Here is a 57,671-nt window from a genome sequence, read left to right on the forward strand (position 1 = left end):
AGCGAGGGCGAGGTCGTCGCGTTCTCGAACTCCTGCACGCATCAGGGCTGCGCGGTGGCCGTGGGCAAGCGTGAGGGCCAGACGACGTTCGCCTGCCCGTGCCACGGCTCCCACTTCGACGTGGAGACCGGCAAGCCCTACGGCGGCCCGGCCCGCAAGCCGTTGATGGACTTCGAGGCCTCCGTCGACGGTGAGGACATCGTCGTCAAACTCTGAGCCGGCGCACACCGCCGGCCGAGCTCAGGACGGCGCACACCGCGTTCAGGGGTCGAAACGACGCCGGGGCGCCAGCCGCGGCGTGCGGGGCGGCGGCAGCGCGCCCTGCTCGCGGGCGTTCGGGTCCCATCCGGGCTGCTCAGCCCGCCGCGCCGGATAGTACCGGTGTCGCCACCAGAACCAGACGCACGCCCCCAGCACCGGCAAGCCGATCATCGCCAGCGCCCACGGCAGGCGACGGTTCACGTCGAGCGGGCCGCGGGCCAGGCTGACGAAGCCGGCGACCCACACCGCCACGACGATCAGCGCCACGGTCCAGCCCACGGCCTGCATTCCGGCCGGCAACCCCGCACCGGCGGCCAGAACGCCCGCCGTGTTGGCTCCTGCACACATCAGAACGGCGCGATCTTCTCGGGCGCCGGGAACAGAGCGTCCAGCGCAGCCAGGTCCGCGTCGGTGGGCTGCCAGTCTGCGGCCTGGACGTTCTGGGCGATCTGTTCGGGGCGCGTCGCCCCGGCGATGACCGACGACACGGGCTGCTGCGCGGCCAGCCAGCCGAGCGCAACCTGCACCTCGGTCAGCCCCCGGTCGGCGGCGAAGCGCCCGTAGGCGGCCAGCTGCTCGAGGTCGGCGTCCTCGACGAGATGCTGGCGCACCCGCGTCAGCCGAGACCCCTGTGGAGCCGTGCCGTCGGAGTACTTGCCGGTGAGCATGCCGTTGGCCAGGGGGAAATAGGGGAACACGCCGAGTCCGAACGCGCGGGCGGCGGGCAGCACCTCCAGTTCGGCTCGGCGGTCGAGCAGGTTGTACTGGTTCTGCGCCGAGACGAACCGTTCGACGCCGAGCTCTCGGGCCACGAACTCGGCCTCGGCAATCTGCCAGCCGGCCCGGTTCGAATGTCCGACGTAACGCACCTTGCCGGCGCTGACTAGGTCGTCCAGCGCCGCGAGGGTCTCCTCGATGGGCGTCGCGGCGTCGGGGGTGTGGAACTGGTACAGGTCGATCCAGTCGGTTCCCAGCCGCCGCAGCGACGCCTCCACGGCACGCACGATGTAGGAGCGGGATCCACGCGCCCCGAAGTCCGGCCCGTTGGCGCCGGCGGCATCCATGCCGAACTTCGTGCCGATCACGACATGCTCGCGTTCTGCGCCCAGGGCACGCCCGAGCCGCTCCTCGGACAGACCGGCGCGGGAGCCATAGATGTCCGCCACGTCGAAGAACGTGACACCGTGCTCGAGCGCCGCACGCACGACCGCGTCGGCACCGGCCTGGTCCTGCGTGGCCGTGCCGGGCCGGCCCAGGTTGTTACAGCCCAGGCCGATCACGGAGACCGAGAGGCCGGACGCGCCCACGCGGCGCTGGGGCAGACTCACGAGGCGTCCTGTCCGGGGCGCACGATCCGCGCCTTGTTCGGCTGCACGCCCTGCGCACCCTTGGCGGCCGCGGGGATCTGTGCGCTCGCCTTGGCCGCGTGCGGGGTCTCGACGGTCAGCACCGCCTGGCCGTTGCGGATGGTCATGTCCACGACCTCGCCGAGCCCGCGCCAGGCCAGTCGGTGGGTGATCTGACGGCGCAGGTGCTCGAGGGTGGTCTGCTCGGCCGGGCTCGGCGCGGACGCTCGCAGCGGATACTCGACGAGGACGTGGGCAAGGCGTTCCTCAGTGAGCGGGGTGAATTCATCCTCATCGCACTGGGCCGCGAACGCCTCGAGCAGAGTCGCCGCCTCCGCGTCATCGACGACGTCCTGGTCGGCCACGGTGCCCGGCTGGCCCACGCGACCGTGGTGCACGGTCAGCTGGCCCGAACCCGGCGCCGACCAGGCCTCCCGATACTCGAACAGACGCGAGCCGTCGTCGGCGGTCGTGTCCCGATAGCGGCGGATGATCGTCATCGTCTCTCCTGTGAGATGCGGTCGGCGTGGTCGCCGAGTCGAAGGGCGTGCCCGGCCTCGGCGGCGGAGGGTCGGGCATAGGGAACCTTGGCCCCGACCACCTGAGCCACGGTGTCCTGGGTGATCTGCTGGGCGGTGAGCCCGACCCGCGAGAGCACCTCGTCGCGGCTGCCCTGGGCGAGGAACTCAACGGGCAGGCCGACCTCGTTCAGCGCGGTGTCCACGCCCTGAGCGCGCATGTGCTGGCGGATCCTCGAGCCGACGCCGCCGGCCCGAACGCCGTCCTCCAGGCAGACCACGATCCGATGGTCGGCGGCCAACTGCACGATCGAGTCGGCGACCGGCAGCACCCACCTGGGGTCCACGACGGTGGCCGAAATGCCCTGGGCGCTCAGGCGGCGGGCCACGTCCAGGCCCAGCTCGGCGAACACGCCCACCGCGATGACCAACACGTCCCGCCGGGCACCGGGCTCCTCGGTCGGTTCACCCAGCCGGGCCAGCACGTCCGTGCCGTCGGCGGTGCGCTCGAGCGCGGGGATCGGTTCGCCCACGGTGCCCTTCGCGAAGCGCACGACGGTCGGGGCGTCGTTCACGGCCACCGCCTCACGCAGCTGCTCACGCAGCTGCTCGGCGTCGCGGGGCGCCGCGATCGCCAGGTTCGGCACGGACTGCAGCAGGGCCAGGTCCCACATACCGTGGTGGCTCGGTCCGTCCGGGCCGGTCACCCCGGCCCGGTCGAGCACGAAGGTCACCCCGGCCCGGTGCAGGCCCACGTCCATGAGCACCTGGTCGTACGCCCGGTTCAGGAACGTCGCGTAGACGGCCACGACGGGGTGCAGCCCGCCGTAGGCCATACCGGCTGCCGACGTGACAGCATGCTGTTCGGCGATGCCGACGTCGAACACCCGGTCCGGGTGCTTCTGCGCCATCGGCCCCAGCCCGACGGGGTTCTGCATCGCGGCGGTGATCGCCACCAGGTCCTCCCGTTCGTCCGCGAGCTCGAGGATCGTCTCCCCGAACACCGACGTCCAGGACCGTCCGGTCGAGGCCGAGACGGGTTCGCCGGTGATCGGGTCGATCACGCCCACGGCGTGGAACTGGTCGTCAATGTGGGCCACCGCGGGAGCGAACCCGTGGCCCTTCTCCGTCATGGCGTGCACGATCACGGGGCCGCCGTAGGCCTGGGCGTCCTCGAGGGCCTCCTGCATGGCCGCCACATCGTGCCCGTCGACCGGGCCGATGTACTTCATGCCCAGGTCCTCGAAGAGACCCTGCGGACTCCACAGGTCCTTCAGTCCCTTCTTCGCCGCATGCAGGCCGCGGTACATGACCTCACCCGTCGCGCCGGAGCGCTGCAGTCGCATCTTCACCGCGTCGAGGGTCTGCTCATAGCGGTGGTGGGTGCGGACCTTGTCCAGAACGGTGCGCCGCAGACCGGAGAGATGCTCGGCGACGCCGCCGACGGTCGGCGCATACGAACGCCCGTTGTCGTTGACCACGATCACCACACGACGGTTCTTGTCCGCGGCGATGTTGTTCACGGCCTCCCAGGCCATGCCGCCGGTCAGAGCGCCGTCGCCGATCACCGCCACGACCGTGCGCTCCTCCTGACCCGTCAGGGACCAGGCCCGGGAGATGCCGTCCGCCCAGGACAACGACGAGGAGGCGTGGGAGGACTCGACGACGTCATGCTCAGACTCGGCGCGATCCCCGTATCCGGACAGGCCGCCCTGCTGGCGCAGCGTCGCGAAGTCCTGTCGACCGGTCAGCAGCTTGTGCACGTACGACTGATGGCCGGTGTCGAACACGATGGCATCGCGCGGGGACTCGAACACCCGGTGGATCGCCATGGTCAGCTCCACGACACCCAGGTTCGGGCCGAGGTGTCCGCCGGTGCGGGAGACGTTCGCCACCAGGAACTCGCGGATCTGTTGCGCCAGAGTCTCGAGCTGCTCGACGTCGAGATCGGCCAGGTCACGCGGGTCCGTGATGGAGGTGAGCAACCCGTCCTCAGGCCGCTGCATTCGAGGTTCAGACATAGTCCGTTCAGGGTACTCGGGTCGTTTCGATTCGGTCAGCAGGCACTCTGGTCACGCTCCGCACGACGCGGACGCCCGCCCTCCCGCATACGGGAGGACGGGCGTCCGCGGTGGCCGGTCCCGGCGGAGGATCCGACGGGACCGGGTCGGATCACTTCGCGGCGATCTGACGCAGCACGTACTGCAGAATGCCGCCGTTGCGGTAGTAGTCGGCCTCGCCGGGGGTGTCGATGCGCACGACCGCATCGAACTCGGTGGTCGTGCCGTCCTCGGCGGTGGCGGTGACCGCGACCGTCTTCGGCGTCGTGCCCTCGTTCATGGCCGTGATGCCGGCGATCGAGAACGTCTCCGTGCCGTCCAGGCCCAGCGAGTCGGCGTTCTCACCCTCGGGGAACTGCAGCGGCAGCACGCCCATGCCGATGAGGTTCGAGCGGTGGATGCGCTCGAAGGACTCGGTGATCACGGCGCGCACGCCCAGCAGCGCGGTGCCCTTGGCCGCCCAGTCACGGGAGGAGCCGGAGCCGTACTCCTTGCCACCGAGCACGACCAGCGGGGTGCCCTGCGCGGCGTAGTTCTGCGCGGCGTCGTACACGTAGGCCTGCGGGCCGCCGTCCTGGGTGAAGTCACGGGTGAAGCCGCCCTCGACGCCGTCGAGCAGCTGGTTCTTGATGCGGATGTTCGCGAACGTGCCGCGGATCATCACCTCGTGGTTGCCGCGACGCGAGCCGTAGGAGTTGAAGTCCTTGCGCTCGACGCCGTTCTCCAGCAGGTAGCGGCCGGCCGGCGTGTCCGACTTGAACGAGCCGGCGGGCGAAATATGGTCCGTGGTGACCGAGTCGCCGAGCTTCAGCAGCACGCGGGCGCCCTCGATGTCGGTCACCGGCTCCGGCTGCGCGCCCATGCCCTCGAAGTACGGGGGCTTGCGCACGTAGGTGGACTTCGGGTCCCAGTCGAAGGTGTTGCCCGACGGGGTCTCGAGGGCCTGCCAGCGCTCGTCGCCGTCGAAGATCGTGCCGTACTCCTTGGTGAACATCTCGGTGTCGATCGACGCGTCGATGATCTGCTGGACCTCGGCCGGGTCCGGCCAGATGTCCTTCAGGTAGACGTCGTTGCCGTCCTTGTCCTGGCCCAACGGCTGGGCCTCGAAGTCGAAGTCCATGGTCCCGGCCAGGGCGTAGGCGACGACCAGCGGCGGAGACGCGAGGTAGTTCATCTTCACGTCCGGGTTGATGCGTCCCTCGAAGTTGCGGTTGCCGGAGAGCACCGCGGTGACGGCGAGGTCGTTGTCCTGAACGGCCTGCGACACCTCGGACTCGAGCGGACCCGAGTTGCCGATGCAGGTGGTGCAGCCGTAGCCGACGACGTTGAAGCCGAGTTCGTTGAGCGAGTCGCGCAGGCCGGACTTCTCGTAGTAGTCGGTGACGACCTTCGAGCCCGGAGCGACCGAGGTCTTCACCCACGGCTTGGACTGAAGTCCCTTGGCGACGGCGTTGCGGGCGAGCACGCCGGCGGCCATCATCACCGACGGGTTGGAGGTGTTGGTGCACGAGGTGATCGACGCGATCGACACGGCGCCGTGGTCCAGCTCGAAGGAGCGGCCGTCCTGCATGGACACCTGCACCGACTTCGACGGACGGCCGGCGGCCTGCTCGTCGCCGGAGGCGTAGTTGTGCACGTCCTTGCGGAACTGCTCCTTGGCCGAGGACAGCTCGATGCGGTCCTGCGGGCGCTTCGGACCGGAGATCGACGGCACGACGGTGGACAGGTCCAGCTCGAGGTACTCGGAGTACTCGACTTCGGCCGACGGGTCATGCCACATGCCCTGTTCCTTGGTGTAGGCCTCGACGAGCGCGACCTGCTCTTCGGAGCGGCCGGTCAGGCGCAGGTACTCGAGGGTCACCTCGTCGATCGGGAACATGGCGGCGGTCGAGCCGAACTCCGGGGACATGTTGCCGATGGTCGCGCGGTTGGCCAGCGGCACCGAGCCGACACCCTCGCCGTAGAACTCGACGAACTTGCCGACCACGCCGTGCTGGCGCAGCATCTCGGTGATGGTCAGCACGACGTCGGTGGCGGTTGCCCCGGCCGGGATCTCACCGGTGAGCTTGAAGCCCACCACGCGCGGGATCAGCATCGACACGGGCTGGCCCAGCATCGCGGCCTCGGCCTCGATGCCGCCGACGCCCCAGCCGAGCACGCCCAGGCCGTTGACCATGGTGGTGTGGGAGTCGGTGCCGACGCAGGAGTCGGGGTAGGCACGGCGCACGCCATCCACCTCGCGCGTCATGACGGTGCGGGCCAGGTGCTCGATGTTGACCTGGTGGACGATGCCCATGCCCGGAGGCACGACCTTGAAATCGTCGAACGCGGTCTGGCCCCAGCGGAGGAACTTGTACCGCTCGCCGTTGCGCTCGTACTCGATCTCCATGTTGCGCTCGATCGCCTGCTCGTTGCCGAAGTGGTCGATCTGCACCGAGTGGTCGATCACGAGCTCGGCCGGGGACAGCGGATTCACGCGGGTCGGATCGCCGCCGAGATCGGCGATAGCCTCACGCATGGTCGCCAGGTCGACGACGCAGGGCACGCCGGTGAAGTCCTGCATGATCACGCGGGCAGGAGTGAACTGGATCTCCGTGTCCGGCTGGGCCGAGGGATCCCACGAGGCGAGGGCCTTGATCTGCTCAGCGGTGACATTGGCACCGTCCTCGGTGCGCAGCAGGTTCTCGAGGAGGACCTTGAGGGAATAGGGCAGCTTCTTCGCGCCCTCAACCTCATTCAAACGGAAGATCTCGTACTCGGCGCCGTTGACGTCGAGGACGCCCTTCGCACCGAAGCTGTCGACAGTGGTCACGAGAGGACTCCTTTTCCCGCTCGGATCTCCGAGCGCTCGTCCGATGTGGGGTCTCACGCGGCGGCCTCAGGTGCCGTCGGCGCTTTCTAGTGTGTCCCTAGTGTGCTCCGGCGCACATCCCTCAGGCGTGCCGCACTCGATATTCACCCTACCGCGTGGCGAGCGGCGTCACGGTCAGCCGCGACGCAGCACCGTCACAGACTCGAGGTGGTGAGTGTCCGGGTACAGGTCGATCACGCGCGCGCGGTCCAGCCGATAGCCGCCGGCCGTCAGCCAGGCTAGATCCCGCGCGAACGAGGCGGGATCGCATGAGACGTACACGATCGTCTCCGGCGCCAAAGCGAGGATCCGCTCGACCGCCTTCCGACCGGCGCCGGCGCGCGGCGGATCGAGCACGACGGTGTCGAGGCTCGCCCCGGCCACACCGCCGTCGGCGATCGGCGTCTCCGGCGTGGCCAGCCACGAGCCGAGCACCTTGTCCGTCGGTCCGTTGAGCACGTGCGCCTGCGGCATCTCATGCAGGTTGCGCAGCGCGTCACGCGAGGCCTGGGGCGAGGCCTCCACGGACAGCACCGTGCCGTCCCGGCCCACCGCGTCGGCCAGATAAGCCGTGAACAGGCCCGCGCCGGCATACAGGTCCGCGACCACCTGGCCCGGCTCAGCGGCTGCGTCCTCGAGCACGGCGTCCACGAGGGTGGCCGCCGCCTCCCGGTGCACCTGCCAGAAGCCGTCCCCGGTGACGCGGAACCGACGCTCACCGCCGCGCTGGGAGGCGACCACCTCCTCGACCCAGGTGCGCCCCGTGATGCGCTCGTACGTGACGGGAGAGGTCGGTTTCTTGCCCGGGAAGACGAAGGCCGTCGAGAGCTCCGTCTGCGCCGTCCGCGCCGCCTGCCGCACCCGCGTGCGCAGCCGGCTCAGGCGCGACGTGTCCGTCCGGGTCTGCGGTGTCGGTGTGACGAGCACGAGCGGCTGGCCACCGTGACCGGGCGTCGCCACATCCACCCGCTCCACCCCGGTGAAGTCCCAGTCCCACAGCGCCAGAGCGTCGAGCTCCGGCACGCCGAGGGGCATGTTGCGTACGGGCACGAGCGTCGAGGACCGATGGGCGTGCATCGCGATGTGCCCTGACGGGGTGACGGCGAAGGCGTTGCGGGTGCGCCAGCGCTGGCCCGTCGGCTCGTCGTCACCGGCGGTCTCGACCTCCGGCTCCACGGTCAGCCCGGCGATGCGGGCGACCGTGTCGCGGTACACCTGGGCCTTGAGGCGGCGCTGATGCGGCACCACGATATGGCCGAACTCGGCACCGCCGACCGGCATCCGACCCGAGTTGTGCGCGCGCTGCACGTCGGCCAGCTTCCACTGGTGGATGCGCCGGAACTCAGAGGGGCGGATGATTTCGACGGCGTCGCCGCGCCAGAAGCGCGCGCCCTCCTCAGCCTCCGTGAGGGCCACCTTGACCCGCTCGCCGGGGATCGCGTGGCGCACGAACACCACCCGGCCCTCATGTCGGCAGACGCAGTGCCCGCCGTGGGCAACCGGGCCGACGTCGAGCTCGATCCGACGCTCGAGCTCGATGGACTCGGACTGGGTCTGGGCGACCGTCATGAGGCACTCCTTCCGACACCGCGCCCGCACACGTTCTTCTGCGGGCGCGTGAATACCTCCCCTATCTTTGCATGTCCAGGCCGGAACGTCGGCCAGAAAATCCACGCTCGGCGCGTTCATCGCCCCAGGTCACACGGCAGTCACCCACCGGACACCCAACCGTCACCCCGAGGTGCGCTGCCGCTGCCCGTCCCGGATCTGCCACGGCACCTGGGCCACCATGACATCCGGTTCACGCTGCAGACGGGTGCTCAGCCGCGCCGCGGTGCGGTTGTGCAGCAGACTGCGCCACCCGGCGCGGACCACGAACTCGGGAAGGTAGACCATCGTCAACCCGGCCTCCTGACGCTGCTGACGTCGGCGCAGATGACGCACCAGCGGCGTGACGGCGTCCCGGTACGGCGACCCCACGATCGTCAGCGGCACCGGAATCCGCGCCTGCTCCCACGCGTGCAGGAGCGACTCCGTGTTCTCGCGCTCGACGTCGACGACGACGGCTTCGAGCGTGGCCGGCCGGCTCGCGCGCGCATAGGCCAGGGCCCGCAGCGCCGGGCGGTTCAGGCTCGAGAGCACCACGACACCGTGCACCCGTGCCGGCAGGGCTCGCGCATCGTCGTCGGGCTCCGGCCGCAGCTCCTTAGCGACGGCAGCATAATGCGCGTGGACCCGACCCATGACGAACGCGCCGGCGAAGATCGCCAGCAGCGCCACCCACGCCCCCTGAGCGAAGCGGGTCGCCAGGACGACGACGCCGGCGACCGCCGTCAACGCCAGGGCCAGTGCGGTCAGGGCGAGCCGCCACCGCACCGCGGATCGACCCGAGGAGTCCGGGGTGTGGGCCAGGCGTCGGCGCCAGAGTCGCAGCATCCCGGCCAAGGCCAGGGTGAACGCCAGGAACACGCCGATCACGTAGAGCTGCACCAGGTAGGCGGTGCGCGCCTGGAACAGGCACAACAGGATCGCCGCAGCGGCACCCAGGGCGAGGATCGCCCACGAGTGCACGAGCCGGTCGCCGCGGGCCTTGAGCTGACGCGGGACGTATCCGCCCTCGGCCAGGCGGGCCGACAGCGCGGGAAACGAGCTGAAGGCGGCGTGGGCCGTCACGAGCAGGAGCGCGGCCACGGCTCCGACGAGCACGACGGCCGCCGGCGAGCCGTCGCCGAAGACGACCTCTGCCAGCTGCGCGACGACCGGGGCGGGCGCGTGCGCCTCCGGCACGGGTCGGCCCTGGTGGTCACGCAACGCTCCGACGTCGAGCACGACGACGACGCCCGTGCGTGCCGCCAGGTGCGCGACGCCGAGGATCAGGATCGCACCCGTGAGGGCCATGACGGTCAGAATCCAGCGCACCGCGGGCACGGCGGGACGACGGACGCGATGCGTCGAGGCCACGGGCACTTCCAGCCCCGTCAGCAGCGCGGAGCCGGAACTGAAGGCGCGCAGCACCAGGAAGGCCAGGGCGATCCCCTCGACCGGACCGGGGCCCGCACCCTGCACGGTGTACTCGGCCGTCGGCGCAGCGCTCAGACTGCCCTCGGCGTCCTGCACGAAGCCCAGCACGAGCATCACCAGCATGAGCACCACAAAGACGTGCACGCACACCGCCGTCAGCCGCCCGCGGAAACCGGCTCCGCGCAGCGCGGCCAGAACGAGCAACGCCAGGGCGCCCAGCGCCAGCCACAGCTGTGAGCCCCGCAGCGCGGGTGCGAGAACGCCGCGAGCGACACCGCGACCATGAACACCAGATCCAGCAGCAGCGCCGCCGAGGCGACCACGCCTGAGCGGGGGCCGAGGTTGGTGCGGGCCATCTCGTAGATGCCGCCGCGCGGCACGGCCACCAGAGCGGCACGGAACGATGCGACGATCACGAGCATGATCACCACGACGGACCAGCCGATCGCGGGCCCCAGCACCAGGGCGGCGCTCGACGTCGCCACGAGCGTGAGAATGATCTCGTCGGGCGCATAGGCCAGCGACGAGAACGCGTTGGAGGAGAACACCGGCAGCGCCCGCATGCGGCTGACCCGCGATGCCGGGGCTCCGGAGAAGGCCACGGGACGGCCGAGCAACAGCCGGCGCGCGGTCGAGACGATCGTGCTCACCGGGCCACAGTACTTCCCACGAGGGCCTGCACGGGTTCCCGTCGGCCACGCGATCCCGGCACGCCGGGCCCCGCCAGTGGCATGATGGCCCGTGCCCGTCCCGTTCGCGGCACGCCTCGACCCGGCCGCCGCGACGTCCGTCCCCGGCAGAAGGGACCACTGCCAGTGGCACACTTCGTGATCCTCGGCTGCGGCCGCGTCGGCGTCGAGCTGATCCGCATGCTCGAGTCCTTCGGACACAGCGTCGCCGTCGTGGACCGCGACCCGCACGCCTTCACCGCCCTGCCCGCGACCTTCGACGGCCGCTGTGTGCAGGGCGTCGGCTTCGATCGGGACACCCTGGTGCGCGCCGGTATAGAGAAGGCCGTCGGCCTGGCCGCCGTGTCCTCCGACGACGGCACCAACGTGATCGCCGCGCGCGTGGCGCGCGAACACTTCGGCACACGGCACGTCGTCGCTCGTATCCACGACCCCGAACGCGCCCGCGTGTACCAGCGGCTGGGCGTGTCCACGGTCGCGGCGGTCCGCTGGACCAGCGAGCAGGTGTTCACCAAGCTGCTGCCGGCAGGCACCGCCCAGTCCGGGCGCCGCGATGCCACCGGATCTCTGGTGATGACGGAGATCGAGCCGGACCCGCAGTGGTGGGGCCGCTCCGTGGGCGAGATCGAGGACGCGGCCACGGTGCGCGTGGGATACCTGACCCGTTTCGAAGCGGGCCTGCTGCCCACGCAGGCCACGCTGCTGCAGGAAGGGGACGTGCTGCACATCGTCGTCGAGGTCAGCCGCCAGGACGATGCGGAGGCGATCATCATGAGCGCCCCGGAGAGGCAGGAGAACGCATGAAGGTCCTCATCATCGGCGCCGGCGCTGTGGGCTCCTCGATCGCGCGGGAGCTGGCGGCGCACGACCACGAGGTCATCGTGGTGGAACGTCGGCACGACACCGCTGCCCGGCTCTCGTCCCGGACGGGCCACTGCGAAGTGGGCGACGCCTCCGAGCCCGCTGTGCTGCGCCGGGCCGGAGCACAGGGCGCCGATGTGCTCGTCGCGGCCACCGGCGACGACCGGGTCAATCTCGTCGTGTCGCTGCTGGGTCGCAGCGAGTTCGGCGTCGGCCGGACGGTCGCCCGCGTCAACAATCCGCTGAACCGCTGGCTGTTCGACGAGTCCTGGGGCGTCGACGTCGCCGTGTCGACCCCGGACATCATGACCGCGCTCGTCGAGGAGGCGGTCGAGACCGGCGACCTGGTTCGGTTGATGGGCATCGGCTCGGGGGCCGCGGCCCTGACCGCGTTCACGGTGCCCCGCGACCACTGGAGCCTCGGACGTCGCATCGGCTCCATCTCGTGGCCGGACGAGTCGCCTCTCGTGGCCATCCTGCGCGACGGTCGGCCACGCACCGCCGACGCCGACGAGGTGCTCGCCGCGGGCGACGAGGTGTTTTTCCTGGCCGCCGACGAGGCGGCGGTTCAGCTGCGCGCGCTGCTGGTGCCGGGCTCGCGCGAGGCCGAGGCGTCCCGCGGCGCCGAGACCGACCAGGCGAGCCAGAGCCCGAGCGCGTAAAGAGGCAGTCCCATCACGAGCCGCGCCGCGCCCAGGGCCGTGGCCGCCTCCGCGAGGTAGAGCGGCACCTGCACCGCCAGACGCAGCAGCATGACGGCGACAATCACCCAGGTCGCGAGCGCATAGGCCCGCCGACGGACCTCGTTCCGGCGCCAGGCGGTGCCCTCGCCGCGCACGAGGCCGAAGAGCACGCCCATCAGGGGCCAGCGCGCCACGATCGAGGCAATGAAGGCGGCCGAATACCCGGCGTTCGTCACGAAGCCCCACACGTAGAAGTCCCGGGCCTGCCCCGTGCGCAACGCCATGAACACGCACAGCACGACCACTGCCAGCCCGGCCACGGCCTGGGCCGGGGACTGACGTTGGATCACGCGCACCAGGCCCATCACCACAGCGACCGCGACCGCCGCGACACCGGAGGCGAACACCTGCGAGGTGACCAGGAACCAGACCATGAACACGAACGTCGGCAGAGACGCCTCGACGATGCCGCGCACGCCGCCGACGGTGGCGAGGGCGTCGATCCGGCCGTGCTCGTCGACACGCGTGGCCGCGGCCAGACCGCCGAACGCACCCGCTGCGGAGTCCGGGCGCGAGGGCCCCTCGGGCTCGCGCGAGCAGGCCGCGCGGGCCTCGGGACGGGGCCGCGGGTCGGGGTCGTTCTCGGTCGGCATCGTCGCTCCTTGATCGGCGGGTGGTCGATGGTCGGACGCTCAGCGTGACGACGGCGCCTCGATGAGCTCATAGGCCGGGTTGAAGATCGTGGGCACTCCCTCGCTCACCGTGACGGCGCCGGTCACCGTCAGCCACTGGCCGGGCATGATCCGCGGCACCCGCCGGCGTCCGTGCCACAACAGGCGAATCGTCTTCTCGGGGCGCCGCTGGTCCGGCCGGGGTGGGCCCGGGGCAAGCTCGGCGGTGAAGACCACGGGCGCGTCGGCGCCCGGCACGGTCACCTCCGTGACCACGCCGCGGTGCACGCTTTCTGCCGAGACGGTCGGGCTCATGCCGCGCGACTCACCTGATCTCGGTGATCTCAGGGCCCCGCTCGGGCAGCTCAGGAGCCGGCCGCGCGGTCTGCTCGGGCGCGCCCTCTCTCCGATTCGAGGCCGACTGCCCGGGTGCCTGCGCCGCGTCGCCGGAGGCCGCCTCTCGGCCGGGGCGGCGTCGGCGCACCGGCTTCACGTTCTTCGGCGGATGCAGCGGGAGCAGGTCGCGCGGCGCCATCGGCGCGTCACCGCGCACGATGACCAGATCGGCAAAGACCTGCTCGAGGGACTCCGAGTCCTCCGGGCTGCGGGCGGCCTCGCCACGGATCAGCCCGCGCACGAACCACCGAGGACCGTCCACACCGAGGAACCGCAGCGTCGTCCATCCCGGCGAGCCGTCGGGCATCTGCGCGGGCATGCGCCCGAGCACTTCCGTGCCGAACCGTCCCTCGCGCTCGACCACTGTGGCCCCGGGGGTCTTCCCGAGGGTCGTACTCAGGTCCTCACGCAGCTCGTCCCAGACGCCCGTACGCCGAGGCGCCGCGAACGCCTGCACCTGCAGCGAGGACGAGCCGAGCTTGACCGTGACAGCGACGACCTCCTTGGTCTTGTCCTCCAGGTCGAGCCGCAGCTCCATGCTCTTGATCGCGCGCACGCGGACCGCGCCGAGGTCGATGTACCCCTCGGTCGTGTCGCGGTCCTTCACGTCGTAGGGGCCATCGGTCGACTCGCCGCTGGCCACGAGCCCCGCGGCAATCTTGTCCCGCTCATCCATCAGCTCCTCCGGGAGCGTGATCTGTTCATGGCGTACGTTCCGGTTGCGTCCGAAGATCACTGCGCGTCACTCTCCTGCACGGTCTGGGGCATGTCGGTCCCCCGCCCCGACTCGAAGCCGCCCGTCGAGCCGAAGCCCGCCGCGCCGCGGTCCGACTCCTCGAGGGCCTCGACCTCGACGAACTCCGCGTGAGCCACCTGCTGGATCACCAGCTGCGCGATGCGGTCGCCGCGGCGCAGCTCGATCGGGGCGCTCGGGTCAAGGTTGATCAGCGGGACCTTGATCTCTCCGCGATAGCCGGCATCGATGGTGCCGGGCGCGTTCACGACACTGAGCCCATGACGCACGGCCAGGCCCGACCGGGGATGGATGAAGCCGGCGTGTCCGGCCGGCAGCGCCACGGCGACGCCGGTGGGCACGAGCGCCCGCTCGCCCGGAGCGAGACTGACGTCGACGGTGGTCCGCAGATCCGCGCCGGCGTCCTGAGCCAGCGCGTAGGCGGGCGGCTCGACTCCCGGGTCGAGGCGCTTCAAGGGCACGGTCAGGCGCGGGGACTCAGTCACAGCCGGTCACTCTACCCGAGCGTGGCGTGCCGTTCCGGCCCCCCTCGGAGACCGGTTCGACGCGTCCGTGCCCCGCGACGGGGCGGGAGCCTGCGGTGGCGTGTGGGAAGCTGGACGACATGCACGAACACCGCTCCGACCGCGCCCGCGACGGCGCCGACACCGCCACCGCGGCAGGCCTCAACTCCCCCGGATCCCCAGCACACGACACCGCCCACGACGACGTTCCGCAGAGGACCGGGCAGGACGGCACCGGCCGCACAGGAACGCTGTACCGAGAGGCGCTGTCGCCCTCACTCGGGGTGTGGCTCGTCTCGGCACTGCTGGCGGCCCTGTGCATCTTGGTCTTCGCCCCGGTGAACATCGGCACCGGCATCGCGGCCGCCGTCCTGTTCCTCGGCATCGAGATCGTCCTGCTGCAGGCGACGACCCCCCGGATTGTCGTCACCGACGCCGAGGTGCGTCTGGGGCGAGCACGGATCGAACGCGAGCACATCGGGGAGGTCACCGGCTACCGCGGCGAGCACGCCCGGGAGCAGCAGCGCGCACGGCTGCACGGACGCGCATACGTGTGCATGCGCGGCTGGATCGGCCCGGTCGTGCGTCTGCAGATCACGGATCCGCGGGACAAGACTCCGTACTGGCTGACCAGCACCCGCCACCCCGAGCGGCTCGTGGAGGCACTCGGCGGATCGATGCACGCCGGGTCCTGTTCCGCGCAGTCCTCCCCTGCGCAGCCGCGGCGAACCGACTGACCGGCCTGTCCCGCACTGGCCGCCCCTCCGGACACACGAAGGCCGCCCTCTCACCGGTCGAGCCGGTGATGGGCGGCCTGGGTGTCGTCGTCACCCGGCCCCGCCGGGTGTGCGGACGAGCTCAGCCCTCACAGTCGGTGCAGAACACCATGCCGTTCTTCTCCTTGGCCGCCTGCGACCGGTGACGCACCAGGAAGCAGGAGGCACACGTGAACTCATCCGACTGGGCGGGCAGCACCCGCACCATCAGCTCTTCGCCAGAGAGGTCAGCGCCGGGAAGCTCGAACCCCTCGGCGGCCTCCGTCTCGTCCTCATCGACGACGGCCGACTGCGTGTCGGTGCGACGCGACTTCAGCTCCTCGATGGAGTCCTCGCTGACCTCGTCGTCGTTCTTCCGGGGGGCGTCGTAATCGGTGGCCATGATCGGGTCTCACAATCCGCGTCGTGTGGGGTGTCGCTTCCAGGACTGGAAGCGGCGGCATCTGCTCACGTGGCCGACCCTGCCGCTCGACCGTGCCGTTCCCGCCGGGCTGCGCCCAGGGGCGTCCGAAGCCGGACGCACGGGCCGGTCGATGTGCACGGGCCGCCGTTGGGCGTAGATTGTGCACGAACATCGCCCGCACTCCAAATGAGGTTGACCTGCCCGGGCGGGCACAGACACTAGGATGCGGACCAACGCGCGACACCGCCGTCAAAACAGCCGCGGCGGGCCGCAGGAATACGCGCGACCAAGGCACGAGACGAACACGATTGCGAGGCACCGCGCCATGGCTCAGCTCCGAGCGGCATCCCTGGTGCAGGACGGCACCGTCCTGCGTCTGCTCGATTCCGAGGACACCGAGCACACGCTGCCGATCACCGAGGAGCTACTCGCTGAGCTCGAAGACGCCCGTCCCGCCGAAGCCGGGAGTGCGGAGGAGCAGAAGCGCGCCGACGGCCCGTCCGCGCCCGTCGAGGGCGTCGCGCAGCCGGCGACGGCGCCGGGCCCGTCGACCACCGCAGATGACCGCGCCCGACGCGAGGACGGCGAGCAGCGCGCTGCGGGCGCGGCGCCCGAGTCGGCATCCGCCGGCGCCCGCACCGAGTCGGCCTCCCCCGCCCCTGCCGAACCCGCCACGCCGCTCTCGCCTCGGCAGATCCAGGCCCGCATCCGAGCCGGTCACTCCGCGCAGCGCGTGGCCGAGGAGACGGGTACGTCGTTGGAGCGGGTGAAGACCTTCGAATACCCGGTCCTGGCCGAGCGCGGCTGGATCGCCCAACAGGCCCGCGAGACGCAGATCTGGGTCGGCGGCCCGGACCTGTACTCGGACATCGTCGAGGACGGCGGTCCCAGCACCCTGGGCGAGCTCGTCGAACATCGCCTCACAGAACTGGGCCTGGCCCCGGGACTGGCACAGTGGGACGCCTGGCGCGAGCCGCATGGCGCGTGGACCGTCGCCGCGCGGTTCCCCGTGCCCCCCTCCGAGGCCCTGCCCACCGACCAGGAGCCGCCGGCGACATGGACCTACCGGGCTGCGACCCGGTCGGTGGACCCGGCCGACGACTGGGCCCGTTTCCTCTCGGCGGCCCATGCATGGGACCTGACGACGCAGGAGGAGTCCGACGACCAACAGGCCGCGCAGGCCCTCTCTCCGGAGCCCCGGCAGGACGCCGACACGGCGGACCGCGACGGCGAGGTGCCGCCGACCCGGCAGGACTCCGGAACGCGCGACGGTGAGCTGCTCGACGTGCTGCGGGCCCGCCGCGGACAGCGGGCCGACTCGGCGCGCACGGGCGATGAGGCCCTGGCACGGTTGATCTCGCACCGCTCCGCCGATCCGGCTGCCGCAGCCGAGGCCGAGGAGGATCATCCCGCACGCAAGGCCGACCGCTCGGCACTGTCCGCCGTGCCCGACCTCGAGCACGAGGCGTCCTCCGACGAGGCCGAACAGGACGAGGCCGCGCACCAGCAGCCCGAACGCTCAGCGGGCCCGTCGCGCCGCGCCCGCCCGGCCATGCCCGCTGCCGCGCCTGCCCGTGCCGAGCGTCCGCGCTCAGGTTCCAAGCGCCCGTCCGTGCCGAGCTGGGACGAGATCGTCTTCGGCCGACGCGGCGACTGAGCGGCGTCCGCGCGCGGCCACGGTGTCGGCCCCTCAGGCACCCAGCAGCAGGAAGGGCACCTCGCGCTCGGCGCGAGTCGGGGCGCCGTGGTGCCCGACCATGTCGAAGGCGTGGGCGCCGACGCGACGCCCGTCGTAGAGGGCAAGGTCGCCGTGGGCGGCGATCAGCAGGTCTCCGATGCGCGGCCTCACCCGTTCCGTGACCCGAGCCCCGAACCAGCCGGCCTGGATCGCCTCGTCACGAGTGAGGACCCACGCGTGCGCGCCCCACGTCTCCTGCCAGGCCGCGCACAACGCCTCCCGGCGCTGGGCCGAGGCCTGCGCCTCGACGTGCAGCTGCACCAGACGCGGCTCCCCCGCCGTGTGCGCCACGCCGTCGAGCAGCTCCGGCCGTTCGAGGTCGCCGTCGGCCGTCAGCGCGGCATAGTCGATCCGACGGGTGGCCGGCACGTCGACCATGCCGTGGTCCCCGGTGATCCCCAGGGTCGTGTTGGCCGGCAGCCGCGAGTGCAGACGCCGCAGCACGGCGTCGATCTCCTCGAGCGCGTAGAGCCAGTCCGGTGAGCCGACACCGGTGCGGTGACCGGCCTTGTCCAGCTCGTTGAAGTACAGGTACACGAACGCCCGGTCGCGGTTGCGTCCCACCGTCTGCAGGGCCCGCTGGCCCCGGGCTGCCATGGTCGTGGCGCCGAGGAACTCGCCACCGCGCAGGGAGGCCCGGGTCAGCGCCGAGTCGGCGAAGGCCGGCAGCGACACCGTGACCGTCTCGACCCCGTCGGCCTGGCACCGCTGCAGCACCGTGGGCAGCGGCTGCCACGCGGCCGGATCGGTCCGCTCGTCCCAGCCGCCCAGCTGATTGACGACGACGCCGCGGTCGGGGTCGAGCACGTCGTAGCCGACCACACCGTGCTCGCCAGGATCGACACCGGTGCCCAGACTCGTCAGCGAGGCCGCCGTGGTCGTGGGCACGGCCACCTGCAGCACTCGGCCGTGTTCGGCCATCGCCTGCTTGAGGAACGGAGCATGACCGCCGAAGCGGCGCAGCACGGCCCGGCCCAGACCGTCCACGAGCACCACGATCGCCCGGCGCGTCGCCGGCCAGTCCAGCGCGTTCTCGTACTCGGGCACACCGAGCGCGGCGGCCGCCGACGGCATGACCGAGCGCAGAGACGACTCGGCGGGGACGACTCCGGACGGGAACTCAGGCGAGCTCATGCCGGCCTCACGCGATCGCGGCCAGGTGCGCACGGCGCAGCGTGCGAGCGAAGTCCAGGGCCTCGTCGACGGCCTGCTGCCCATCGGCATCAGCGGCGACGCGGATGACCAGGTCCTCCCGAGTGCTCGTGCCGGTGTAGCCGTGGTCCGCTTCGCACTGCGGATCGGCGCAGCCGGCCGGCTGCAGGTCCAGGCGCTGGCCGCCGGCCCACTGGAGGGCCACCGTCATCTCCGCCACCGGGTCGCTCGGACGGAATCGTTCGGGGTGGGCGTGGCCGGTCGTGATGACCACGGAGCGGATCGCGTGCAGCGGCACCAGCTCCGTCGAGACCTGCGCGAGCACCTGCCGCCCGTCGGCGTCGAGGGGCTGGTCGTCCAGATGAGCGGCCACCACGACGTCCTCGCAGACACCGAGCACGGTGCTGTGGCGGTGAATCTCGTCATAGTCGAAGTGCGTGTCCACGTGCACCAGGTGCGAGAGGATCCGTCGCCCGTCCAGCTCCTGGTCCAGCGCATGCGACACGAGCTCGGGGTAGAAGCCCGCCTTGAGCAGCGCGGCCTCCAGCGAGGACGGACAGGGGGACTCGCTCCGGAAGGGCTTGATCATGGCTGCCATGCTATCGCCGAGCTGCGCACCGGCGCCGGGCGGGGCCGCCCGGTGGGGACAGCCCCGCTCAGTCGCCGCGCATCGCCCGACGCGCGGAGTCGGTGCGCTGCCCCGCATCAGCGACGTCGACCTCGGCGTGCAGCACGGTCGCCTCAGTCGGACCGGCGAGCACGGGCGCGAAACGCAGCCGCGCCACGTGCGACAGGTCGTCCTTGAGCGCGGCCACACGGGCGAGCAGATCCTCGAGCGCGGCCATGTCCGCCCCGGGCACGCTCCCCTGCGCCCGCAGCTTGGCCGCCGCCCGCGGTGCGCGGACCATGCGCGCGACGTCCTGATCGGTCAGCGGCGGCACCCGGTGGACCCAGTCCTCGAGCAGGTCGGTCGCGTCACCGGCCATGCCGAAGGAGACGACGGGGCCGATCAGCGGGTCTTCCAGCGCCTGCACGATGCAGGCCTGGCCGCTCGGCGCCATCGCCTGCACCTCCAGGTCGCTCACACCGAACGCCGAGAGCACCTGACGCATCTGACGCACGTTCCGGCGCAGCGAATCCGCGTCCACGATGTTCAGCCGCACCCCGCCCAGATCGAGGCGATGCCGCAGCTGCGGGTCGACCGCCTTCACCGCGACCGGGAAGCCCAGGCGTTCAGCAGCGGCCACCGCGTCGTCCTCCGTCTCGAAGCGCTCGGCGGCCAGCGGCCGAATGCCGTAGTGGCCCAGCAGCTCGCGGGTACGCGCGGCATCGAGGCGGACGAGGCGGGTGCCGTCCGTATCGGCGAGCGCCCGCTGCACGAGCGCCTCGGCCGCGTCCCGGTCCACGTCCGGCAGCTCGATCGGCTCGCCGGCCTCTCCGGCGCGCCAGCGCACGTAGTCGCTCAGGCGCCCCAGCACGGTGAGGGCCTTCTGCGCCGACGGGTACACGGGTACACCGTGCTGTCGGTCCGCTGGCTCGGCCTCGTCGTCCAGGGGCCAAGCCGCGCCGAGCGTGGCGGTCGCATAGGCCGGGTCCACCACGTCGGCCAGGCACGCCAGGACGGGGATCCGCGGGTCGACGGCGGCCTCGGCGAGCGCGGCGGCGAGCCGGGCGGGGTCCTCGGCGGACTGGTTCAAGCCCACCCGCCCGATCACGACGACCGCGTCGGCTTCTCCGGAGCGGGCCCGGCGCAGGGCCTCGTCGAGGGTGTGCTTGACGTCGGCCGCCGCGCGGGCGGCGCCCTGCTCACTGTCGGTCAGTCCGAGCGAGTCCACCACCTGCAGGCCGGCGAGCGCAGCGGCGTCACGGGCGAGTCGGTCGAGGGCGAGCGAGTCGCCGACCAGCAGGACGCGGTCGCCGGCGGGCAGCGGCTGCGCGGCGGTCGCCTGCAGCACGTCCAGCAGTTCTTCGTGGGTGCCCACCTCGATGGCCCCGGTCTGGTCGAGCATCGAGTCCACGGTCCCCTCGGGGGCGGCGGTCGTGCGGGCGTCGTGGCCCGGCGGCAGGGACCTGCCGGTGACGTCGGAGCGCACCACCACGACGGGCTTGGTGTGCGACAGCCGACGGGCGATGCGGGAGAACTTGCGGGGGTTTCCGAAGGACTCGAGCTGGATGCCGACCGCCCCGGTGCGCGGGTCGTCCTCGAAGAACTGCATCGCGTCGTTGCCGGAGACATCCGCTCGGTTGCCGGCACTGATGACGGTGGAGACGCCGACGCCGCGGCGGACGACCCCCGCGGTGACCATGGCGGACACGGCGCCGGACTGGCTGAACAGACCGATGCGTCCGCGTGCGGGCAGGCCGGGGCTGGCGGAGGCGTTGAGCCGGATGTCGGGGTCGGTACAGACGAGTCCGGCGGAGGCCGGCCCGATCACGCGCATCCCTTCGGCGCGGGCCTGGGAGACCAGACGCCGCTGTGCGGCCAGTCCCGGCGCCCCGGCGTCGGCGTAGCCCGAGGTCAGCACGAGCACGCCCTTGGCGCCGATCGTGGCGGCGTCGGTGACCACCTGCTCCATGCCGGTGCGGGGCACGGCGGCGATCACGAGGTCGACCGGCTCCCCGACCTCGCTGAGACGGTCCAGGGCGGGTCGGCCGCACACCTGCTCGGCCTGGGGGTTCACGACGTGGACCTGTCCCGTGTACCCGGACTCGATCAGGTGGCGCAGCACGGTGTTGCCGACGGCGCCCTGGTGGCGGGAGGCGCCGACCACGGCCACCGAGCTCGGGCGGACGATCTCCGCCAGAGAGCGGGCCTCGGCACGGTGCTCGCGGGCCTCCATCACCGCCCGCCAACGCGCGGTCGGGTCGATGGGGAACTCCACGGCCACGACGCCATCCTCGAAGCGACGGGCCACCTCGAAGCCGGAGTCTTGGAACACGGCGAGCATCTTGCGGTTCTCGGGCAGCACCTCCGCGGTGAAGCGGCGGATGCCTCGCTCGCGGGCGGCGACGGCGAGGTGCTCCATGAAGATCGAGCCGAGGCCGCGGCCCTGCGCGTCGTCGGCGATATTGAAGGCGACCTCCGCCAGCTCGGTGCCCGGATACCGGTCGTAGCGACCGATGCCCAGGATCCGGCCGCGCCGTGCGATGACGAACGCGACGCGATCGCGGTGGTCGACGTGGGTGAAACGCTCGAGGTCGGCGGCGGACAGCCGCGACTTGTAGGTGAAGTAGCGCATGTAGATCGACGATTCGGACTGCGCCGCGTGCATGCGCTGCAGCCCCTCGGCGTCCTCCGGGCAGATCGGCCGCAGCCGCGCCGTGGTGCCATCGCGCAGCACCACGTCGGCCTCCCAGTGTCGGGGATATTCCGGACGGCTGTGGCTCTGACCCATAGGATTCACCCTAGACAACTGCCGACCCCGTGAGGACTGCCGCCCGCCATGATGGCCAGATCATCCCGTTCCCGCTCCGCCGGCCCGCAGGGGGCCCAGCCGATCCCTGTGGAGCAGGAGAACATCGTCGACATCGACGTGGCGGCCGAGATGGAGTCCTCGTTCCTCGAGTACGCCTATTCGGTGATCTACTCCCGGGCGCTGCCCGACGCACGCGACGGCCTGAAGCCCGTGCAGCGACGCATCCTCTACATGATGAACCAGATGGGCCTGCGTCCGGACCGCGGGCATGTGAAGTCGGCGCGCGTGGTCGGCGAGGTCATGGGCAAGCTCCACCCGCACGGCGACGGCGCCATCTACGATGCGATGGTCCGCATGGCCCAGTCGTTCAGCCTGCGTCTGCCCGTGGTCGACGGGCACGGCAACTTCGGCTCCCTGGACGACGGGCCGGCGGCGCCTCGCTACACCGAAGCGCGCATGTCCCCGGCCGCGCTGGCCATGACGGCGGACCTGGCCGAGGACACGGTGGACTTCGTCCCGAACTACGACAACCAGCTGTTGCAGCCGGCCGTGCTGCCCTCGGCGTACCCCAACCTGCTGGTCAACGGAGCCTCCGGCATCGCGGTGGGGATGGCCACGAACATGGCCCCGCACAACCTGCGTGAGGTGGTGGCGGCGGCGCGGCACCTGCTGGCGCACCCGGACGCGGACCTGGACGCGCTCATGCGGCACGTGCCGGGCCCGGACCTGCCCTCGGGGGGCCGGATCGTCGGGCTCGAGGGCATCCGCGACGCCTACGCCAGCGGACGGGGCAGCTTCCGCATGCGCGCGAGCATCGAGGTCGAGAAGCTCACCGCCCGCAAGACCGGCCTGGTCGTCACCGAGCTGCCCTATGGCGTCGGGCCGGAGAAGGTCATCGAACGCCTCAAGGACGCGGTCAAGAACAAGAAGCTGGCCGGCATCGCCGACGTCGTGGACCTGACCGACCGCAAGCACGGGCTCAAGCTCGTGATCGAACTCAAGTCCGGGTTCAACCCGCAGGCGGTCCTCGCGGCGCTGTACAAGCACACTCCGCTCGAGGAGTCCTTCGGCATCAACAATGTCGCTCTGGTCGACGGCCAGCCTCACACGATGGGGCTCAAGCAGATGCTCGAGGTCTATGTGGCCCACCGTCTGGAGGTCGTGCGCCGCCGCACCGCGTTCCGGCTGCAGAAGAAGCAGGACCGGCTGCACCTGGTCGAGGGCCTGTTGCTCGCGATGGTCGACATCGACGAGGTCATCGAGATCATCCGCTCGTCCGAGGACTCTCCCCAGGCCCGCGAACGGCTCATGCAGGTCTTCGACCTGACGCAGGTGCAGGCCGACCACATCCTTGAGCTGCGGCTGCGTCAGCTGACGAAGTTCTCCCGGATCGAGCTCGAGGCCGAGCGGAACGAACTGGCCCGACTGATCGCCGAGCTCGAGCAGATCCTCGCCTCCGAGCAGCGGCTGCGCGAGGTCGTCGGTGAGGAGCTGCAGGCCGTGGCGGACGAACACGGCGACCAGCGGCGCACCCGACTGCTCGAGAACGAGAGCCTCGGCGCTCCGGCGGCGGCGAGCGCGCCCGCCCGGCACGCGCCCGGCTCCCCCGATGAGGCCTTGATGGTCGCCGACACCCCGTGCTGGGTGCTGCTGAGCACCGGTCACAAGATCCTGCGCACCGCTGACCGCACCCCGGTCACGCCCGGGGACCGTCGTCGAAAGAACGACGCGCTGCTCAGTGCGGTGGCCACCACGGCGCGCGGCGAGATCGGCGCGCTGACCTCCTCCGGTGCCCTGCACCGGGTCCAGGTCGTCGATCTGCCCACCGTCTCCGAGCCGAGCGCGCAGCCGGACATGTCGAGTGCGCAGGACGCGAAGACGCTCGTCCCGCTCGACCGCGGCGAGAGCCTCGTGGCGCTCGTCCCGCTCGACCAGGTCATCGCGCTGGGCACGGCGCGCGGCGTCGTCAAACGGGTCCGTCCGGACTGGCCGCTGAACCGCGAGGCGATGGAGGCGATCACCATGAAGGAGGGCGACCGCGTCATCGGGGCAGCGCCCGCCGTGCAGGACGAGGACCAGCTGGTGTTCATCACCGGCGCCGGCCGACTGCTGCGCTTCGCCGCCTCCCTCGCCCGCCCGCAGGGTCCCTCCGCCTCGGGCGTGGCCGGGATGCGCGTTGCCGACGATGACACCGTGATCGGGTTCGGTGTCGCCCCCGCGGGCTCCGATGTCGCCGAGACCGATGTGGCCGGCATCGCCAGGCCGGCCCTGGTGGCGACGGTGACCGACGGCGACCCAGATCTGCTCGGCGGGGCACCAGGCTCCGTCAAGGTGACCCCTCTGGGAGAGTTCCCCGTGAAGGGTCGCGGTACGGCGGGGGTGCGAGCGCACCGCCTGCTCAAGGGCGAAACGGGGCTGGCCCTCGCCTGGGCGGGCGCCGCGCCTGCCCTGGCCTCGTCGAAGGCGGGTGTCGCCCGGTCGCTGCCACATGAGTTCGGTCGCCGCGACGGCTCCGGCGTGTCCGTGGACGCCAAGATCGAGGTGATCGGTGCCGGGGAAACCCCCGAGCCCGTCGCGCTCAGCCCCCAGCACGAGGACGGCGTGGAGGTCTCGGCCAAGTGAACACCCGTGCGACCGGTGCGACGTCGGGCCCCGAGAACTCACCCGCCGACCAGCCGATCACCGTCCAGGTGACTCGCCGCGTTCGAGTGCACGACGCCGCGGCGGTCGATGCCTGGGTGTCCCGTGGGCAGGCCGTGATGATCGACTTCCCCGGCTACCTCGGCTCCGGGCTGGTCCGTTCATCACGCACGTCCGACACGTGGCGGATGCTCTATCGGTTCGCCGACCGCGAGAGCCTGCAGCGCTGGCACGACTCCGCGGAGAGAGCAGCGTGGATCCGCGAGATGGCGGACGCCGTCGCGCAGGAGGACTTCGAGCACCGCACCGGCATCGAGGGCTGGTTCGACGCCCCGGAGCAGGCGCCGCTGCCCAGCCCGCCGCGGTGGAAGCAGATGGTGGTCATCTTCACGGGATTCTTCCCGATGTCCCTGCTGGTCAACGCCGTGCTGGCGGGCGTGCTGCCGGCGGACACGCCGCTGGTGCTGCGTGTGCTGGCCGCGATCATCCCGGTCATGCCGGTCATGGTCTACCTGGTGCTGCCGGGGCTTACCCGGCTGTTCCGACCCTGGCTGCTGGCGGGCAACGACAGACGCTGATCCGTGGGGCCGGCCAACGACTCGTCGTGGGTCACGACGAGGCACACGGTGTCGGCCAGGCCCTCGCGCAGCTGGGCCATCAGCTCACGGCCCTCGCCCCGGCCCAAATGAGCGGTCGGCTCATCCAGCAGGACGACGTCCGCCCCCGCCACGAGGCAGCGGGCCACGGCCAGCCGCTGACGCTGGCCGCCCGAGAGTCGGCCTCCCTCGGCTCCGACCCGCGTGTCGAGTCCGGCCGGGCTCGCCTCGAGCCACTCGTCGAGACCGACGAGGGCGAGGCAGTGCCGCATCTGTGCTTCGCTCGGCGGATCATGCCGCGGCCGGGCCAGGGACAGGTTGCCCCGCACGGTCGAGTCGAAGACGAGAGCCTCCTGGGGCGTCCAGGCCACACGGGCCAGCAGGCGCGGTGACGGCATGGCGCCGACCTCTCCGCCGACCTCGCCGCCGCGCCTGCGCTGCGCCGTCTCGGTGAGCAGCTGGTACTGACCGGCACGAGGGGTGAGGAATCCGAGCACCACCGCCAGCAGGGTGGACTTGCCCGCACCGGATGGTCCGGTCACCACGACCCGGTCGCCGCGACGGGCCGACAGGTCCACGCCCCGCAGCACGTCCGGACCGTCCCCGTATCCCGCACGCACCCCGCGCAGGCGCAGCATCTGCACCGGCTCGGCGGCCGAGGTCGCTGCCCGTTCCGACCCTGACGGCCACGGGCCCGGGCCGAGCTCCGCAGGGGTGGACGCGCTCGCGATGGACGCAGCGGACCGGGCGGGCTCGGCCGTCGCCGACAAGAGCACCGCCGCGTCACGGGCACGTGAGCGCAGGACGGGCACCTGGGCCGCGGCGGTGGCAAGCGCCCCGAACGGCTCAGCCATGGAGAGGGCCAGCACCACGACGAACGCCGTGACAGCGGCATCGAGTCCGTGCAGATGGGCGGCCCATGCTGCGGCACCGGCTGCGGCCCCGGCCGCGAGCACCGCGAACGCCCGCCCCACACCCACGGCCCCGGCGGCGCGGCGGGCGGGCCGGTGCGCGAGCCGATCGATGCGGTCGATCTGCTCGAGCGCCGTCGCTGAGCGGTGCAGGCCCGCGGTGTCGGCGGCGGCGCGCATCTGACGCACGACGACGGTCAGCAGCCGGGCCCGGTGCTGCCCGGCCCGCGCGCTGTCGGCCGCGCCGCCGAGCACGACGATCGCCGGGACCAGCAGCAGTCCCAGCAGCGAGGGCAGCAGGACCGCTGGCAGCAGTTCGGGGGCGAGCAGTCCGGTCAGCGCCAGAGCGCACCCGATGGCCGTGACCGCGGCCGGCACCGGCACGAGCACGCGGGCCGCAGCGGTGCGCGCGGCGTCGACGTCCGCGACCAGCGCGGCCAGCGCCCCACCACCGCGGGTGAGCCGACTGAAGTCCACGACACGCTCGCCGAGGGAGTCCCACAGTCGCAACCGCAGCGCATCCGCCCAGGACAACAGCGCGGCATGCGTCGCCAGCCGTTCGCGATACCGGCACACCGCCCTCGAGAGTCCGGCGGCCCGGACCAGCACGATCACCGAGAGCAGGTGGAGGATGGGGGGCTGCCAGCTCGCCTGGACGATCAACCAGCCGGAGAGACCGGCCAGCAGGGCAGCACTCAGGTGCGTGGCAGCGCCCCAGGCGATCGGGCCGACCAGCTGCCCCGGAGGCGGCAGGACCGCACCGACGGCACGCCGCCCGGCCACTCGCCCGGGCGGCCTGCCTCCGCCGGTGCCGTGCTGCGCGCTCGAGGCAGGGGCCTCGGGCGGTGAGACATCGAACTCGGGCACGACGACGTCCGCCTGCCTCGTCTCGCCCGGCGCCGCTGCCTGCTGTCCGAGACCATGTTCGCCGAGCGGGTCGACAGCGGCGGGGCCACCGGTGTCGGCCGATCGGGCCGACGCGGCGAGCAGCGGGTCATGCGAGGCCGCGAGCACGCAGATCGGCGGCAGCTCCAGCCCCGGCACGGTTCCCGCGGCCATCCCCGCCACGGTGCCGCGCACGTGACGCGCACTGGTCTCGTCCAGATGCGCGGTCGGTTCGTCGAGCAGCACCAGGTGGGTCGCTCCGGGCCGTGTCGTCCCCCGAGCGGCGTCATCGAGGGCGCCGAGGAGTCGGGCCAGGGCGAGCCGTCGACGCTGTCCGGGGCTGAGCTCGTCGACGAGACGATCGAGAATCCGCGCGCGGGCGCCGCTGGCCTCCGCGCGCCCGAAGGCGTCCGCCTCGTCGGCCTCGTCCGCCTCGAGCAGGCCGACGGCGTGGAGGGCGGCCACCTGCGCGCCCGGGCGGCGGGTCCCAAACGCGGCCAGCTCCTGCTGCACGGTCTCGGCGGCGAACTGGGGGTGCTGGCAGACCCACCACACCTGTTCCGATGGCGGCATCACGAGTGGGCCCTGCGCGGTGACGGTCTCGGCCCGCAGCCGCCCGCCGAGCAGGTGCAACAGCGTCGACTTTCCCGAACCCGATGCCCCGCTGAGCACGCGCACCTCCTGCGGAGCCAGCCGCACATCGGGGCATCGCACCGAGGCGGTCTGCCGCCCGTGCCGCACGTGCACCCCCCGCACGTGGACGACGACGTCCGGGTCCTCCGAGAGGGATCGCAGCTGCTCGGACCACGACGGTGCCGGGTCAGTGGCGGTCTCGATCCGGTGACGGGCGTGTTGCCCGTCCTCGGCGGCGTGATAAGCCCCGCCAAGCTCTCGCAGCGGCAGATAGACCTCGCCGGCGAGCACGAGCACGACCAGTCCCGCGTGCAGGGACAGGCTGCCGTCCACCAGACGGACGCCGATCAGCACGGCCGTCACCGCGACCGAGAGCGAGGCGATCAGTTCCAGGGCCATCCCGGAGACGAAGGCCGTGCGCAGCGTGCCCAGCGTCGCGTCGCGGTGGCGCCGCGCGACGGCCGCCAACGCGTCACGCTGGGCGCCTGCGCGACGCAGGCCCACGAGCACCGGCAGGCCACGGGCCAGCTCCGACAGGTGACCGGAGAGCCGGTCGAGACCCTCGGCGGCCTGCTGGATGCGGTCCTGGGTGTGCCGGCCGATCAAGATCATGAAGGCGGGCACCAGCGGCAACGTCACCACGAGCACCAGGGCGGAGACGGGGTCGCGGTACGCCGTCCACGCGATGAGCGAGACGGGCACGACCGCGGCGGCGGCGAGCGCAGGAAGCACCTGGGTGTGCTGTCCCTCCACGCCGTCGAGCCCGTGGGTGAGGAGCACCGCCTCGCGTCCGACGTCGTCGGGGGCGGCCGCAGCGCCGGCCAGACGAGGCTCCAGATAAGCGCGCCGCAGCTGCGATCGCACGCGCAGTGACGTCCGCACTCCCGCGGCCTGGACGCCGGCCTCGGCCGCCGCACGCAGCACGAGCCCCACGGTCCCCAGCCACACCAGGGGCATCAGGGATTCCAGTGCCGCGGCCTGCGGTGACCGTGCCCCGCCGGTGACCAGCTCGCCCAGCCCGCTCGCATCCGGCGCGGACTGCAGGCCGGCCAACAATGCGATGGCCCCGGCCACGGCCTCGGCGAGCACGATCCACCCGAGCGCGCGCAGTCCGGCCCAGCCGAGCAGACGTCGAAGCAGCGCGCGCTCGGAGGGCAGGGTCGGCCACGGTGAGCGGCGGTGCGGGTCGAGGTCCACGCGCTGCCGTCGGGGGGTCTCGTGGACCGGGGCGTCGGCGGTCACAGGGGCGTGACGGGGTGGGACTCCGGGATGTGCTGGACCGAGATGCGACGCCGGAACACCCAATACGACCAGCACGAGTAAGCCAGCACGAGGGGAATGAACACCGCCGTCACCACGGCCATCACACCGAGGGTGTAGGTCTGCGAGGAGGCGTTGTGGACCGTGAGGTCATAGGCGGGGTCGACCGTCGAGGGCAGCACGGTCGGATAGACGGCCGTGAACAGTGCCGCGACCCCGCACAGTAGGAACAGGCTCATGCCGAGGAACGTGAATCCCTCACGTCGGCCACGGGCCGAGATCCAGGCCCCCGCAAGCGCCACGACGGCGAGCGCGGTCAGCATCCACGCCACCGGCTTGCCGGCCTCGGCCACCACCAGCACGACCCAGGCGGCCAGCGGCGCGGCGAGCACGGGCAGCCACGTGCGCAGGGTGCGGTTCGCAGCCTCACGCGGGGCGCCGTCGGTCTTCAGCCCGAGGAACGCCCAGGCCTGGGCGAGGCAGAAGAGGACGACGGCGACACCACCGAGCACGGCATAGCCGTTGGCCCAGGCGAATGCACCGCCCACGCGGTCACCGTTGGCGTTCAGCGGGATGCCGGTGGTGGTCAACGCCAGCATGGCGCCCACCGTGAACGCCGCGATGAACGATCCTCCAGCGAGCGCCCAGTCCCACATCTCGCGCCCGCCCGGGGTCAACGCCTTGGAGCGATACTCGATGGCGACGGCGCGCAGGATCAGTCCGAACAGCGTCAGGGTCAGAGGCAGGTACAGCGCAGAGAACAGCGAGGCGTACCAGAACGGGAAAGCCGCGAAGGTGGCTCCTCCCGCCGTGAGCAGCCAGACCTCGTTGCCGTCCCAGACCGGGCCGATGGTGTTGAGCAGGACCCGCCGCTGGCGCTCGTCACGCGCCCACAGACGCATGAGCATCCCGACCCCGAGGTCGAATCCCTCCAGCAGCAGATAGCCGAGCCAGAGCACGGCAATGAGGACGAACCAGACGGTCGGCAGCACGTCGGCCACGATGGACTCCCTTGTCTCTCGGTCGGGTGTCGGGCAGGCAGGTCAGTAGGCGAAGGCGAGCACGTCGTCACGGTCGCGGGCGTCGTCCGGACCGCCCTCGCCGTCACGGTGTTCGTCGGCGGTGAGTTCGGGCATGCCGGCGGGCACGCCACCGCGCACGTACCGCGTGAGCAGCACCAGCTCGACGACCAGCAGTGCACCGTAGATGAGGCCCAGCACGATCAGCGAGACGAGGATCTCCACGCCGTCGACCCCGGGCGAGACCGCGGCGGCCGTGTACATGAACACCTGGTCGGTGCCGGACATGCTCGGATTCGGGGCGACGACGAAGGGCTGTCGGCCCATCTCGGTGAAGACCCACCCGGTGATGTTGGCGGCGAAGGGAGCGCCGATGGAGGCGACGGCCAGACGCATCCACGTCTTCGACTCCGGCACGGTGCCGCGCCGGGTCATCCAGAGCGTCATGGCCGCGGCGAGCGCGGCGAGCCCGCCGAAGGTGATCATGAGCCGGAACCCCCAATAGGTGACTTCCATGAGCGGCTGGTAGTCGATCGGGCGTCCGGCGCGCTCGCCGTACATCGGATCGTCTGGCAGGTGCGTGCCGTACTTCTCCTGGTACTCGGGGATGAGGGTGTTCACCCCCTTGACCGGCGTGGTGAAGTCCTCGTGCGCCAGATAGGACAGCAGGCCCGGGACCTCGACGAGTCCCACGACGTCGTCGCAGGTGGTCTGCCCCTCGCGGTTCGACAGATCCGCAAAGGAGAAGACCGAGAACGCGGTGCCGTCGTGGCAGGCGGCCTCGGCCGAGGCCATCTTCAGCGGCTGGAACTCGATCATCTGCTGCGCCTGCTTGTGCCCGGTGAACGCGGTCCCCGTGAAGGCGATCAGCGCCACGACGGCCCCGATGCGCAGCGAACGGATCCAGACGGCGTGGTCGATCTCATCGCGTCCCTTCGAGCCGGTGGTGCCGACCACGACGCGACCGGTGTCGTCGACGGTGTCGATCCCCTCGACGCGGCGCCGATACAGGTGGTACCACGAGATGCCCAGCAGGAAGCCGCCGGCGACGGCGTACGCGCCGAACAGGGTGTGCGGGAAGTGGGTGAGCAGCACCGGGTTGCTGAGCACGGCGCCGATGTCCGAGAGCACGGGGCGGCCGTCGACCACCTCGTAGCCCACCGGATGCTGCATGAACGCATTGGCCGCCATGATGAAGTAGGCAGAGAAATGCGCGCCGATCACCGCCGCCCAGATCGCCAGCAGGTGCACGCGCGGGCTCAGGGTGCGCCAGCCGAAGATCCAGGCGCCGAGGAACACCGATTCGAGGAAGAACGCGATGAGCGCCTCCATGGCCAGCGGGGCGCCGAAGACGTCGCCGACGAAGCGCGAGTACTCGGACCACGCCATGCCGAACTGGAACTCCTGCACGATGCCGGTCGCCACACCCATGATGAAGTTGATCAGGAACAGCTTCCCCCAGAACTTCGTCATCCTCAGGAAGTGCTCTCGGCCGGTGACGTACCACGCCGTCTGCAGCGCGGCGACGGTCAGCCCCAAGCCGATGGTGAGGGGCACCATGATGAAGTGGTAGACGGTGGTGATGCCGAACTGCCAGCGTGCGATCTCGAGCGGATCCAAGTCGTCCTCCTACGGACCTCGTCGTCCCGATGGACCAGGCGGATCCATGCTAGCCCGATGGACCAGGCGGATCCATGCTAGCCACGCACCGCGGATCGGTGTCCCAGAGTCACGGGCATGACGTCGTCGCTGTGAGCGATCCCGCTTTCCGTTCGGTCGACGGCGCCGCAGGCTCCGCTAGAGTGATCCCTCGGCCTTGGCTTCGACGGACGGCGATCACGCCGCGTCCCGCCGTCGTCGGGCTTCACCCGTACGTCGTCCAGATTGGTCCAGGTATCCCCCGTGTCCGGCAACGCCAGCTTCGAATACACCCGCGCCGCCCTGCTGTCGGTGACGGAGGTCGAAGCACCCCATGAGCTCACGTCGGATGAGCTGGACGGCCAGCTCAAAGAGGTGCTACGCCGGCTCAAGCTTCCGAAGGGGCTGCTGCAGCGCGTGGCCGGTGTGCACGCCCGACGCAACTGGGATCACTCCACCGACTTCCAGGACGCAGCTGCTCGCGCCGGTACGGCGGCGCTCGAGGCCGCCGGCGTGGCACCGGAGAAGGTCGGCCTGCTGATCAACACCTCCGTCACCCGCGCCACGCTGGAGCCCTCGGTCGCGGTGCGCATCCACGACGTGATGGGCCTGCCCACCTCGGCGACGAACTTCGACATCACCAACGCCTGCCTGGGCTTCGTCAACGGTCTGATGCTGGCCTCCTCGCTCATCGACGCTGGGCAGATCGACTACGCCGTGATCGTTGCCGGCGAGGACGCCACCAAGGTCCAGGCCGCGACCGTGCAAAACCTGCACGCCCCGTCGACGAACCGCAGCAACTTCATGGAGCAGTTCGCCTCCCTGACGCTGGGCTGCGGCGCTGCCGCGGCCGTCGTCGGGAACATCGAGGACCACCCGGAAGGCCACCGCATCGTGCGTGGCGTCACCCGCGCCGGCACCGACCACCACGACCTGTGCGTGGGAGACCACCGCGGCATGTACACCGACTCCACCGCGCTGCTCGAGGACGGTCTGGAACTGGTCATGGACGCGTGGAATGACGTCCCCGCGGACTGGGGCTGGGACACGGTCGACCGGTACATCACCCACCAGGTCTCCCAGCTGCACACCAACGCCATCGCCGACTCCGCCGGGCTCGACCTGGCGAAGATCCCGGTGACCTTCCCCGTGCTGGGCAACGTCGGCCCGGCCTCCCTGCCGATCACGCTGTACCGCGAGCAGCACGCGCTGAGCTCCGGAGACCGCCTGCTCTGCCTGGGCGTCGGCTCCGGGCTGAACACCGCGATGCTCGAGATCCACTGGTGACCCCGAGAGGACGACCATGAGCCTTCCCGCCGCCCCCGCTTCCGTGCCCGATCCCGAGACGCTGCCAGGATGGGATCCGCGGTTCTCCCGCCTGCTCACGGTCTCCTCGTCCGCCGACCCCGAGGACGTGGTGCGCACCTTCCACGTCGGGGACACCGGCCCGGCCCTGGCCGATCTCGGCGTCGAACCGATCGGCACGATCGTCGCGGTCCACGGCAACCCCACCTGGTCTTACCTGTGGCGCTCCCTGATGTCGGCCACCCTCGAGCGGGCTCGCCTGGGCGGTGACGCATGGCGCGTCGTGGCACCCGACCAGCTGGACATGGGTTTCTCGGAGCGTCTCGAGCACCGGCGCATGCCCCGTCCCGAGACCATGGGAGCCGACGGCGACGACTACCGCACCCTCGCACAGCGGATCGACGATCTGGACGCCGTCCTGCAGGCGCTGCAGCTGCCGGCCCTGGCCGCATCCGGCCGGCACCGGCTGGTCACGCTCGGTCACGACTGGGGCGGCGTGGTCTCACTCGGGTGGGCCGGACGGAACCCGGACCTCGTCTCGGGCGTCATGACGCTCAACACGGCGGTGCATCAGCCCGAGGGCGCACCGATCCCCACACCCCTGCAGGCCGCGCTGGCCGGTCCGATGCTGGCGAACTCGACGGTCACGACCGACGCGTTCCTCTCGGTGACCACCTCACTGGCCTCGCCAGCGCTCGAGCCCGAGGTCAAACGCGCCTTCCATGCCCCTTACAGCGGATCGAAGCGACGGGGTGGCGTCGGCGGGTTCGTGGCCGACATCCCGGTCGATGCCAACCACGGCTCCCACGCCGCGCTGTCCCAGGTGGCGGAGTCGGTCACGTCCCTCGGGCAGGCTGGGGTGCCCGCACTCATCCTGTGGGGCGCCGAGGACCCGGTGTTCCTGGACCGCTACCTGGACGACCTGCGAGCGCGCCTGCCCGAAGCGCGCGTGCACCGCTATGAGCAGGCCGGCCATCTGCTGATCGAGGACCGCGAACTCAGCGAGCCGATCCTCACGTGGCTGAACCTGCTGAACACCCGGCTGCTCGGCGACCCCGGCTCGGGGCTGCCGACCGCACGCGACGAGTCCCCCGCCGACGCGACGACGCAGGCCAGCGTGCGAATCGAGGTGGCCGAGCACCTCGCCCCGACCGGGGCGAGCAGCATCGACGCCGACGTCCCCCGGCTCTGGGAGCACCTGGCCGACTGGGGCGCCCCGGACTCGCCGCACCGCGACTACACCGCCCTGGTGGACATGGCCGGCGCTGCCAGCTCCCGAGCGATCGTGCGCCGCACCCGTCGACCGGCCGCGGTCAGCTGGGGCGAGCTACATGAGACGGTGTCCGCGATGGCCACCGGGCTGTGGGCCGCGGGCATGCGCCCCGGCGATCGCGTGTCCATGCTCGTGCCGCCCGGCCGGGATTTGACCGCCGCGCTCTACGCCATTCTGCGCATCGGGGCCGTGGCCGTCGTGGCCGATCAGGGTCTGGGCGTCACCGGCATGACCCGCGCCGTGCGCTCGGCCCGGCCGCGGTGGATCATCGGGCGCACCGCGGGCCTGACCGTCGCGCGCACCCAGAACTGGCCGGGCACTCGGCTGTCCGTCGCGCCCATGCCCGCGGCCGAGCGGTCCCTGCTCGGCGTCGAGGACGCCCTGTACTCGATGGTGGAACGCCACCGTGCGGCCGCCCAGAACGGCCCTGTCACCGCCGACGGGACCCCGTTGCCGGTGCCGGCCGACCACGCCGAGGCCGCCGTGCTGTTCACCTCCGGTTCCACCGGCCCGGCCAAGGGCGTCGTCTACACCCACCGTCGGCTCGGGCACCTGGTGCGTCGCGTCCGCCGGACCCTGGACGTTGGCCCGGGTGCCTCGCTGGTCTCCGGCTTCGCCCCGTTCGCGCTGCTCGGGCCGGCCCTGGGGGCCGCCTCCGTGACGCCGGACATGGAGGTCACCAAGCCGGCTACCCTCACCGCAACGGCCCTGGCGGCCGCGGCGGAGGCGGGGCAGTCCACCGTCCTGTTCGCCTCGCCTGCGGCCCTGGCGAACGTCGTGGCGACGGCCGGAGCGCTGACCCGTGGCGAGCGGGCTGCGCTCGAACGGATCCGTCTGGTGCTCTCCGCCGGCGCGCCCGTGCACCCGAGCCTGATGCGAGCGGTGCTCGAGCTGCTGCCGAACGCCTCCGTGCACTCTCCCTACGGGATGACCGAGGGTCTGCTGCTCACCGACATCGACTCCGACACGGTGCTGGCCCTGCGTCGTTCGGGCGAGGCAGGGGTGTGCGTCGGCACGCCCGTCGACTCGGTGGATCTACGCATTGCGCCGCTGCTCGAGGACGGCACACCCGACGAAGTGCTGCTGGACGCCCGCTCCGGCCACGGCGTGCTGGGCGAGATCGTCGTGAGCGCTCCGCACCTGAAGGAGCGCTACGACGCCCTCTGGTTCACGGACCAGCAGTCCAAACGCGACGGTCTGTTCAGCGCCCCCGGTCAGGTCTGGCACCGCACCAATGACGTCGGACACATCGACGCCGAGGGTCGGCTGTGGATCGAGGGACGGCTGCAGCACGTGATCACGACGGCACAGGGGCCTGTGGCACCGGGAGGCCCCGAGGCCCGCATCGACGCTCTGGGTCCGGTCGCCCGGTCTGCCGTCGTGGGTGTCGGGCCGGCCGGGACCCAGGCCGTGGTCGCCGTGATCGAGGCCGCCCGGCCGGCGACGCGTCCGCCGCGCCGCCCGGGCCATCGCAAGGACGGCCGGCCCCAGGCGGGACTGGCTCCGGCCGGGGTGGCCGCGGCCGTGCGCCGCGCCGTGGAGCCGCTGGCGGTCTCCGCCGTGCTGGTCGCGGACGAGATCCCCACGGACATCCGGCACAATTCGAAGATCGATCGGCCACGCGTGGCCGCGTGGGCCGAGAAGGTCCTCGCCGGCGGCACGGTGGGTGCGCTCTGATGAGCGCGCTCGGGTTCGAGGTCGACCTCGATCACGCTGGTGCGCCGCAACTGCACGAGCGGCTCGCCTCGCGCCGGGTGCTGGTCACGGGGGCCTCCGGGATCCTCGGTGCGGGTGTGTCGCGCTCGCTGCTGGAGGCGGGCAACGAGGTCCGGACCCTGCAGCGCCGCCCCAGCGGTGTGGCCGGCGCGCAGGACGTGCTCGGCTCGGTGACGGACCCCGATGCCGTCGCGGCCGCGGTGGAGGGCGTGGACACCGTCGTGCATGTCGCCGCCATGGTGTCCGTGTCGGGCCGCGAGGCGGAGTTCGAGGCCGTGAACGTCGAGGGCACTCGCACCCTGGTGGACGCGGCCCGACGGGCCGGCGTGGTCCGGTTCGTGCACATCTCCTCCCCCTCGGTGGCGCACGCCGGCTCGTCGATCGTGGGCGAGGGGGCAGGCCCCGCCGACCCCCGGCAGGCGCGTGGCCCCTACGCTCGGACCAAGGCGGCCGGTGAGCTGATCGCTCTGGACGCCGATTCGGAACGCTTCCGTGTGCTGGCCCTGCGCCCGCACTTGATGTGGGGACCGGGCGACATGCAGCTCACCGATCGGATCGTTCAACGGGCCCGGGCCGGGCGGCTGCCCGTGCTCGGTTCCGGCGCGTCCCTGGTGGACACCCTGTACACGTGGAACGCGGTGGAGGCGGTCGTGGCGGCGGTCTCGGCCGTGGACGACGTGCACGGCGAAGCGCTCGTGGTGACCAACGGCGAACCGCGCCCCGTCGGGGAGCTGATCGCCCAGATCGCGATGGCCGGCGGAGCACAGGCGCCGAGCCGTCGGGTGTCCCCGCGTCTGGCGCGCGGGGTCGGCGCGGTGATCGAGAAGGCGTGGGAGCTGCCCCTGGGCCTGGGCCGGCTGACCGGCGACGGCGAGCCGCCGCTGACGCAGTTCCTGGCCGAACAGCTCTCCACGGCGCACTGGTTCGACCAGCGCCGCACCCGTGAGGTGCTCGGCTGGGAGCCCACGGTCAGCCTCGATGAGGGGCTGCGGCGGCTCGCCGAGTACTACGCCGCGCGCTGACCGCCCCGTCCCCGGCGGCGCTGTCAGCGCATGTGCCGGGTGACGATCGCCTGGACGGCCACCGCGACCATCACGCCCAGGCCGCCTGCCGCCAACGGGTGCCAGATGGTGCCGGACAGGCCCAGCACGAACATCGGCACCACGCTCACCCCCAGCAAGGTGACCATCAGGAACATCGTGGAGCCGCGTCCGGCGTCGAACACCGGCCGTCGGCTCTCGTCCGCGTCGACAGCAAAGCGCCGTCCTCTCAGCACTGGCACACAGGCCAGCAACAGGACGACCGTCACTGCCAGGGCGAGCAGGCCGGAGGCGAACAGCTCACGGACGCTGCTGACCAGGCTCGCCAGTCCGACGCAGGCTCCGATCACCGCCGCGCGCCACGGTTCGATTCTCGCGGCGCCCGCCGACTGCCCAGAGTACGTCGCGGACGTCCCCGTCGAGGTCAGCGACGACGCAGGTGAGGGCTGATCGGCCGGGGCACAGGGCACGCTGGTGGACGAGGGTTCCATAGGTCGCACGCTAACAGCCCCCTGGCACGCCAGCGTCAGGCGTCGATGCGCTCAGCGTCCAGCTCGTCGGCGTGGGAGGCGATGAACTGTTTGCGCGGGGCGACGGAGGAGCCCATGAGCAGGTCGAACACGCGTTCAGCGGCCTCGACCTCCTCGATTCGCACCCGTCGCAGCATGCGGTGGCGCGGGTCCATGGTCGTCTCCGCCAGCTGGTCGGCGTCCATCTCGCCCAGGCCCTTGTACCGCTGGATCGGCTCCTTGTACGAGCGGCCCTCGGACTCGAGCCGGGCGAGCACCTGCTGCAGTTGAGTCTCGGAGTAGGTGTAGATGACCTCGCGTTCCTTCTGACCGCGCGTAACCGCCTCGACCCGGTGCAGCGGCGGCACGGCAGCGTAGACCCGGCCGGCTTCGACCAGCGGCCGCATGTACCGGAAGAACAGGGTCAGCAGCAGGGTGCGGATGTGTGCGCCGTCGACGTCGGCGTCGGTCATCAGGATCACCTTGCCGTAGCGGGCCGCCTCCACGTCGAAGCTGCGGCCGGCGCCGCCGCCGACCACCTGGATCAGCGCGGCGCACTCGGCGTTGGAGAGCATGTCCCCCACCGAGGCCTTCTGCACGTTGAGGATCTTGCCGCGAATCGGCAGCAGCGCCTGGAAGTCTGAAGAGCGCGCGAGCTTGGCCGTGCCGAGGGCGGAGTCCCCCTCGACGATGAACAGCTCAGAGGCAGCGACGTCGCCGGTGCGGCAGTCGGCGAGCTTCGCCGGCATCGTGGAGGTCTCGAGCGCATTCTTGCGGCGCTGGTTCTCCTTGTGGGTGCGGGCCGAGATGCGCGACTTCATCTCGGCGACGACCTTCTCGAGCACCTGCCCCGACTGCTGCTTCTGCGCCCGCGCACCGGAGCTGAGCAGGGCTGTCAGCTCCTTCTCGACGACCTTGCCGACGATGCGACGCACGGCCGGGGTCCCGAGGATCTCCTTGGTCTGCCCTTCGAACTGCGGCTCGGCGAGACGCACGGTCAGCACGGCGGTGAGGCCGGCCAGCACGTCGTCCTTCTCCAGCTTGTCATTGCCGGCCTTGAGGCGGCGGGCGTTGGCCGCGACCTGGTCGCGGAACACCTTGAGCATCGCGCTCTCGAAGCCGGAGAGGTGGGTGCCGCCCTTGGGCGTCGCGATGATGTTGACGAAACTGCGCACCGTGGTGTCGTAGCCGACGTCCCAGCGCAGGGCCAGGTCCACCTCACAGGTGCGTTTGAGGTCCTGCATCTGCGTGCGCCCGTCGTCACCGAGCACGGGGACCTTCTCGGTGAAGCTGCCCGAGCCCTGGATGCGCCACACGTCCGTGACGGGATTGAGCTGCGTGAGGTGCTCGGCGAACTCGGCGATGCCGCCGTCGTACTGGAAGACCTCCTCGTGGGGTCCGTCCTCGCCCGCCGTGCCGGGCAGACGCCGCTCATCACGGACCGTGATGCGAAGCCCCGGGATCAAATAGGCGGTCTGCCGGGCGCGGGCCTGCAGGTCCTCGGCGGAGAACCGGGCGTCGGGGGTGAAGATCTGCTCATCAGCCCAATAGCGCACCCGCGTGCCGGTCTGTCCGCGCTTGGCCTTGCCCACGACCGTGAGCGGCGACGCGTCCGCGGCGGGGGTGAACTCGGCGTCCGGGCGAGGCCTGGAGCCGTCGGCGAACGTCCCGGGCTCGCCGCGGCGGAACGACATCTGGTGGACCTTGCCGGCGCGGACGACCTGCACGTCGAGCCGGGAGGACAGCGCGTTCACCACGGACGCGCCGACGCCGTGCAGCCCGCCGGAGGCCGCATAGGAGCCCCCGCCGAACTTGCCGCCGGCGTGCAGCTTGGTGAAGACGACCTCGACGCCGGTCAGACCGGTGCGCGGTTCGACGTCGACGGGGATGCCGCGGCCGTTGTCCTCGACCTCGACGGAGCCGTCCGGGTGCAGGGTCACCTCGATGGACGCCCCGTGACCGGCGAGGGCCTCATCCACGGAGTTGTCGATGATCTCCCAGAGGCAGTGCATGAGCCCGCGTGAATCCGTCGACCCGATGTACATGCCGGGACGCTTGCGCACGGCTTCGAGCCCCTCGAGGACGGAGAGGTGACGGGCGTTGTACTCGGTTGATCGACTCACTCGTCCACCCTATGCCGACGTCCCGCCCCGACGGCGGAACCGGGGCGCGTGCGCACGGCCGTGCGGTCCCGGTCAGCTCTGCGCTGCGGCGCGGGACTACGCGGCCGGCGAAACGCCTCCGAGCCTGCTGGCACGGGGAATTGTCTCTGCCATGATGAGTGTTCTGCACTGTGAACCCGGTGTCAGCTGACCGTCTGAGGACGACCGTCTCGGACCCGCTGCACCGCATGACGTTCCACGCCCCCGACCTCAAGGAGGACGCGATGTCCACCACCGCCGTCGCCGAGCCGACCGCCCTGAAGACCCTCGACCGCTGCGACCGCTGCGGCGCACAGGCGTACGTCCGCGCGGTCCTCGCCGCGGGCGGGGAGCTGCTGTTCTGCGCTCACCACGCGCGGGCGGTCGAGGACGTCCTGCGCCCGCAGACCACCCTGTGGCAGGACGAAAGCGACCAGCTGCGCTCGCAGCAGTGACCCCACCGCCGGCGTGCGCCGAAGGCCACGTCGGTCACACGAGCAGGGCCGGAACCGACTGGTTCCGGCCCTGCTCGTGTGTGCGGGGCGCGCGCCGCCCGCGGCCCGGCAACGCGCACCGCACCTGGCGCCGGGAGCGTCAGTCCAGGTAGTCGCGCAGCACCTGGGACCGCGAGGGGTGGCGCAGCTTGGACATGGTCTTCGACTCGATCTGACGGATGCGTTCGCGGGTGACTCCGTAGACCTTGCCGATCTCGTCCAGGGTCTTGGGCTGGCCGTCGGTCAGGCCGAAACGCATGGCGACCACACCGGCTTCCCGCTCCGACAGCGTGTCCAGCACCGAGTGCAGCTGCTCCTGCAGCAGGGTGAAGGACACCGCGTCCGAGGGCACGACCGCCTCGGAGTCCTCGATGAGGTCGCCGAACTCGGAGTCGCCGTCCTCGCCGAGCGGCGTGTGCAGCGAGATCGGCTCGCGGCCATATTTCTGCACCTCCACGACCTTCTCCGGGGTCATGTCCAGTTCCTTGGCTAGCTCCTCCGGGGTGGGCTCGCGGCCCAGGTCCTGCAGCATCTGCCGCTGAACGCGCGCCAGCTTGTTGATGACCTCGACCATGTGCACCGGAATGCGGATGGTGCGTGCCTGATCGGCCATGGCGCGCGTGATGGCCTGGCGGATCCACCACGTCGCGTACGTGGAGAACTTGAAGCCCTTGGTGTAGTCGAACTTCTCGACCGCACGGATCAGGCCGAGGTTGCCCTCCTGGATCAGGTCGAGGAACAGCATGCCGCGCCCGGTGTACCGCTTGGCCAGGGAGACCACGAGGCGCAAGTTGGCCTCGAGCAGATGGTTCTTGGCACGACGACCGTCGGCGATGATCAGCTCGATGTCACGGCGGGTCCGGTAGTCCTTGGGCGCCGGGTCGAGCTTGGTGCGCTCGGCGTAGAGACCGGCCTCGATGCGCATGGCCAGGTCCACCTCCTGCTCCGCGTTGAGCAGGGCGACCTTGCCGATCTGCTTGAGGTAGTCCTTCACCGGGTCCGCTGTCGCTCCGGCGACGACGACCTGCTGGACCGGCGCGTCATCTTCGGAGTCATCGACGACGAAGCCGCCCGAGCTCGAAGGGTCCTCGTTCTTCTTGGTGCCCTTGACGCCGGCCTGCTCCTTCGCTGCCGACTCCTCGGACTGCGGCTCGGCGTTCTCCTCGGCCTCGTCCACCGCGTCCGGCGCGGTCGGGGTCAGGTCCTCGTCCGGATCGATGGCCGGCGCCGACTGCTTCGCCTTCGTCGTGCTCTTCGTCGTCGAGGACGACGCGGCGCTCTTGTCCTTGGCCGACGTCCCGGTCGTCTTCTTCGCGGCGGCCGACGTCCCGGTCGTCTTCTTCGCGGCGGTCGACGTCGTGCTCGTCTTCTTCGCCGACGTCTTCTTCGAGGCGGTCGACGTCGTGCTCGTCTTCTTGGCGGTCGTCGTCTTCGGGGCCGCCTTCTTGGCGGCGGTCGTCTTCTTGGTGGTCGTCGTCTTCGCGGTGGCCGACTCCCCCGTCGTTGTCTTCGTGGCGCTCTTCGACGCAGCGTTCTGCTTCGAGGTCGAAGCCTTCGAGGCCGCGGTGGTCGACTTCTTGGCCGCGGTCGCACGCTTCGGTGCGGCCTTCTTCGCGGTCTCGTCCTTGCCGTCGGCGGTCGTCTGGCTGTTCGAAGTCGAGGTCACTCGAGGCCTTTCCGTTGATCCCGCGAGCTACGTCGCGGAAGGTGGCTGGTCTGCAACACCGCACCTGCCGGGCCTGTGAAGGAGCCGACATGCGCGTGACCCTGTCAAGTCCCCTCGCGTCGGCACCGTGCAACGACGGGGACGACGACCAGCGGACCGCAGGGTCGTTTCTGGTGCAGGAACGCGGAACGCCACCGAGGTATTCCCGGCGGCCCGGCTGTCCTGCGACGATGCGCCAGGACTCGTCCCGGGCACCCGCAGGACGCACGGCGACCGCGTTCTGGACCCTGATTATGCCACGGGATCCACGCGCGAGGCCGACTCCGGACGCCACGCCGTGCGTGGATCGCAGGCCCAGCCAGCGACCTCACCGCGCCGCAGCAGCTGCGCGAGGAGCCGACTGAGGGTGTGGCCCGGGTCCGCGCGCAGGGCCGACTGCAGGTGCGCGGCTGCGGCGGATCCGTGCCCGCGAGCCCAGCTGACCCACCCGGCCACGGCGAGCGCTTCGACGGCGACTTCCGCCGGCGCGTGCTCGGCGATCTCCCGCAGGAGCCGCCGCAACTGGTCGAGCCACTCCCAGCACGGCCGCACTCCCGTGTCCGCCAGGTACAGCGACGCCAGACCACCCGACACCGCTGCCACGCTCGGCTCGGACGTGCGGCTCTGACGGCCGGGCTGCCCCTCCGACCGAGCTTGGACCGCGCCGGGCGGCTGCGGACCAGCGACGGCCAGCGCGACGAGGGCGTCTCGCCAGCCACGGTGCACCAACGGAGCGGCCAGACGCCGCAGCAGCACGGGCCCGGCTTCGCGGTCTGAGGCCAGCACGTCGGCCCAGGTGTCGAGCCAACACATCGCGTCGGCGGCGTCATGCGCCTGCGGCGCCGGCCACCCCGGCCTGCCGGCCACCGGCGTGGGCACGCGCTCGGACTCGGGCACGTCGGCGAAGACGGAGCCCTGCATCGTCATCGCCAGGGACACGGTGCTCAGCCTCGGGTCACGCAGCGGACGCGGCTGAGCGTCGGGGCCGACGTCGATGCCCTCACCCTGGGCCGTCCACGCCCACGACATTCCCTCGCTCACGACCCACGCGGCGGCCACCGGCACGCCCGCGTCGGCGAACGCCTCCCGAATGCGGGCGGCCAGGGGTCGGTGCGGGCGCGGACCGGCCGCCGGTTCGATGAGCAGGGCCAGGCACGCATCCGCCCCGGTGTCTCGGGCCAGCGTCCCGGCGGCCGTCTGGGCCCACTCGCGCAGGCCGGCTCCGGTGCACGCGGCCGGATCGGGCGCGTCGAACCGGACGCCCGCCCGCAGGCGGGAGCCAGACAAGGAGATCATCACCACGGAGTCGACGGGCAGGCCGCCGAACGTGTGGCCGACGAAGCCGAGCAGATCGTCCACGCCGCGGGCGGACACGGTGGTCGAGGAGTCAGAGACGGGCTGTGCTTGTGCGCTCATGGCCCCGATCGTGGCGATCCGGCTCAAGGCCGCGCGGCGGCACCGGCCTCGTTACACGGCGGGTCCGTGCGCACCGGCCGTCAGCGGCGACCTGTGCAGTGCTCGGCTCGCGCCTCGAATACAGACCGTCCCGCGGCGCCGGGCTCGAGTTCAGTCGTCGAACTGCCGACGTGAGAGATACGCCTCCACAGCTGAGGCGAGCTCCTCGCCGTCGGGCAGACCGTGCGAGGTCTCGAGCAGCGAACGCTCCTGGCCGCCGGCGTTCTGGTCATAGTTGCGCTCGAGGCCGCTGATCATCGTCTGGATCTCAGGTGACTCGCCCGTCTGACGGTCCAACTCGGCCTCGACCTCACGCACGGCGTCGCGCAGTTCGTCTGCGGGAAGCATCCGGCCCATGGCCGCGCCCGCGTACTCGAGCACCGCCACGGCCGCCGGCGGATACTTCGCCTCCGCCACGTAATGCGGGACGTGGATCGAGTACCCCGCCGTGAGGATCCCGCGCTCCTCGGCGCCGTACTCGATCACCTGCGCGGCCCCGCCCATCATCGTCGCCGCACCGCTCCACGTCGTCAGGCCCCGCAGCACAGCGGTGTGCGTGCCGTGCGCGGTGACGCCCAGGCGACGGGTGTGCGGCACCGGCATGGGCACCGCGTCGGCGAACACCAGCGACTCGACACGCCAGGCCTCCGCGAGGTCCAGGACCGCGCGGGAGAACGCCTGCCACGCGAAATCCGGTTCGGGCCCGGCGAGCATCAGAAACGGATGCCCGAGCGGATCCTGCACGAGCTCGAGGGTGATGCTGGGCATCCGCAAATCGCGGAAGCGTTCACCGTCGAACGAAATGCGGGGCCGACGGTCCCGGTAGTCGATCAGACGGTCGACGTCGAACTCGGCGATGACGCGGCGCTCAAGCCGCTCCCGCACCGCGGTGCGCACCTGCGAGGCCGTGCGGCCGGCATCCATGTGCCCGGAGAGCACGACGAAGAGGTCGAGCCCCTCGGGCACCGGGGCGGCACCGGAGCGGATCTCGGGGGCCAGGGTGAACAACCGCTGCTGCTCGCTCATGGTCGGGCCTCTTTCGCTTTACCTTGACGGACGACGGACGGATTCCATTCAACCCCACGATCCGCTCCCCTATTCCACCGTCGGCGTTCTCGGGTGGCTCCCCGCCGCGACGCGCACCCCACGCGGGTTAGGATCGTCGCCGTGACCGGGGCCACTCCCGTTCGCGTACGATCATCGACCGCTTCCACAGAAACGAGGACCTCTCCGTGATCTCCACCGTGCGACCGTCTCTGGCACCGAGCACGCTCGACTCGACCGAGGCCGAGGCGATCGTCGTCGGCGTCGCCGCGGGCGCGAACGCCCCGAGCCTGCTCGACTCGCCGCTGACTGCCGAGACCGTCTCGGCGCTCGAATCGTGCCTGCGCCCGCTCGGCGTGACCGGCCGCGCCGATGAGGTCACGCGCGTGCCCTCTCCCGCCGGGACCGACCGCACGGTGGTGCTCACCGGCATCGGGTCCATCGACGACGGCGTCACAGACGAGGCGCTGCGCCGGGCCGCCGGCGCGGCCGTGCGCGCGCTCAGTGGCCTCGACCACGTGGCTCTGGGCCTGCCCGCCGCGTCCGCCGCGACCGTCCAAGCCATCGCGGAGGGTGCTGCCATGGGCGCCTACACGTTCACGGCGCATAAGTCCGACGCGGACCACGCCGCAGAGGCGGCGCAGGGTCCGAGCCGGCCCGTCCGCCGCATCGACGTGCTGACCGACCTCGCGGACGCCGAGGCCGCCGTGCATCGGGCCGGCGTGATCGCCGACGCGGTGTGCGCCACGCGCGACCTGGTGAACACCCCGCCGTCGCATCTGTTCCCGGCGGCGTTCGCCGAGACCGCGCAGCAGACCCTGGCCGACACGAACGTCGAGGTCACGGTCTGGGACGAGCAGCGGCTGCAGGCCGAGGGTTTCGGCGGCATCGGTGCGGTGGGTCAGGGCTCCTCGCGTCCGCCGCGCCTGGTCCGCCTGGACCACAACCCGGACGGCGCGTCCGCCCACGTGGCGATCGTCGGCAAGGGCATCACCTTCGACACCGGCGGCATCTCGCTCAAGCCGGCCACCTCGATGACCACCATGAAGTCGGACATGGCCGGGGCCGCCACCGTGTTCGCCGTCGTCCGCGCCGCCGCCGTGCTGGGACTGCCCGTCCGCGTGACCGGCTGGCTGGCGATCGCCGAGAACATGCCCTCCCATACCGCCATCCGGCCCTCCGATGTGATCACGATGCACGGCGGCAAGACCGTCGAGGTCATGAACACCGACGCGGAGGGGCGCCTGGTCATGGCCGACGCTCTCGTCGCCGCCACGAACGAAACGCCGGACGTGGTGATGGACATCGCAACCCTCACCGGGGCCCAGATGATCGCCTTGGGCACCCGCACCACCGGCGTGATGGGCGATGCGCAGCTGCGCGACGAGATCGTGGCCGCGGCCGACCGCGTCGGCGAGACCGCGTGGGCCATGCCGATCCCCGAGAACCTGCGCGACTCACTCGACTCGCGGGTCGCCGACCTGTCCAACGTCGGCGACCGGTTCGGCGGCATGATGACCGCCGCCGCCTTCCTGCGCGAGTTTGTCGACGCCGGACGCGACGAGGCCCAGCGCGCGCAGACCCCGACCCCGTGGGCGCACATCGACATCGCCGGGCCCTCGTTCAACGAGTCGTCCGCATGGGGCTACACCCCGCAGGACGCCACGGGCGTCATGGTCCGGTCGCTGCTCGGTTTCATCGCGGGCCGCGCCGGGTAAAGTGGCGTTCAGTGTCCGCGCCACGACCGCGCCGGCCTCCCCTCGCGGGGGTGCCGGCACGGTCGTCGGCCGGCCCAGACGGATCTGATCCCAGCAACAAGGAGCTTCATCGTGGCCGAGAAGGCAACCGCTCAGGAATTCGACGTCCTCGTCCTCGGCGGTGGTTCCGCCGGCTATGCCGCCGCACTGCGCTCCGTGCAGTACGGCAAGACGGTGGGTCTCATCGAGAAGGCCAAGCTGGGCGGCACCTGCCTGCACTGGGGCTGCATCCCCACGAAGGCCTACCTGCATGCCGCCGAAGTCGCCGACGAGACCCGCCACGCCTCGAAGTTCGGCGTGAACGCGACCCTCGACTCGGTGGACATGGCCAAGGTGCGCGACTACAAGGACGGCATCGTCGCGGGCAAGCACAAGGGCCTCTCTGGGCTGATGAAGATGAAGAAGGTCCAGGTCATCGAGGGCGAAGGCAAGCTCGTCTCCCAGAACGAGATCGAGGTGGACGGCACCCGCTACAAGGGCGAGAACATCGTCCTGGCCTCCGGTTCGGTCGCCAAGACGATGGGCCTGCCGATCTCCAAGAAGATCATGACCTCCACCGAGGCCCTTGAGCTCGACTACACCCCGAAGTCCGCGATCGTGCTCGGCGGCGGTGTCATCGGCTCCGAGTTCGCCTCGCTGTGGAACTCGTACGGTGTCGAGGTCACCGTCATCGAGGGCATGAAGTCGCTCGTGCCGAACGAGGACCCGGCGATCATCAAGACCCTGGAACGCGAGTTCAAGAAGAAGGGCATCAAGACCAATCTCGGCACCTTCTTCGAGAAGGTCGAAGAGACCGGCGACGGCGTGAAGGTCACCCTCGCCGACGGCAAGGAGTTCACCGCGGAGGTCTGCCTGGTCGCCGTGGGCCGTGGCCCCAACACCGAGGGCATGGGCTACGAGGAGCAGGGCATCTCGATGGACCGAGGCTTCGTCCTGACCGATGAGCGCCTGCACACCGGCGTCGGCAACATCTATGCCGTCGGCGACATCGTCCCGGGCCTGCAGCTGGCCCACCGCGGTTACCAGCAGGGCATCTTCGTCGCCGAGGAGATCGCCGGCAACACGCCGATGGTCGTCGAGGACGTCAACATCCCGAAGGTGACCTTCACCGATCCGGAGATCATGTCGGTCGGCCTCTCGCAGCCCAAGGCGGAGGAGAAGTTCGGCAAGGAGAACATCGAGACCACCGAGTACAACCTCGCCGGCAACGGCAAGTCCTCGATCCTCGGCACCGGCGGCATCATCAAGATGGTGCGCCAGAAGAACGGCCCGATCGTCGGCGTGCACGGCATCGGCAAGCGCATCTCGGAGCAGATCGGCGAGGCACAGCTGATCGTCAACTGGGAGGCCTACCCGGAGGACGTCGCAGCCTTCGTGCATGCGCACCCGACGCAGAACGAGTCGCTGGGCGAGGCCGCGATGGCCCTGTTCGGCCACCCGCTGCACGGCTGACCCCCGATCCGACGACCCGGCGGGGCTGCGCCGACCGCGGCCCCGCCCCCGCACATCCCTGACGATCGAGACGCGATCGTCCCTGTCCGTGAGGAGTAACGGCCGCTATGTCTGAAACCGTGAACCTGCCCGCCCTCGGCGAATCCGTGACCGAAGGCACCGTCACCCGCTGGCTCAAGGAGGTCGGCGAGGAGGTCGCCGTCGACGAGCCCCTGGTCGAGGTGTCCACCGACAAGGTCGACACCGAGATCCCCTCGCCCGTCGCCGGCGTGCTCCAGGAGATCCTGGTCGAGGAGGACGACACCGTGGAGGTCGGCGCCCCGCTGGCCACCATCGGCGACGGCGAGGCCCCCGACTCGCAGGGCGACTCCACCGACGGCGCCGACTCTGAGTCCGCGATGGAATCCACCGAGTCGAATGAGAACGTCGTCGACTCCGAGGACGTGGCCGAGGAGGCCGCTGCCGAGGACTCCCCCGCTCCCGCCGCCGAGTCCGCCGGCTCGGGCGAGTCGTCCGGCTCGGGTGAGACCTCCGAGGTCACCCTGCCGGCCCTGGGCGAGTCCGTCACCGAGGGCACCGTCACCCGCTGGCTCAAGGAGGTCGGCGACGAGGTCGAGGTCGACGAGCCGCTGCTGGAGGTCTCCACCGACAAGGTCGACACCGAGATCCCCTCGCCCGTCGCGGGCACCCTGGTCGAGATCAAGGCCGAGGAGGACGAGACCGTCGAGGTCGGCGCCGTTCTCGCGCTGATCGGCGACGGTTCGGGAGCCGGCTCAGGCGACTCCGCGCCGAAGCAGGACAGCGCCCCCGCCCAGGACGAGAAGTCCGAGGAGCAGCCTGCCCAGGACGAGAAGGCGCAGGACGCGAAGCCCGAGCAGGAGAAGTCAGCCGCGCAGGCCGAGCAGAAGACGGCCTCCGATCAGGGCTCGCAGGACTCCGGCTCCACCCCGCAGGCCACGGAGCCGGGCAAGGGGTACGTGACCCCGCTGGTCCGCCGCCTGGCCAAGGAGCACAATGTGGACCTGTCCACCGTGCGCGGCACGGGCGTGGGCGGCCGCATCCGCAAGCAGGACGTGCTGGCGGCCGGTCTGTCGCAGGGCGCCTCCGGCTCCGCCGAGCAGGGCTCGGGCCAGGGCGGGACGACCTCGACCTCAGCGCCGTCCCCGGCCGCCGAATCCTCGGTGGACCCGGCGGTGCGAGGCGAGACCGAGAAGGCCCCGCGCATCCGCCAGGTCATCGCCCAGCGCATGCGCGAGTCGCTCGACCTGTCCACGCAGCTGACCCAGGTGCACGAGGTGGACATGACCCGCATCGTGCAGCTGCGCGCGAAGGCGAAGAACTCCTTCCAGGAGAAGACCGGCACCAAGCTGACGTACCTGCCGTTCATCACGCAGGCGGTCGCCGAGGCGCTCAAGCAGCACCCGAAGCTGAACGCGTCCTACTCCGCGGACAACAAGGAGATCACCTACCACGCCTCTGAGGACGTGGCGATCGCGGTGGACACCGACAAGGGTCTGCTGGTTCCGGTCATCAAGGACACCGGCTCGCTGAACCTCTCCGGCATCGCGCAGAAGATCGCCGACCTGGCCGAGCGTGCCCGCACCAACAAGATCGGTGCGGACGAGCTGTCCGGCGGCACCTTCTCGATCACGAACATCGGTTCGGTGGGCGCCCTGTTCGACACGCCGATCATCAACCAGCCGCAGGTCGCCATCCTGGGCACCGGCGCGATCGTGAAGCGCCCGATGGTCGTGGCGGACGCCGACGGCAACGACACCATCGCGATCCGGCACATGATGTACCTGTGCCTGACGTACGACCACCGCCTGGTCGACGGCGCGGACGCCGGCCGCTTCCTGATGACGCTCAAGCAGCGCCTCGAGGCGGGCGAGTTCGCCCACGAGCTGGGACTCTGAGAGGAGGACGCGCACCGTGGAGTTTCTTCACTCACTGCTCGTCGCCGGGCACATCGTCTCGGCGGCGGCCATCGTGGGCGGGTGGTTCGTTCGGTTCAAGCAACCGACGGTGACCACCTCCCAGTGGATCGGCGCGATCGGCATGCTGCTGACCGGCCTGGCCCTGGCCACGCTGGTCTCCATCCCGTCCGTGCGTGAGTCCATGGGCTGGGAGGGGTCTGCCAACCACATGAAGCTCGGCGTCAAGCTGGTGATCGGCGCCGTCGTGTTCGTGGCAGCCCTGATCGGTCACCGCAAGGCCAGCCGAGACGTGCCGGTGCCCACGGGCCTGGCCCACGCGGTGGGCGGCATGGGTCTGGTGAACATCCTGGTCGCCACTCTGTGGTGATCTCCGCCTGAGATCCCGAACGGGCCCCGTCAGCGAACGCTGACGGGGCCCGTTCGAGTTCTGGGCCGCTGCCGTCCGACTTAAGCGTCAAGGGGCACTCGAGGCAGACTCGGCGGGCCTGGCGGTCTCACCCGAGACGGCGTGCAGCTCCACCAGACGCCAGCCGTCGGCCTGCCGGACCAGCTCCATCTCTGCGGGGACCGGGCCGGTGCCCGAGTAGCGTGCAATCACCCGGCGGTCAGCGTCGGAGACCAGGTCGTGGGCGGAGGTGCTCACGTGCACCGGCACGCGGACTCGGTCAGGCCCCTCGACCCGATCCGGGCCCGTCCTCTCGACCGAGATCGAGACCCCGTCGAAGCGTTCTCCGCGCGTGCGCATCCGCTCGACCAGCTCACGGTCCGCCCGCCATGCCGGCGAGTCAGGTGCGGCATAGTCGCCCAGCCACTCCTGGTCGGGGTGGGTGAGGGCCCGCGCACGGCGGACCCCGATGGTCGAGAGCTGCTCGGCGGTCGGCCCAGAGGCCTCAGCGGCCTCAGCCGCCGACGGGGGCGACATCGAGACCTCTGACGGCGTGTCCGACCTCGCCGCCGGGGCGGAGGCGGACGCTGTCGCCGCCGGGGAGGACGCGTGTCCACCCTGAACCCCGGGAGACATCCGCTCCTGCACCGGTTCCGCATCGGCGCGCGTCGTCGGGGACCGGCCCGCGCCCCAAAGAATGCCGAGCACGCTCACGACGGCCAGGCCGACCGCTGCGACCCACACCCATCGCCGCCGTCTCCCCCGTGTCGCCCGGGGCTGCACCGCCGCCGCGCGCGCCCGCCCCCGACGTCGGCGCCGGCCCGGACGTCCCGCATCGCCGTCTCGGGCCTGGGCCGGAGGCAGTGTCGGCAGGAGCAGTTCCGTCTCCGGCGCGACCGCTCCGTGCAGGCGGACAGGCTCGCACTCCGCGGTGGCGTACACCGCTGCCGCGAGCTCGGCTGCGCTGGGCCGTGCTTCCGGCTGCGCGTCGAGGGCGGACTCCAGCGCCAGGGCCAGTTCGACAGGAACGTCGGGCACCAGCACCGGCAGGGGAGCTCGGTGCAGATCCGGCCCCGGAGCGCGCCCGGTGAGGCAGAACCAGCCCACAGCGGCCAGCGCATAGACGTCTGCCGCGGAGCCGGTCCGGGGCTGTTCCGCCCCGGCGTCGAGGGCCTCGTGCACCTCCGGTGCGGAGAACCCCGGCGTCCCGCCGAGTCGACTGTCTCCGCCCAGCACGCTCGCGGCGCCCAGGTCCGTCAGCCACGGTGAGCCGTCGAGGTCGAACAGCACATTGGCCGGTGAGACGTCACCGTGCACGACGGACGACTCGTGGAGGGAGCACAGGGCCGTGGCCAGGGGGCCGAGCACGCTCACGGTCTCCCCCACTCCCAGCGGTCCGCGGGCCTGAATGAGTGCGCTCAGGGTTCCGCCGGGCAGATGTCGGCTGAGCAGGCCGGTGCCGCGGTCCGTCTCGACGGTCCCGAGCAGCGGCACGACGTGCGGATGCACCTGGCCGTGCAGCGCTTGCCGTTCCAGGTCGACGCCTGTGCCCGGTTCGGATGCCAGTTTCAGGGCCGCCCGCTGCCCGGCGTCATCGCAGACGAGCCAGACCTCCCCCTGCCCGCCGGCACCGAGCAGCTCCTCGACCTGCCACCCGGACACCGTGGGGGCCGTGCACCGGGGCAGCTGCGCCGACGGCCACGTCCCAGAGCCCGGCGACGCTGCCAGGCGGGCCGGTTCGTCCGTTCCGCCCGGGTCGGCGGCCTCGTCCCAGCCCGGGCCGCCGATCGTGTCGCCGACTCGCCGCGTCCCGGCCATGCCGTCGTCCTGCTCCATGTTCGTCCCCTCCCCGGACGGGCCCCGTCCTCGCCTCGTCGCCGTCACCGTGTTCGTCATGGCTACCTGTCCAGGGCCCATGGTGCCCTCGGGAGCCCCCACGAACGGGCGATATCCACAGCCCGGACGGAGCGATAGAGTGGCGGGCATGTCTGCGCACCCGCTGCCCCCCGTCCGTGTGCTCGGCCTCGACCCGGACTTCGTCGATTACCGAGAGGCCTGGGATCTGCAGAAATCCCTCCACGCCGACGTGCTCGCAGGCCGCAGCGACGGCGAGATCCTCATGCTCGAACACGCCGAGGTCTACACGGCCGGACGACGCACCGAGGACGCAGAGCGTCCCACCGACGGCTCCGAGGTGGTCGACGTGGACCGCGGCGGCAAGATCACCTGGCACGGCCCCGGTCAGCTCGTCGGCTACCCGGTGGTCCGCCTGCGCGACCGCGCCCACGTGAAGGACTTCGTTTGGTTCATCGAGGAGATTCTGATCCGCACCGCCGCGGACGTGGGCGTCGAAGCGGTGCGCGTCGACGGTCGTGCCGGCATCTGGGTTCTCGCCGACACCGACGAGCAGGGCCGGGCTCGCCCGGACCGCAAGGTCGGGGCGATCGGACTGGCCATTCATGAGGGAATCTCGACGCACGGCTGGGCGTTGAACTGCTCGAACTCGCTGACCCCCTACGAGTCGATCATCCCGTGCGGCATCGCCGATGCCTCCACGACCACGCTCTCGGCCGAGGTGGGGCGCACTGTGACGCCCGCAGACGTGCTGCCGTTGCTGCGCCGGCACCTCGACGACCTCGGCCCCGAGCACATCCGCACCGACTTCCCGGAAGGACCCACCGCATGAGCACCGCACCCGAAGGCCGCCGCCTGCTGCGCGTCGAGGCACGCAACGCCGAGGTCCCCGTCGAACGCAAGCCCGACTGGATCAAGGCCAAGGTCGAGATGGGCCCGGAGTACATCGGCCTGAAGAACAAGGTGAAGAGCTCGGGCCTGCACACCGTGTGCGAAGAGGCCGGCTGCCCCAACATCTACGAATGCTGGGAGGACCGAGAGGCCACCTTCCTCATCGGCGGCGACATCTGCACACGCCGCTGCGACTTCTGCGACATCGCCACCGGCAAGCCGCGCCCCCTCGACATGGACGAGCCGCAGAAGGTCGCCGAGAACATTCGCGAGATGAATCTGCGCTACGCGACCGTCACCGGTGTCGCCCGCGACGACCAGAAGGATGGGGCCGCCTGGCTCTACGCGGAGACGATCCGCAAGATCCACGAGCTCAATCCGAACACGGGCGTGGAGATCCTCCCGCCGGACTTCGGCGCCGTCCCGGAGCTGGTGCAGCAGGTCTTCGACGCCCGCCCCGAGGTCTTCGGTCACAACCTCGAGACCGTCCCCCGGATCTTCAAGAAGATCCGTCCGGCGTTCACCTACGAGAAGTCCCTCAAGGTCCTGAGCATGGCCAAGGCGGACGGGCTCGTCACCAAGTCGAACCTGATCCTCGGCATGGGCGAGAGCGACGAGGAGATCGACCAGGCATTGCAGGACCTGCACGAGGCCGGCTGCGACATCATCACCGTCACCCAGTACGTGCGGCCCTCCAAGCTGCACCATCCGATCGACCGGTGGGTGAAGCCGCAGGAGTTCGTCGACTGGTCCGCGCGCGCCGAGGAAATCGGCTTCGCTGGCGTCATGGCTGGCCCGCTCGTGCGCTCGTCCTACCGGGCCGGCAAGCTCTACGCCTCCGCGATGGAGAAGCTCGGCCGTCAGGTCCCCGAGCACCTGAGCCACCTGGCCGGTGAGTCCACCGCCCGCCAGGAGGCGACCTCCGTGCTCGCCCGATTCTCCTGAGCGCAGCGGATAGACTGACCCACGCTATGGCCAAGAACTCCTCCCCCTCCTCCGCGTCCGGCTCGACCTCCCTCAAGGAGGTCAAGGCCATGCAGCGCGAACGTCGTCGGCAGATGAAGGCGGACAAGAAGAACGAGCGCGCCGCGAAGAAGGCGACTCGCGGGCCCGGGATTCTCTCCCAGCTCAAGCAGGTCTTCCACATGACCCGCCAGCACAACCCAAAGCTGGTGCTGTGGATGGCGCTGGCCTTCGTGGCGGCCCTGCTCATCGGCCTCGTGATCGGCCTGCTGCTCGAGAACCCGGTGACGTGGGTGCTCATCGCGATCCCCTTCGGCCTGTTCGCCGCGGTGTTGGTGATGAACCGGCTCGCCGAACGCGCTATGTTCGCGCAGATCGACGGCCGTCCCGGTGCCGCCGGGGCCGCTCTGTCGACGCTGCGCCGCGGATGGATCGTCCGTGAGGAGCCGGTCGCCGTGAACCCGCGCACCCAGGACGTCGTGTTCCGTGCGATCGGGCGGCCAGGCGTCGTGCTGGTCACCGAGGGCCCGTCGAACCGGGTGGCCAAGCTCGTGCAGAAGGAACGTCGTACCACCGAGCGGCTGCTGCCGAATGTGCCGGTCCGCGTCGTCGAGACCGGCCATGGCGCGGACCAGACGCCCCTGCACGAACTGACGCGCGTGCTCAAGCGCATGGACAAGCGCCTGACCAAGCACGAGGTCGCGGCCGTCGACAAGCGGCTGACGGCGCTGGGGACCTCGAAGCCGCCGATCCCCAAGGGCGTCGACCCGCACCGGGCGCGTCCGGACCGACGCGCCATGCGCGGTCGCTGATCGACGTCGCCTTCCGAGCACGGCGGCAGCACCGTGTGCTCACGCCGACGGCGGCCACCCAGAGCGGGTGGCCGCCGTCGGCGTTGTGAACCTCGCGCACGACGTGGATCGCGGCGACGCCGCCGACGTCACATGACGATCTCGACGGTGCCCGCCGCCTTGTCGTGCAGACTCCGCCCGTCCGGGTCCACGATCATCAGCGGCACGACCAGCACGAGCAGTCCCGTGCGCAGCAGCACCGAGCCGAATGAGGCGGAGGCTCCGCCGACCTGCACGACCTGTGTGCGGGCGATGGCCTTGCCGACCGTCGTCGCCAGCAGGCTCAGGCCGATCACGTGCATCGCGGCGAACAGGGCAAGGACCGCCATCGGATGACCGCCGAAGAGCCACGCGGCGAGGCCGTACGCGAGGAACCAGTCGAGGAACAGCGCCCCAACCCGACGCATCGGACGCGCCAGGGACGTCGAACCGGACTCGGGCAGGCCGAGGCGGTCACCGGGCCAGCGGCCGCGCGAGATCGAACTTCCAGGCCCGTCGACCCACCCGGCCATCTCTCGACGGGTGATCAGCGGCTCACCCCGTCGGGGACCGTCGGGACGTGGGGATTCGCTTCTGTGTGCCACCGCTCCAGCCTAGTGCGGCGTCGACCCCCGTGCTGACGGCGCCCCGGCCGAGGCCGACTCACGGCGGCCGCCCGGGCGGGGAACCCGCGAAATCCGAGGTCGGACTCCCGTAGGCTAGGTTCGTCTTGATCCGGGCCCGTGCCCGGGTCCGCACACGCCCACGCGTACCCAAGGAAGGTCAGGCGACAACACATGTTCAGCAAGGTCGAGGACGTGCTCTCGTACATCAAGGAGGAGGGCGTCGAGTTCGTCGACATCCGCTTCACCGACATGCCGGGACAGCAGCACCACTTCAACGTGCCGGCCTCGACGGTGGACGAGGACTTCTTCGTGGACGGGCAGCTGTTCGACGGCTCCTCGATCCGTGGCTTCCAGGGCATCGCCGAGTCCGACATGCAGCTGATCCCGGACATCGCCACCGCGTTCATCGACCCGTTCCGCGTGCGCAAGACGCTGGCCATGAACTTCTCCATCGTGAACCCTCGCACCGGCGAGGCCTACCAGCGCGACCCGCGTGGCGTTGCCCAACGCGCGGAGGAGTACCTCGCCTCGTCCGGCGTCGCCGACACCGCGTTCTTCGCCTCCGAGGCGGAGTTCTACATCTTCGACGATGTGCGCTACAAGTCGACCCCGCGCGAGTCCTACTACGCCGTCGACTCCGAGGAGGCGTGGTGGAACACCGACCGCGTCGAGCAGGGCGGCAACCTCGGCCACAAGACCCCCGAGGGCGGCGGATACTTCCCCGTCTCCCCCGTCGACAAGCAGGCGGACCTGCGCGACGAGATCTCTCACGTGCTGGGCGAGGTCGGCCTCGAGGTCGAGCGTGCGCACCACGAGGTGGGCGCACCGGGGCAGGCGGAGATCAACTACAAGTTCAACACGCTGACCCACTCGGCCGACGACCTGCAGAAGTTCAAGTACGTCGTGAAGAACGTCGCCGAGCAGTTCGGGCAGACGGCCACCTTCATGCCGAAGCCGGTCTTCGGCGACGGCGGTTCGGGCATGCACTGCCACCAGTCGCTGTGGAACGGCGGCGAGCCGCTGTTCTACGACGAGAAGGGTTATGCGAACCTCTCGGACGTCGCCCGCTGGTACATCGGCGGCCTGCTCGAGCACTCGACCGCCGTGCTCGCGTTCACGAACCCGACCGTGAACTCCTACCGTCGCCTGGTGCCGGGCTTCGAGGCGCCCGTCTCGATGGTGTACTCGCAGGGCAACCGCTCGGCGGGGATCCGCATCCCGATCACCGGCTCGAATCCGAAGGCCAAGCGTCTCGAGTTCCGCGCGCCCGACGCCTCCTCGAACCCGTACCTGGCCTACGCCGCCCAGCTGATGGCCGGACTCGACGGCATCCGCAACCGCATCGAGCCGGCCGAGCCGATCGACAAGGACCTCTACGAGCTGCCGCCGGAAGAGATGGCCGACATCAAGAAGGCCCCCGCCTCCCTCGAGGAGGCCCTGCGCGGCCTCGAGGAGGACCACGAGTTCCTCCTCGCCGGCGATGTGTTCACCGAGGACCTGATCCGCACGTGGATCGAGTACAAGCGTGAGCAGGAGATCGCGCCGCTGACGATGCGGCCGAACCCGTACGAGTTCGAGCTGTACTACTCGGTCTGAGTCGCCCGACGCGGCAGCCGCACGGCCCGTCGTCTCCTCGCGGAGACGGCGGGCCGTCGTCGTGCGGTGCGGATCACAGCCTGTGGTCCGGCCCGGCAGGAATAGCCTGACCGCCTCCGGCGCTGACAGCCAGAGGAGAACCGTCAGCCCCCGTCGCCAGGAGCCACACCATGAGCGCCGCAGATCAGCCCACCACCACCGCCGAGCCGAGCGACCACCCCCAGGACCGTGAGGGCCGCCTGCCCGTGTCCATGCTCGACCTGGCCACGGTGAAGCCCGGTCGCAGCGTGCGCGAGGCACTGGAGGAGTCGGTCGAGCTCTCACAGCTCGCCGAGGCCCAGGGCTTCGAACGAGTCTGGTTCGCCGAGCACCACAACATGTCCGGCATCGCCTCATCGGCGACTGCCGTCCTGCTGGCCCACGTGGCGTCGCAGACCAGCAGCATCCGCCTGGGCTCCGGCGGGGTCATGCTGCCCAATCACTCCCCGCTGGTCATCGCCGAGCAGTTCGGCACCCTGGCCGAACTGCATCCGGACCGCATCGATCTGGGCCTCGGCCGTGCGCCGGGCACGGACCAGCGCACGCTGCAGGCCCTGCGGCGGGACCCGTCTGCGGCCGACCGGTTCCCGCAGGACGTGCTCGAGCTGCAAGGATATCTCCGCGGCGAATCTCGGGTGCCGGGCATCGACGCGTACCCGGGGCACGGCACCGACGTGCCCCTGTACATCCTCGGCTCGTCGCTGTTCGGCGCGCAGCTGGCCGCGCAGCTCGGCCTGCCATACGCGTTCGCCTCGCATTTCGCGCCGCAGATGCTGGACCAGGCGGCGCGTGTTTACCGAGAGCAGTACCAGCCGTCCCAGGCGCACCCTCAGCCGCACTTCATCGCGGCGCTGAACGTGATCGCCCTCGACGACGCAGCCGAGGCCCACCAGCAGTTCGTGCAGGCGCAGCAGATGCGGGTCCAGCTGCTCGTGGGTCGCGGACGAGACTTCTCCGAGGCCGAGCTCGACACGCTGA

The 57,671-nt window shown here is 71.0% G+C and carries 46 protein-coding genes (2 of these 46 running past the window's edge); 20 read left to right on the plus strand and 26 right to left on the minus strand.

Translation table 11 applies throughout. The annotated features are described in order from the left end of the window. Positions 1–216, plus strand: partial view of a Rieske (2Fe-2S) protein gene (locus HDA30_RS04490; protein WP_158496008.1) — the final stretch only. The gene continues 306 nt to the left of window position 1, outside the view; the window shows 216 of its 522 coding nt (coding positions 307–522); its start codon lies off the left edge, out of view; it ends in the stop codon at positions 214–216. A gap of 45 nt (positions 217–261) precedes the next feature. Here HDA30_RS04490 and HDA30_RS10495 read toward each other — a convergent pair whose 3' ends face one another. From HDA30_RS10495 to HDA30_RS10500, 8 genes are all read right to left on the minus strand, one after another. Beyond that, the gene (locus HDA30_RS10495) at positions 262–609 is read right to left on the minus strand and encodes a PLD nuclease N-terminal domain-containing protein (RefSeq protein WP_246418700.1); all 348 of its coding nucleotides are present in this window, start codon (positions 607–609) and stop codon (positions 262–264) included. After that, positions 609–1,583 (minus strand): aldo/keto reductase, encoded by a 975-nt coding sequence (locus HDA30_RS04500; protein WP_158496187.1) that lies wholly within the window; start codon positions 1,581–1,583, stop codon positions 609–611. The genes HDA30_RS10495 and HDA30_RS04500 overlap by 1 nt, the downstream gene beginning before the upstream one ends. Before the next feature lie 2 nt (positions 1,584–1,585). Continuing rightward, positions 1,586–2,107, minus strand: coding sequence for a hypothetical protein (locus HDA30_RS04505; RefSeq protein WP_184241219.1), 522 nt, complete (start codon positions 2,105–2,107; stop codon positions 1,586–1,588). After that, complete coding sequence (dxs, locus tag HDA30_RS04510) at positions 2,104–4,146, minus strand: 1-deoxy-D-xylulose-5-phosphate synthase (protein WP_246418701.1); 2,043 nt, start codon at positions 4,144–4,146, stop codon at positions 2,104–2,106. The genes HDA30_RS04505 and dxs overlap by 4 nt, the downstream gene beginning before the upstream one ends. A gap of 151 nt (positions 4,147–4,297) precedes the next feature. Continuing rightward, the gene (acnA, locus tag HDA30_RS04515) at positions 4,298–6,997 is read right to left on the minus strand and encodes an aconitate hydratase AcnA (protein WP_158496010.1); all 2,700 of its coding nucleotides are present in this window, start codon (positions 6,995–6,997) and stop codon (positions 4,298–4,300) included. A 174-nt stretch (positions 6,998–7,171) separates the two neighbouring features. Beyond that, the gene (locus tag HDA30_RS04520) at positions 7,172–8,605 is read right to left on the minus strand and encodes a class I SAM-dependent RNA methyltransferase (protein ID WP_184241220.1); all 1,434 of its coding nucleotides are present in this window, start codon (positions 8,603–8,605) and stop codon (positions 7,172–7,174) included. Between the two features lie 162 nt (positions 8,606–8,767). Beyond that, on the minus strand, positions 8,768–10,261 hold the full coding sequence (locus tag HDA30_RS04525) for an amino acid permease (RefSeq protein WP_343059295.1): 1,494 nt from the start codon (positions 10,259–10,261) through the stop codon (positions 8,768–8,770). Beyond that, positions 10,213–10,707 carry an APC family permease gene (locus tag HDA30_RS10500; RefSeq protein ID WP_246418703.1) on the minus strand — a complete coding sequence of 165 codons (495 nt, stop codon included), beginning with the start codon at positions 10,705–10,707 and terminating at the stop codon, positions 10,213–10,215. Before HDA30_RS10500 ends, HDA30_RS04525 begins: the two co-directional genes overlap by 49 nt. A gap of 165 nt (positions 10,708–10,872) precedes the next feature. Here HDA30_RS10500 and HDA30_RS04530 point away from each other — a divergent pair, with 165 nt between their 5' ends. Next, a complete protein-coding gene (locus HDA30_RS04530; RefSeq protein ID WP_158496013.1) occupies positions 10,873–11,550 on the plus strand; it encodes an NAD-binding protein in 678 nt (225 codons plus the stop codon). Next, positions 11,547–12,269, plus strand: coding sequence for a potassium channel family protein (locus HDA30_RS04535; protein WP_158496014.1), 723 nt, complete (start codon positions 11,547–11,549; stop codon positions 12,267–12,269). The genes HDA30_RS04530 and HDA30_RS04535 overlap by 4 nt, the downstream gene beginning before the upstream one ends. Here the strand turns inward: HDA30_RS04535 and HDA30_RS04540 are convergent. Genes HDA30_RS04540 through dut form a run of 4 tightly spaced genes read right to left on the minus strand, consistent with a single transcriptional unit; the run spans position 12,176 to position 14,596 of the window. Then, positions 12,176–12,943, minus strand: a complete 768-nt coding sequence (locus HDA30_RS04540; RefSeq protein ID WP_158496015.1) for a DUF3159 domain-containing protein — start codon at positions 12,941–12,943, stop codon at positions 12,176–12,178. The two genes, HDA30_RS04535 and HDA30_RS04540, sit on opposite strands and share 94 nt — an antisense overlap. 39 nt (positions 12,944–12,982) lie before the next feature. Next, a complete protein-coding gene (locus tag HDA30_RS04545; protein WP_158496016.1) occupies positions 12,983–13,276 on the minus strand; it encodes a hypothetical protein in 294 nt (97 codons plus the stop codon). A gap of 10 nt (positions 13,277–13,286) precedes the next feature. Continuing rightward, positions 13,287–14,093: a DUF3710 domain-containing protein gene (locus HDA30_RS04550; RefSeq protein ID WP_158496017.1), complete on the minus strand. Its 807-nt coding sequence runs from the start codon at positions 14,091–14,093 to the stop codon at positions 13,287–13,289. Continuing rightward, on the minus strand, positions 14,090–14,596 hold the full coding sequence (dut, locus tag HDA30_RS04555; RefSeq protein WP_158496018.1) for a dUTP diphosphatase: 507 nt from the start codon (positions 14,594–14,596) through the stop codon (positions 14,090–14,092). The genes HDA30_RS04550 and dut overlap by 4 nt, the downstream gene beginning before the upstream one ends. A gap of 119 nt (positions 14,597–14,715) precedes the next feature. On the opposite strand from dut, the gene HDA30_RS04560 reads away from it, so the two are divergent. After that, on the plus strand, positions 14,716–15,351 hold the full coding sequence (locus HDA30_RS04560; protein WP_158496019.1) for a DUF3093 family protein: 636 nt from the start codon (positions 14,716–14,718) through the stop codon (positions 15,349–15,351). A 121-nt stretch (positions 15,352–15,472) separates the two neighbouring features. Here HDA30_RS04560 and HDA30_RS04565 read toward each other — a convergent pair whose 3' ends face one another. Beyond that, positions 15,473–15,772: a DUF4193 domain-containing protein gene (locus tag HDA30_RS04565; protein WP_158496020.1), complete on the minus strand. Its 300-nt coding sequence runs from the start codon at positions 15,770–15,772 to the stop codon at positions 15,473–15,475. A gap of 346 nt (positions 15,773–16,118) precedes the next feature. Here HDA30_RS04565 and sepH point away from each other — a divergent pair, with 346 nt between their 5' ends. After that, entirely contained in the window at positions 16,119–17,450 is a 1,332-nt protein-coding gene (gene sepH, locus HDA30_RS04570) for a septation protein SepH (protein WP_184241221.1), read from the plus strand. 33 nt (positions 17,451–17,483) lie between these two features. Here sepH and HDA30_RS04575 read toward each other — a convergent pair whose 3' ends face one another. The 3 genes from HDA30_RS04575 to HDA30_RS04585 all read right to left on the minus strand — a co-directional run bounded on the left by HDA30_RS04575 (position 17,484) and on the right by HDA30_RS04585 (position 22,078). Beyond that, the gene (locus HDA30_RS04575) at positions 17,484–18,665 is read right to left on the minus strand and encodes an alkaline phosphatase family protein (protein ID WP_184241222.1); all 1,182 of its coding nucleotides are present in this window, start codon (positions 18,663–18,665) and stop codon (positions 17,484–17,486) included. A 7-nt stretch (positions 18,666–18,672) separates the two neighbouring features. Next, complete coding sequence (locus HDA30_RS04580; protein WP_246418704.1) at positions 18,673–19,272, minus strand: DUF5998 family protein; 600 nt, start codon at positions 19,270–19,272, stop codon at positions 18,673–18,675. 67 nt (positions 19,273–19,339) lie between these two features. Continuing rightward, the gene (locus HDA30_RS04585) at positions 19,340–22,078 is read right to left on the minus strand and encodes a bifunctional acetate--CoA ligase family protein/GNAT family N-acetyltransferase (protein ID WP_184241223.1); all 2,739 of its coding nucleotides are present in this window, start codon (positions 22,076–22,078) and stop codon (positions 19,340–19,342) included. A gap of 48 nt (positions 22,079–22,126) precedes the next feature. Here HDA30_RS04585 and HDA30_RS04590 point away from each other — a divergent pair, with 48 nt between their 5' ends. Both HDA30_RS04590 and HDA30_RS04595 read left to right on the plus strand, forming a co-directional pair. After that, positions 22,127–24,721 (plus strand): DNA gyrase/topoisomerase IV subunit A, encoded by a 2,595-nt coding sequence (locus HDA30_RS04590; RefSeq protein WP_184241224.1) that lies wholly within the window; start codon positions 22,127–22,129, stop codon positions 24,719–24,721. Beyond that, on the plus strand, positions 24,718–25,317 hold the full coding sequence (locus tag HDA30_RS04595; RefSeq protein ID WP_184241225.1) for an antibiotic biosynthesis monooxygenase: 600 nt from the start codon (positions 24,718–24,720) through the stop codon (positions 25,315–25,317). The genes HDA30_RS04590 and HDA30_RS04595 overlap by 4 nt, the downstream gene beginning before the upstream one ends. Here the strand turns inward: HDA30_RS04595 and cydC are convergent. From cydC to HDA30_RS04610, 3 genes are read right to left on the minus strand one after another with little or no spacing between them, the layout of a single operon-like run. Continuing rightward, on the minus strand, positions 25,248–29,006 hold the full coding sequence (gene cydC, locus HDA30_RS04600; protein WP_184241226.1) for a thiol reductant ABC exporter subunit CydC: 3,759 nt from the start codon (positions 29,004–29,006) through the stop codon (positions 25,248–25,250). The two genes, HDA30_RS04595 and cydC, sit on opposite strands and share 70 nt — an antisense overlap. Beyond that, on the minus strand, positions 29,003–30,025 hold the full coding sequence (gene cydB / locus HDA30_RS04605; protein WP_158496027.1) for a cytochrome d ubiquinol oxidase subunit II: 1,023 nt from the start codon (positions 30,023–30,025) through the stop codon (positions 29,003–29,005). The genes cydC and cydB overlap by 4 nt, the downstream gene beginning before the upstream one ends. Before the next feature lie 42 nt (positions 30,026–30,067). Next, positions 30,068–31,663 carry a cytochrome ubiquinol oxidase subunit I gene (locus HDA30_RS04610; protein ID WP_158496028.1) on the minus strand — a complete coding sequence of 532 codons (1,596 nt, stop codon included), beginning with the start codon at positions 31,661–31,663 and terminating at the stop codon, positions 30,068–30,070. Between the two features lie 282 nt (positions 31,664–31,945). Here HDA30_RS04610 and HDA30_RS04615 point away from each other — a divergent pair, with 282 nt between their 5' ends. Genes HDA30_RS04615 through HDA30_RS04625 form a run of 3 tightly spaced genes read left to right on the plus strand, consistent with a single transcriptional unit; the run spans position 31,946 to position 36,997 of the window. After that, on the plus strand, positions 31,946–32,968 hold the full coding sequence (locus HDA30_RS04615) for a 3-oxoacyl-ACP synthase III (RefSeq protein ID WP_184241227.1): 1,023 nt from the start codon (positions 31,946–31,948) through the stop codon (positions 32,966–32,968). Between the two features lie 16 nt (positions 32,969–32,984). Then, positions 32,985–35,936 carry an alpha/beta fold hydrolase gene (locus tag HDA30_RS04620; protein WP_184241228.1) on the plus strand — a complete coding sequence of 984 codons (2,952 nt, stop codon included), beginning with the start codon at positions 32,985–32,987 and terminating at the stop codon, positions 35,934–35,936. Then, positions 35,936–36,997, plus strand: coding sequence for an NAD-dependent epimerase/dehydratase family protein (locus HDA30_RS04625; protein WP_158496031.1), 1,062 nt, complete (start codon positions 35,936–35,938; stop codon positions 36,995–36,997). The genes HDA30_RS04620 and HDA30_RS04625 overlap by 1 nt, the downstream gene beginning before the upstream one ends. A gap of 23 nt (positions 36,998–37,020) precedes the next feature. On the opposite strand, the gene HDA30_RS04630 is transcribed toward HDA30_RS04625, so the two are convergent. Together HDA30_RS04630 and HDA30_RS04635 are read right to left on the minus strand one after the other, a co-directional pair. Next, a complete protein-coding gene (locus HDA30_RS04630) occupies positions 37,021–37,506 on the minus strand; it encodes a hypothetical protein (protein ID WP_184241229.1) in 486 nt (161 codons plus the stop codon). Between the two features lie 35 nt (positions 37,507–37,541). Further along, entirely contained in the window at positions 37,542–39,647 is a 2,106-nt protein-coding gene (locus HDA30_RS04635; protein ID WP_158496033.1) for a DNA gyrase subunit B, read from the minus strand. Positions 39,648–39,910: 263 nt separating this feature from the next. Between HDA30_RS04635 and HDA30_RS04640 the strand changes: the two genes are divergently transcribed. After that, positions 39,911–40,120: a DUF7455 domain-containing protein gene (locus tag HDA30_RS04640; protein ID WP_184242353.1), complete on the plus strand. Its 210-nt coding sequence runs from the start codon at positions 39,911–39,913 to the stop codon at positions 40,118–40,120. A 139-nt stretch (positions 40,121–40,259) separates the two neighbouring features. Here HDA30_RS04640 and HDA30_RS04645 read toward each other — a convergent pair whose 3' ends face one another. From HDA30_RS04645 to HDA30_RS04655, 3 genes are all read right to left on the minus strand, one after another. Next, positions 40,260–41,825, minus strand: coding sequence for an RNA polymerase sigma factor (locus HDA30_RS04645; protein ID WP_184241230.1), 1,566 nt, complete (start codon positions 41,823–41,825; stop codon positions 40,260–40,262). 291 nt (positions 41,826–42,116) lie between these two features. After that, positions 42,117–43,280, minus strand: a complete 1,164-nt coding sequence (locus tag HDA30_RS04650) for a DUF4192 domain-containing protein (protein ID WP_158496043.1) — start codon at positions 43,278–43,280, stop codon at positions 42,117–42,119. Between the two features lie 150 nt (positions 43,281–43,430). After that, on the minus strand, positions 43,431–44,345 hold the full coding sequence (locus tag HDA30_RS04655; RefSeq protein ID WP_158496044.1) for a PAC2 family protein: 915 nt from the start codon (positions 44,343–44,345) through the stop codon (positions 43,431–43,433). A gap of 206 nt (positions 44,346–44,551) precedes the next feature. Here HDA30_RS04655 and HDA30_RS04660 point away from each other — a divergent pair, with 206 nt between their 5' ends. The 4 genes from HDA30_RS04660 (at position 44,552) to HDA30_RS04675 (ending at position 49,876) form a co-directional block, all read left to right on the plus strand. Further along, complete coding sequence (locus HDA30_RS04660) at positions 44,552–46,081, plus strand: leucyl aminopeptidase (RefSeq protein WP_184241231.1); 1,530 nt, start codon at positions 44,552–44,554, stop codon at positions 46,079–46,081. 111 nt (positions 46,082–46,192) lie between these two features. After that, positions 46,193–47,572: a dihydrolipoyl dehydrogenase gene (lpdA, locus tag HDA30_RS04665; RefSeq protein WP_158496046.1), complete on the plus strand. Its 1,380-nt coding sequence runs from the start codon at positions 46,193–46,195 to the stop codon at positions 47,570–47,572. 107 nt (positions 47,573–47,679) lie between these two features. Further along, positions 47,680–49,488, plus strand: a complete 1,809-nt coding sequence (gene sucB, locus HDA30_RS04670) for a 2-oxoglutarate dehydrogenase, E2 component, dihydrolipoamide succinyltransferase (protein ID WP_158496047.1) — start codon at positions 47,680–47,682, stop codon at positions 49,486–49,488. A 16-nt stretch (positions 49,489–49,504) separates the two neighbouring features. Further along, positions 49,505–49,876 carry a hypothetical protein gene (locus tag HDA30_RS04675; protein WP_158496048.1) on the plus strand — a complete coding sequence of 124 codons (372 nt, stop codon included), beginning with the start codon at positions 49,505–49,507 and terminating at the stop codon, positions 49,874–49,876. A gap of 87 nt (positions 49,877–49,963) precedes the next feature. On the opposite strand, the gene HDA30_RS04680 is transcribed toward HDA30_RS04675, so the two are convergent. Then, positions 49,964–51,730, minus strand: a complete 1,767-nt coding sequence (locus HDA30_RS04680; protein ID WP_184241232.1) for a serine/threonine-protein kinase — start codon at positions 51,728–51,730, stop codon at positions 49,964–49,966. Between the two features lie 148 nt (positions 51,731–51,878). Here HDA30_RS04680 and lipB point away from each other — a divergent pair, with 148 nt between their 5' ends. From lipB to HDA30_RS04695, 3 genes are read left to right on the plus strand one after another with little or no spacing between them, the layout of a single operon-like run. Beyond that, positions 51,879–52,580, plus strand: a complete 702-nt coding sequence (gene lipB, locus HDA30_RS04685) for a lipoyl(octanoyl) transferase LipB (protein WP_184241233.1) — start codon at positions 51,879–51,881, stop codon at positions 52,578–52,580. After that, positions 52,577–53,584 carry a lipoyl synthase gene (gene lipA, locus HDA30_RS04690; protein WP_158496051.1) on the plus strand — a complete coding sequence of 336 codons (1,008 nt, stop codon included), beginning with the start codon at positions 52,577–52,579 and terminating at the stop codon, positions 53,582–53,584. The genes lipB and lipA overlap by 4 nt, the downstream gene beginning before the upstream one ends. 26 nt (positions 53,585–53,610) lie before the next feature. Beyond that, entirely contained in the window at positions 53,611–54,414 is an 804-nt protein-coding gene (locus HDA30_RS04695; protein WP_158496052.1) for a DUF4191 domain-containing protein, read from the plus strand. Positions 54,415–54,542: 128 nt separating this feature from the next. On the opposite strand, the gene HDA30_RS04700 is transcribed toward HDA30_RS04695, so the two are convergent. Next, positions 54,543–55,037, minus strand: coding sequence for an RDD family protein (locus HDA30_RS04700; protein ID WP_158496053.1), 495 nt, complete (start codon positions 55,035–55,037; stop codon positions 54,543–54,545). 192 nt (positions 55,038–55,229) lie between these two features. On the opposite strand from HDA30_RS04700, the gene glnA reads away from it, so the two are divergent. Next, complete coding sequence (glnA, locus tag HDA30_RS04705; protein ID WP_158496054.1) at positions 55,230–56,654, plus strand: type I glutamate--ammonia ligase; 1,425 nt, start codon at positions 55,230–55,232, stop codon at positions 56,652–56,654. 251 nt (positions 56,655–56,905) lie between these two features. Continuing rightward, positions 56,906–57,671: the 5' portion of an LLM class flavin-dependent oxidoreductase gene (locus tag HDA30_RS04710; protein ID WP_246418835.1), read on the plus strand. It continues 200 nt past the right edge of the window; the window shows 766 of its 966 coding nt (coding positions 1–766); its start codon is at positions 56,906–56,908; its stop codon lies beyond the right edge, outside the window.

This window comes from Micrococcus cohnii, assembly GCF_014205175.1.
GTDB classification, from domain to species: domain Bacteria; phylum Actinomycetota; class Actinomycetes; order Actinomycetales; family Micrococcaceae; genus Micrococcus; species Micrococcus cohnii.

What these genes read in the sequence shown, in the direction of transcription:
- HDA30_RS10495 (WP_246418700.1), bottom strand. Translation starts at nt 609, where the DNA reads ATGTGTGCAGGAGCCAACACGGCGGGCGTTCTGGCCGCCGGTGCGGGG.
- HDA30_RS04580 (WP_246418704.1), bottom strand. Translation starts at nt 19,272, where the DNA reads ATGATCAAGCCCTTCCGGAGCGAGTCCCCCTGTCCGTCCTCGCTGGAG.
- HDA30_RS04535 (WP_158496014.1), top strand. Translation starts at nt 11,547, where the DNA reads ATGAAGGTCCTCATCATCGGCGCCGGCGCTGTGGGCTCCTCGATCGCG.
- HDA30_RS04590 (WP_184241224.1), top strand. Translation starts at nt 22,127, where the DNA reads ATGATGGCCAGATCATCCCGTTCCCGCTCCGCCGGCCCGCAGGGGGCC.
- lipB (WP_184241233.1), top strand. Translation starts at nt 51,879, where the DNA reads ATGTCTGCGCACCCGCTGCCCCCCGTCCGTGTGCTCGGCCTCGACCCG.
- HDA30_RS04630 (WP_184241229.1), bottom strand. Translation starts at nt 37,506, where the DNA reads ATGGAACCCTCGTCCACCAGCGTGCCCTGTGCCCCGGCCGATCAGCCC.
- HDA30_RS04695 (WP_158496052.1), top strand. Translation starts at nt 53,611, where the DNA reads ATGGCCAAGAACTCCTCCCCCTCCTCCGCGTCCGGCTCGACCTCCCTC.
- HDA30_RS04505 (WP_184241219.1), bottom strand. Translation starts at nt 2,107, where the DNA reads ATGACGATCATCCGCCGCTATCGGGACACGACCGCCGACGACGGCTCG.
- HDA30_RS04545 (WP_158496016.1), bottom strand. Translation starts at nt 13,276, where the DNA reads ATGAGCCCGACCGTCTCGGCAGAAAGCGTGCACCGCGGCGTGGTCACG.
- HDA30_RS04585 (WP_184241223.1), bottom strand. Translation starts at nt 22,078, where the DNA reads ATGGGTCAGAGCCACAGCCGTCCGGAATATCCCCGACACTGGGAGGCC.
- sepH (WP_184241221.1), top strand. Translation starts at nt 16,119, where the DNA reads ATGGCTCAGCTCCGAGCGGCATCCCTGGTGCAGGACGGCACCGTCCTG.
- HDA30_RS04650 (WP_158496043.1), bottom strand. Translation starts at nt 43,280, where the DNA reads ATGAGCGCACAAGCACAGCCCGTCTCTGACTCCTCGACCACCGTGTCC.
- HDA30_RS04565 (WP_158496020.1), bottom strand. Translation starts at nt 15,772, where the DNA reads ATGGCCACCGATTACGACGCCCCCCGGAAGAACGACGACGAGGTCAGC.
- HDA30_RS04620 (WP_184241228.1), top strand. Translation starts at nt 32,985, where the DNA reads ATGAGCCTTCCCGCCGCCCCCGCTTCCGTGCCCGATCCCGAGACGCTG.
- sucB (WP_158496047.1), top strand. Translation starts at nt 47,680, where the DNA reads ATGTCTGAAACCGTGAACCTGCCCGCCCTCGGCGAATCCGTGACCGAA.
- HDA30_RS04680 (WP_184241232.1), bottom strand. Translation starts at nt 51,730, where the DNA reads ATGGAGCAGGACGACGGCATGGCCGGGACGCGGCGAGTCGGCGACACG.
- HDA30_RS04625 (WP_158496031.1), top strand. Translation starts at nt 35,936, where the DNA reads ATGAGCGCGCTCGGGTTCGAGGTCGACCTCGATCACGCTGGTGCGCCG.
- glnA (WP_158496054.1), top strand. Translation starts at nt 55,230, where the DNA reads ATGTTCAGCAAGGTCGAGGACGTGCTCTCGTACATCAAGGAGGAGGGC.
- HDA30_RS04640 (WP_184242353.1), top strand. Translation starts at nt 39,911, where the DNA reads ATGTCCACCACCGCCGTCGCCGAGCCGACCGCCCTGAAGACCCTCGAC.
- lipA (WP_158496051.1), top strand. Translation starts at nt 52,577, where the DNA reads ATGAGCACCGCACCCGAAGGCCGCCGCCTGCTGCGCGTCGAGGCACGC.
- HDA30_RS04575 (WP_184241222.1), bottom strand. Translation starts at nt 18,665, where the DNA reads ATGAGCTCGCCTGAGTTCCCGTCCGGAGTCGTCCCCGCCGAGTCGTCT.
- dxs (WP_246418701.1), bottom strand. Translation starts at nt 4,146, where the DNA reads ATGTCTGAACCTCGAATGCAGCGGCCTGAGGACGGGTTGCTCACCTCC.
- HDA30_RS04560 (WP_158496019.1), top strand. Translation starts at nt 14,716, where the DNA reads ATGCACGAACACCGCTCCGACCGCGCCCGCGACGGCGCCGACACCGCC.
- HDA30_RS04520 (WP_184241220.1), bottom strand. Translation starts at nt 8,605, where the DNA reads ATGACGGTCGCCCAGACCCAGTCCGAGTCCATCGAGCTCGAGCGTCGG.
- HDA30_RS04655 (WP_158496044.1), bottom strand. Translation starts at nt 44,345, where the DNA reads ATGAGCGAGCAGCAGCGGTTGTTCACCCTGGCCCCCGAGATCCGCTCC.
- HDA30_RS04540 (WP_158496015.1), bottom strand. Translation starts at nt 12,943, where the DNA reads ATGCCGACCGAGAACGACCCCGACCCGCGGCCCCGTCCCGAGGCCCGC.